A 57,671-nucleotide genomic window follows, 5' to 3' on the forward strand; every position below is an offset into this window, starting at 1 on the left:
TCTTTTAATTATTCCATATATTAGAAATATTTTCCATAGAAATATTACTCAAAAATTAATGCAATTTTGTACTAGTTAAAAATCCCTGACTTATGCAGTCAGGGATTTTTGCGCACAATTAATTATATTTACGTTTTCTTGCGGCTTCAGATTTTTTCTTACGACGAACGCTTGGTTTCTCGTAATGCTCTCTTTTACGGATTTCCTGCTGAATACCCGCTTTAGCACAGCTTCTCTTGAATCTGCGAAGAGCGCTATCTAAAGTCTCGTTCTCTTTTACGATTACGTTTGACATAGACTCACACCTAACCTCCCTCCAGTTGTAGATTGTGCTTAAATACAACTGTCTGGGTATTTTTCTTGCACGAGTATCATTATATATCATACCCTTTGCATTCGTCAACAACTTTTGGGTAAATTTACAAAAAAAGTTTGTCTTCTTACTTTCCTTACTTCAACTGGCCTTCCAGAATACCGGCTACTGCGTCAACAGCTTCCTGTGCCTTTTCCGGATTCTTTCCGCCGGCCTGTGCCATATTCGGACGTCCGCCGCCGCCACCGCCAACAATGGCTGCTGCTGCTTTGATCAGGTTTCCGGCATGTGCGCCTGCCTTCTGTGCTGCATCCGTAGCCATGGAAAGAAGATTTACCTTTCCGCCATTTACGGCTGCAAGAACGACAACGCCCTCACCCAGCTTTTCCTTTAACTGATCGCCCAGGTCGCGAAGCCCGTTCATGTCAACGCCCTCTACCTTTGCGGCAAGGAGTTTCACGCCTTTGACCTCTACAACCTTATCCATAACGTTTCCAAGAGCACCCTGCGCCAGCTTGCTCTTTAAGGATTCATTCTCACTGGAAAGAGCCTTCACCTCACCCTGAAGGTGACTGATCTTCTCAACGATCTCGGATGGATTTGCCTTTAAAGCCTTTGCAGCCTCATTCAGCAGCTCCTCCTGCTTCTTATAGTATTCCAGAACACCGTTTCCGGTGAGTGCCTCGATACGGCGCACGCCTGCTGCGATACCGGACTCGGAAACGATCTTAAAGAGCATAATGGAGCTTGTATTTGCCACATGGGTACCGCCGCACAGCTCCTTGGAAAAATCACCCATGGATACCACACGTACCTTCTGGGAATATTTCTCCCCAAACAGTGCCATTGCGCCGGATTTCTTTGCTTCCTCAATATCCATTACATCAGTGGAAACCGTAAGCCCTGCCTGAATCTGCTCGTTTACCAGCTTTTCAACACGCTGGATCTCCTCTGCTGTCATAGCCTGGAAATGTGCAAAGTCAAAACGCAGTCTGTCCGGTGTTACCAGGGAACCCTTCTGCTCTACGTGGGAGCCAAGTACAGTCTTTAATGCCTTCTGAAGAAGGTGGGTCGCGCTGTGGTTCTTTTCCGTATCTTTTCTGGCTGCTGTATTTACTTCCAGTGAAACAGTCTCTCCCTTGGAGATCATACCGGATTCCATATATCCAACATGTCCGAATTTACCGCCGCGCAGCTTAATGGTATCTTCTACCACAAATTTACCGTTTGCAGTCACGATGACGCCGCTGTCACCCTCCTGACCGCCCATGGTTGCGTAGAATGGTGTTTTCTCCACAAAGATGGTTCCTCTCTGGCCTTCCATAAGGGAATCTGCGATCTCTGTCTCAGTTGTAATGACCGTTACCTGAGATTCAAAGGAAAGATGGTCATAGCCTACAAACTCTGTAGTAACGGAGGTATCGATCTCATCGTATACCGTTGCATCAGCACCCATATAGTTTGTCACCTCACGGGCTTCACGTGCCTTTGTACGCTGCTGCTCCATAGCGGCCTTAAAGCCGTCCTCATCTACCTCATAGCCCTTTTCCTCCAGGATTTCCTTTGTCAGGTCAAGAGGGAATCCATAGGTATCATAAAGCTTAAATGCGTTGTCGCCGGAAAGTACCTTTTCTCCGGCAGCCTTCATCTCATCCTCCATATCGGAGAGAATGCGAAGACCCTGATCAATGGTCTTATTAAACTGGTTCTCCTCGTTTGTCAGAACATTGAAGATGAACTCCTTCTTTTCTTCCAGCTCCGGATATCCGTCCTTTGAGCCTTCGATCACCTCTGCGCTCAGCTTTGCAAGGAAGGAGCCTTCGATTCCCAGAAGACGTCCATGTCTTGCAGCACGGCGGATCAGACGGCGGAGTACATAGCCTCTTCCCTCATTGGTAGGCATGATTCCATCGGAGATCATGAAGGTAGCGGAACGGATATGGTCCGTGATCAGACGGATGGATACGTCATGCTCATGAACCTTGCCGTACTCTTTGCCTGCAACCTGGCATACAAGGTTACGCAGGGAACAGATGGTATCCACATCAAAAATGGAGTCTACGTCCTGAACCACCACAGCCAGACGCTCCAGACCCATACCGGTGTCAATGTTCTTCTGTGTCAGCTCTGTATAATTGCCGTTTCCGTCATTCTCAAACTGGGTAAATACGTCGTTCCATACTTCCATGTAACGGTCACAGTCGCAGCCTACTGTACAGCCCGGTTTTCCGCAGCCGTATTTTTCTCCGCGGTCATAGTAAATCTCAGAACATGGACCGCAGGGACCTGCGCCGTGCTCCCAGAAGTTGTCCTCTTTTCCAAAACGGAAAATGCGCTCTGCCGGGATGCCGATCTCTTTATTCCAGATCTCATATGCCTCGTCATCGTCAGTGTAAACGGACGGGTAAAGACGTTCCGGATCAAGACCCACAACCTCGGTCAAAAACTCCCAGGACCAGTTCAGTGCTTCTCTTTTGAAGTAATCTCCGAAGGAGAAGTTTCCCAGCATCTCAAAGAAGGTGCCGTGACGTGCTGTTTTTCCTACATTCTCAATATCACCTGTACGGATACACTTCTGACAGGTAGATACTCTCGTTCTGGGCGGAATCTCCGCGCCTGTAAAATATGGTTTTAAGGGAGTCATTCCCGCATTGATCAGCAGGACGCTCTTATCACCCTGGGGTACCAGGGAAAAGCTTTTCATAACCAGATGGCCTTTGCTCTCCATGAAATCCAGAAACATCTTTCGAAGCTCATTTACTCCGTATTTCTTCATTTCTAATCTCCTCCTACGCTTATAAAGATTGCCATTACTCATAGGAAACGACATTGACTTGCCGTTTTCTATACATCATAGCATATCTTCTTATTTCACGCAAACCTTATTGAATTTTTTCTTTCCTCTTTTCAGCACAATTCCTTCACCCTGCAGGCTTTCTCTGGAAACCGTGTGCTTAATGTCTGTGATCTTTTCTCCGTCAATGGACACACCACCCTGTTCAATGGCGCGGCGTCCCTCGGAGCGGGTCGGTACCAGTCCAGCCTTTACCAGCATGGAGATCAAATCGATAGTACCTTCCTCTGTGAAATCTTCATCACCAAGCTCTGTGGTAGGCATATTCGCAGTATCTGCCCCGCCTGCAAACAGCGCCTTTGCGCCTGCCTGTGCCTTGGAAGCCTCTTCTGTTCCGTGAACAAGCTCTGTAAGGTGGAAAGCAAGGATCTCTTTTGCTTTATTTAACTGGCTGCCCTCCCATTTTTCCATTTCCTGGATCTCTTCCAGCGACAGGAATGTGAGAAGCTTCATACATTTGATGACATCTGCATCATCCACGTTTCTCCAGTACTGGTAGAAATCGAATGGAGATGTTTTATTCGGATCAAGCCAAACAGCTCCGGACTGGGTCTTGCCCATCTTCTTGCCCTCAGAGTTGAGAAGCAGGGTGATGGTCATAGCGTATGCATCCTTGCCCAGCTTACGGCGGATCAGCTCCGTACCGCCCAGCATGTTGCTCCACTGGTCATCGCCGCCGAACTGCATGTTACAGCCGTATTTCTGGTACAGCATGTAAAAGTCGTAGCTCTGCATGATCATGTAGTTGAACTCCAGGAAGCTTAAGCCTCTCTCCATACGCTGCTTGTAGCATTCCGCGGTAAGCATGCGGTTTACGGAGAAGTGTGCGCCTACTTCTCTTAAAAGCTCCACATAATTCAGGCTCATGAGCCAGTCAGCATTGTTTACCATCATGGCCTTGTCATCGGAAAAATCAATAAAACGCTCCATCTGCTTTTTGAAACAGTCAATGTTATGCTGGATCGTCTCTTTTGTCATCATCTGGCGCATGTCGGTTCTTCCGGACGGATCCCCGATCATACCGGTTCCGCCTCCTAACAGGGCAATCGGCTTGTTTCCTGCCATCTGGAGACGTTTCATCAGGCAAAGCGCCATGAAATGGCCTACATGCAGGCTGTCTGCGGTAGGGTCAAAGCCGATATAGAAGGTGGCTTTTCCATTGTTTACAAGGTTTTTAATCTCCTCTTCGTCTGTCACCTGGGCGATCAGTCCCCTGGCTTTCAGTTCTTCCCAAACTGTCATCTTTCTTTTCCTCCTGAATTTAATAGGATCCTGCTCCTCAGAGCACTCTCTATAAGAATAAAAATGCCCGGTTCCTGTCCCTTTAGGACGAGAACCGGGTCCCGTGATACCACCTAAATTCGCAGAAAACTCGCATTTCCTGCCTCCGTAAGTGACATGACAAAACAGCCAAATCACCCCAGCGCGATAACGTCCGCCACTCCGTTGCAGCCTACTGAGCATTGTGTTCGGTGCAAAGCTCCGGGAGGTATTCACACAGGTTCCACAGGCGCCTCTCACCATCCGGCAGCTCTCTGTCAGCTTTCCCAATGCTACTTTTTCCCATCAAAGCCTTTATCTGTTTGATACTTGCCAGTATACAAAGCCAAAAAAAATTTGTCAAGAAATTTTCCCGGTACTTTTACAACTTAACGCGCCAGCTTGTTACTGTTTCTCCCATACACCTGTCCGCTCAAAATTCTCCGCCGCTTCCCTTGCGCTCTTCACAAGCCCCTCATCGTATCCAAGCATCTGGAGAAGCCGGATCGCATTTCGGCTGCTTGCCCTGCCATGTTTCAGGATGTAGCTGAATACCACTTCATCTTCCTGAACCTCTTCCTCAAAATGGTAATTTGCATATATCCCCTCCAGAATATAGGAAAGCTCAATATCATGGGTCGCTGCAAAAGGAAGTACCCATTTTCTGGACAATTCCATCAAAATCCTGGAAGATGCGGCAATTCTTTCAATGGTATTGGTTCCGCGCAGCACTTCATCAATAATGCAGAGAAGGGGCTGCTCCTTCCTGCTCTCATCAAGAATACGTTTCAGGGATTTGATCTCCACAATAAAATAGCTTTCACCGCCGGACAGATCATCCCGGAGTGCCATGGAAGTCATCACCTTCAAAAATGGCGCACGGTATCTGGCGCAGGTGCAGGTACAAATTGTCTGGGCCAGAATAGAGTTCATTGCCACATTTTTCAAAAATGTGGATTTTCCGGAAGCATTGGAGCCTGTTACCAGCGTTCCTCCCGACACCTTGATACAGTTTGCCACTGCCTGTTCCAGAAGAGGATGGTATAAATCCTCTGCCTCCAGAGTTACATTTTTGCCATCATAGGGCAAAAATTCAGGCTTACACTGCAAAGCAAGCAGCTCCCGGAAGGAAGCGATGGAGATTGCGGCATCCAGCTCCCCGATATTGTCAAGAAGCTGCATGATCTTATCGCTTTTTCCCTGTACTTCTCTCAGAAGACGGTTATATACCAGGATATCCACATGGGTTACCATGCGGATGTAGTCCAATAAGCTCTGTAGTATGTCACCCAGATCAGAACCGTTTCCGGTGAGAAACACAGCCTTCCTCCGGAGTCCTGCAAATGCTGCCTTTCCCTCACAGATGCCGTTCATCTGCTTCGCGATTTCCGGCCACTTCACAGTTTCCATATCATCCGCTGCGGACAGCATTCCCAGAAGATGTGCATAACAGTCCAGGTAAGCCTCTACCAGCTTTCTGTCCTTTCCAGCATAATAGATAATGATATTTGCAATACAGAGCAGCATGAGCACAAAAAATCCAAGCAACGGTCGAAGCGGCAGTACGATTCCCAGACAGCCCAGTATCAGTACAAGCATTAGTATATGAATCCCTGACGATACTTTCGGAGATTCGTTCAGCACAAGAACCGTATCGGACAGGGAGCCAAGCCGTGTTTTCCCAACCTTTGAAAGGAGAAGCTGCATCTGCTCCCGTTTTTCCGTATGGGCGGAAAAGAACCTGATCAGCTTATCTCTCTCATTGATTTCCTCCTGGCTAAAGAGCGGCATACGCATCATGGCATACAGCACATCCTCTCCCGGAGAGGAGATGGTCTGGTTAACCATCCGGTACACATGATCCATATCCAGGTCGTTCCATGTTATGTCATCAATGTAAAAACCTTCTCCGCATTTCCGCCGGAAATAATGAGATATATTTTCTATATCGCCCGGTTCATACTGTCGTTCCGAAGGTTTGCCGTAAATACGGCGGATTTTTTTCAGAAGTATCTTTTTGCGTTTTCTCTCTTCATGAATAATCCATATGATAAACAGCAGGATAAGACCTGCTGTTACCATAATTACAGTCATATATGGATTCATTACTGCCCCTTTTTATGTCATATCAAACCCAGTCAACAAAGAAAATGTGATCCTTATACTGTAGATATTTTACTTTATCGAAATTCAGCGGCTGCTGCCAGAAGTAATCCTCCATCATAAAATACATACATCTGAAATCCTTCGATGGAATGCCGCTGATCACCCGCTTGCTCTTGCCAAGGAGGTAATTATTAAAGATTTCCAATGCCTCTCCAGCAGCCTTGTATGCCAGTTCACGGTTATCAAACTGTCCGTTCAGACGTCTCAGAAGCGCACCGTTCGTCACTACTGAATACTGAGGGAAGCTGCCTCCCTGGTACATGACATATCGTACAGAGGAAGGGAATTCCTTATCCGCCTTGATGGTACGGTTCAGCACACACATTACCACTGCTTCCATACCCGCCTCTCCCTGGTCGCCGGCCTCCGCCTCGCAGAAGGCTGCCAGAAGGTCAAGGTCAGACTTTGCTCCGTCTGCAACTCCCGGATGTGTTTTATACTCATTCATCAGAGTATAATTTTTGCCGTTCTTCTCATCGTATGCAGAAAAGGTAGTGCTGGAACCTTTTTCTGTCGCTACACCGTCAGCATCAAAAACATAGGTGGTTCCACCGATCTTTGCGGTTTTGTTTACATACATAACTCCCTTGGAGTTAAAGTAATACTGCTTGCTGTTCAGTGTGAGCCAGCCCGTCTGAGCACGTCCGTCCTTCTTACAGAAATAGTAGCGTTTGCTGCCTACTTTTCCGAATCCCTTCTGGTAACGAACACCTGTTGTCTTGGAAAAATAATAGTAGTATTTACCAATTTTTTTCAGACCGGTGTACATATAGCCAGTGTTTTTATCAAAATAATAGGCTTCACCGCTTTTTGTCTTATACAGGCCTGTAACCATTTTTCCTGTAGACTCGTCGAAATAACGTTTTTGCTTTTTGCTGTTTGTCATCCAGCCCTTTGCCATCACGCCGGTGCCGCTGGTGAAATAGTATTTGCTTTTTCCGATCGTCAGCCAGCCTCTTGTAAGCAGTCCTGTTTTTTTGTTGAAATAGCGGGTGTTTCCCTTGCTGTCCGTCAAAAATCCTGTCGCCATAGCGCCAGTGCCGCTGGTAAAATAACGGATATATTTGCCTTTGCTGTTCTTTTGCCAGCCTTTTAGCTGCACTCCTGTCTTTTTGTCAAAGTAGTACCTTTTTTTATTTAAGGTAAGCCAGCCCTTCTGTTTACTGCCGTCTTTTTTTATGTAGTAGGTCTTTCCATTTACGGTCTTAAATCCGGCGGTTGCGGCGTTCGCTTCCTTTGTAGGTACCAACGCCAGGATCAGCAGGATCAGAAGGATAAATATCCAGGAGCTGATGCCTTTTTTTTCTTTTTCTCTCATACCCGAACCTCATTTTCTGTAACTGTTCACGCCCAGCCACATCTTCGTTATATCCCACAGGGGCAAATTATGTCGTTTTTTTGTCAAAAGTTACAAAAATATTACATAGCTACATTATAATCAAAAACTGTTCCTCTGTCAACTGATTTGTACGGGCTGATATATTGATCGAACAAACGTGCTCTGGCACGATATTTCCTTAACTGATCCTTCCATGTTCAACAGAATAAACTCTGTCTGTGATCCGCATGGTAGACTGTCTGTGTGATACCAGTACTATGGTCTTTCCTTCCCGCTCTTCATGGAGGGATTTCAGGATAACAGCCTCGTTAAGGCTGTCCAGGTTACTGGTAGGCTCGTCCAGGAGCATCATAGGCGCGTCGTGCAGAAATGCTCTGGCAAGGCCGATCCTCTGTTTCTCGCCGCCGGATAAGGTATCTCCCAGCTCGCCAACCTCCGTATCATATCCCTTGGGCAGGCTCATAATGAAATCATGAATGGACGCTTTTTTGCAGGCCGTTACCAGTTCTTCATCCGAAGCGTCCAGCCTGGCAATACGCAGATTATTCTTAATGCTGTCATGGAATAAATGGGTTTCCTGGGTTACAAAGCTTTCCATATCTCTCAGGTTTGTGGTATTTATGTCACTGATGTTCCGGCCTGAGATTTTGATGCTGCCCTTATCTGTTTCCCAAAAGCGCATAAACAGCTTCAGAAGCGTAGACTTCCCGCTTCCGCTCCGTCCGGAAATCCCGATCACTGCATGTTCCGGAATCTCCATGCTTACATCTGACAGTATTGTTTCATCTTTATAGGCAAAAGTTACATGCTCTGCCGCCGCACCTGCAAATGTCACCGCCTGCTTTCCGGTAACATCCTCAACAACCGGTGTCTCCTCCAGAATATTCAGGACACGGTTTCCTGCTGCAAAAGTATTCTGCAGGGTGCTTCCCAGGTTTGCCAGTGCAACTGCAGGCCCAAAGGAGCTCATCAGTGCCAGAACAGCCAGAAGCATCTGTGAAAAATCAATTGCCCCGCCCTGGCAGAGTCCTGCCGCTGCAAAAAGCATCAAAAGATCAAATACCAGGATCGCTGTGTTCGTGACAGCGGCATTTCGCCCTGTTATCCGCTTCAGCAGCTCCTCATCCCCGGAAAGCTCATCTGTCTGCTGATTCATGGACTCCAGCCGCTTCTTTCCGATACCGTACTGCTGGATCTCAGAAAGTCCCCGCAGGCTGTCCAGCACAAAGCTGCTGAGTTCCCCGGATTTTGCCCGGAATTTCATGCCCGTATCTCCGCTCTGTCTGGAGATCATCACCGGAATAAACGCGCCGACCACAAGATAGGCGAGCAGAGCTATCAGCCCCAATGCCACGTGAAACTGGCTGATATACACACACATCACTGCACAAAACAGTACTGCTATCACGATCGGCGAGATCGTATGAGCATAAAACACCTCCAAAAGCTCAATATCAGAGGTGATAACGGAAATCAGATCACCCTTATCTTTTCCTTCCAGCTTTGCAGGGCAAAGCCGTCTAAGGGACTGAAATACCTTATCCCTGATCAGTGCCAGCAGCTTAAAAGCAATAAAATGATTGCAGGACTGCTCCGCATAGCGAAGGAATCCCCGCACCACCGCAAAGATCAAGGCCGCAGCAAAAATACCCCTGAGAGAAAGTCTCGTTGAAAATCCAAGTACGTTCAGGACTGCATAGCCTCCCAGCACTGTTATAAATGCAGCACAGAGATGACCGATCAATCCCATCAGGATGGCCAGTATCATATATCCGGTCAAGGGTCTTACCATACCGATCAGCCCCATCATTACACGAAATCCACTTCTCCTTTTCATGCTTCCTGACCTCCCTTTTCATAGTTTTCCAGATTCATCTGCGTATTCCAAAGCCTTGCATAAGCGCTCTGCTTTCTCAAAAGCTCCTCATGGGTACCGCTTTCCGTCAGGTGTCCCTTTTCCAGAACATATATCTTATCTGCAGAAACTACATTTGCAAGTCTGTGTGAGATCAAAATAACTGTCTTATGCTTTGCCAGCTCGAAAATCTGTTCCATAATGTCATTTTCACTTTCCACATCAATGTTTGAGGTGGCTTCATCAAAGATATAGACCTTTCCGTCAAATAATAAGGCCCTGGCAAGCGCAAGCCGCTGGCACTGTCCTCCGGAAAAGTTGCTGGCTTTTTCTGAAAGCATTGTATCAAGACCATTTTCCGATCTCAGAAATGCCGCAAGCTTCACCTGCTCCAGTACATTCCACAGTTCTTCATCCGTGGCATCCGGTTTGCCCATAAGCAGGTTTTCTCTGACAGTCCCCTTAAACAGATAGCTGTGATGGCTTACATAGATAAAATTCTTTAAAAGGCTGGCCTCTGCAATGTCTCTAAGCTCTGTTGTACCGATCTTAACACTGCCTTTATAGCCTTTGTTCCTGCCCATTAAGATGGCAGCGATCGTCGATTTTCCACAGCCGCTTTCCCCTACAATTGCTGTAAATGTGCCCTGCTCAAAGCTTAAGTCCGCATCATGGATGATCTCCCTGTCCTCTGTATAGGAGAAGCTCAGGGCTTCACAGAAAATACTGCATTCTTCCGGCATTTGTTTCTTATTTTCCTGCGGTTCCTCCGGCAGATCCAGCAGCCGGAAGATCTTATCACTTGCTGCCATTCCATTCATTGCCACATGAAAGAAAGAACCAAGCTGGCGCATGGGAATAAAGAAATCTGCGGAAAGCAGGATGATAAACAGCGCACCTGCCAGATCCGTCCTGCCTGCCTGAAATTGCGTAACAGCCATGATGGCTCCAATTGCAGCGCCGCCGTATGCGATCAGATCCATGATCGTAATAGAATTGAGCTGCATCGTCAGAACCTTCATGGTGATCTTACGGAATTTCTCAGCCTCTTCGTTCATCTGCTGATTTTTATATTCATCAGACTGGTAAATTTTCATTGTGGTAAGTCCCTGCAGGTTTTCAAGGAAGGTATCCCCAAGTGCTGTGTACTGACCCCAGTACTTTGCAAGAAGCTTCTTCGCCCAGGTCTGGACAGCCGCAATAGACAGCGGGATCAACGGTACACAGACCAGCAGCACAATGGCTGACGGAATGTTTACAAAGCATAGTACCACAAACAGTGTCAAAGGTGCCAGCATGGCATAGAAAAACTGCGGCAGATATGAGCCGAAATAGGTTTCAAGCTGATCTACACCCTCTACAGACACCTGTACTATCTCAGAGGTCTGCACCTGCTCCAGATACGACGTTCCCAGCCGGAGGAGTTTTTCATAGATCATCTGCCGGATATTCTTTTTGACCGCTTTTGAGGAAAGATAACTCATCCGTACGGCGCCTTTGGAGCAAAGATACCGGACCACCACTGCAGCGGCTGCGATCACCATGGTGGTTATGATCTGTTCCTTCTTCGCATCCTGCCTGTATATTCCCGCAAGAAGCCTTGTAATGGCTCCCATCATGGTAATATTCGCAGCAAGTGAGCACCACTGCAGTACAACATTGTTTCTTACATATTTTTTGCTTTCGCTGACTGTATTGATCAGCCGCTTATTAATCATCATGTTTTTGTCCCCTCTGAAATCGTATCAGTTATAATATACTAACGTCAAGCATATCATACTAACATTTTTCCGTCAAGTTTAACTCAAAACATAGATTCACTTCCTTTATCCACTTTTGCCGCAAAATATTTTTGCCGCAGTCACACACTGCCTGTCCCACTCATATGATGAAGTGTAAATAAAAATCTGGAGGATTTTAACATGAGTGATTTAGCTGCTACAAACTGCGGATGCGGCGAGGAAAGAACAGGCTGCGGTTGCGGTTGCGAAAGCAACTGTGGATGCGGTTGCGATAACAACTGCGGATGCAACAACGGCTGTGGTAATTGGGGCTTTGGAGGCTTCGGCGGAAACAACTCCTGCTGCAGCATTATCTGGATCATTATCCTGCTGTCTCTCTGCGGCAATAATGGCTGCGGATGCGGCAACAATGGCTTCGGAAACGGTGACTGCTGCTGGATTATCATCATCCTTCTGCTGCTTTGCGGCGGATGCGGCAATGGCTGCGGATGCTAATCTGACAAACAAAATCAGGGCAGAGGTTAATTCCTCTGCCCGCTTTTTTTTGTATTATGGTACGCTGCCGGATTCGCTTTCTTTTGCGCGGATTTTTCGGGTTTCTGTCCGATGTTTCCCGGTTTTGCCTTTCTCTTCAGGCATTCCAGATCCAGCTCATATATCGTATTGCCATCTATGATCAGTCTTTCCGTTTCAGATTTCATATATTTCAAACCTCTCTTTCCCTATATCATATGTCAAAACCTCTTTTCCGGTCATATTTTAATAATAAAGTCATAGATTTAGGAAAAGGGGATTCCGTATGAATGAAGAATATATTGCACAGACGGCGCTTGACCAGATGGTAGGAACAGACCGGGAACAGCTGCTGAAAGCCGCGATCCCTTATCTGCCGCCTAAGGGGCAGCAGGTTCTTTCCATTTATACAAAAGTACGAGAGCTTTCTAATACGCTGGCTATTTTCGGCTCCATGGACAGCCGCATGGAAATGTGCGCTGCTTCTGCGCCAAGCACACAGCCGGTGGAGATATTGGATGATATCAGGCGTTATTGTTATGGGGACAGCAGGAAAATGCTGGATCAGATGGTAAATATGATGGCTATGGTACAAATGCTGAAGGTTATGGGGGAGTCTTCTGAAAAATGATAGATGAAAATGGAAAGGATGGATTTTGATGGGAAATATGGATGGGGATTGGAAGAATAATCCGAAGCTGGCGGGGATGGACATGGCAAAGCTTGAGATGTTGCAGGGTTTGGCTCAGCAGGGGGTTGGGAAGAGTCCTACGGATCTGCTGCCGTATATTATGGGGGCAGCGGCTCAGGGGAAGAATGCGGGGCTTAAGTTTGATAATAATGAGATCAATACCATCATTGAGGTGCTGAAGATGGGGAAAACGCCTCAGGAGGCGGCGAAGTTGGATCAGGTGGTTAGGTTGATGAAAATGATACGATAGGATGCGAGGGGGCAATCTCGGAGGGAAGGCCGAATGCCCCCTCGCGCTCCCCCCTTTGGCCCCTTTCGACACGAAGCGCTTTCGCGCTATGGCGATATGGGATTTCACACGGTGGGGGTGCGACGAGTTTGGCGTGTCGGATGAGCATTGGGAGAGAGCATTCTCAGGAGGGAGGGGTGGCGGTTAGTCGTTGCGGGTGATTCCTTCCATGATGCACTCGCGGAGGAGGGCCAGGGCGTGGGCGGTGGCTTGGGAGCGGATTTTCGCCCGGTTTCCGGTGAAGTGGTATTCTCGGGTTATGATTTTGTCGTTGTAGCAGCAGCCCATGAATACGGTTCCTACTGGGGTTTCTTTTGTTCCGCCATCGGGGCCGGCAAGGCCGGTGATGGAGAGGCAGATGTCGGAAGCGGCGCTGATGCGGCCGCCTTTTGCCATTTCCTTGGCGCATTTAGCCGATACGGGGCCTTCTGTTTTTAGGGTGGATTTTTTGACGCCAAGGCATTTTCTTTTGGCGCGGTTGCTATAGGTTACATAGCCGTGGGAGAAGACCTCGGAGGCTCCTGGAACATTTACGATGCGGGAGGCGATGGCGCCTCCGGTGCAGGACTCTGCCAGGGACAGGACGAGCTGCTGGTCTTTCAGCATGTCCACTACTGCTTCTTCCAGGGACTTTTCGGCATCGGTTGCAAAGATGTTTTTGCCGAAACGATTCTTTAACTCACGGACAATGGGTTTAATCATCTTTTTGCATTCTTTTTCGTTTTCGCCTTTTGCGGTGATGCGCAGATGAACCTCTCCTACCTTTGCGTATGGTGCAATGGTGGGGTTTGTCTGGTCTTTGATCAGATCCTGGATGTCCTCTGCCACCTGGCTTTCGCCGATTCCGCAGATTTTTACTACCTGGGAGTAGATGGTTTCGGGCAGCTTTTTGCGCAGGAAGGGATAGACCTCTTCCTCAAACATGGGCTTCATTTCATTAGGCGGTCCGGGGAGCAAAATGGCTGTCTTGCCGTTTTTTTCCATGATCAGACCAGGTGCGGTGCCGTTGTGGTTATCAAGGACAAGCGCACCTTCCGGTACCATTGCCTGTTTATAGTTATTTGCGGTGATACGGCGCTGGGGATTATTCTTTTCGTACTGCTTCATATAGAATTCCAGGCGCTCTTTTGAGTGGGCATCTTCTACCAGAGGAAAGCCCATCACACTGGATGTTACTTCTTTTGTCAGGTCATCCTCCGTGGGGCCCAGGCCACCTGTAAGGATTACAACATCAGAACGCTCCAGTGCTGTGGAGATTACCGCTTCCATACGCTTTTCATTGTCCCCGACCACTGTCTGATAATAGACAGACAGTCCAAGTCCGGCACACTGCTCCGATAGATAAGCGCTGTTTGTGTTGACGATATTTCCAAGCAATATCTCTGTTCCTACAGATACAAGTTCTGCGATCATTGGTATCTCTCCCTTCTAAGCTATTCCTGCATGGATATGATTTTCTTGTTTTGCCAAATGTATGTGATCAGTGAAATGACGGTCAGCGCCAAGGATACCCAGTAAAAGACCTCAGTCAGCAGCCCTAAGAAGCCGTCAAAGTTCAGGATCAGCAGGATGATCAGCACCATCTGGGAAACCGTCTTAAATTTTCCCCAGTAGTTTGCAGCAATTACCACGCCGTTTTCTGCGGCAATAAGACGGAAGCCGCTGATGATAAATTCTCTCGCGATAATAATGATCACAAACCAGGCAGGAAGCCTGTCCAGCTCGATCATACAGATCAGTGCAGAACATACAAGAAGCTTATCTGCCAGCGGATCCATAAATTTTCCAAAATTCGTTACCAGATTGTTTTTTCTTGCCAGATAGCCATCAAACCAGTCCGTAATGCTGGCTCCCACAAAGATGACAAGACAGATGTAACGGTTAGCCTCGCCGCCCCATCCTGTAAGAATAAACAAAACAAAAAAGGGAACAAGTATCATTCTTGCAACTGTCAGTTTATTCGGTGTATTCATTTTCCAACTCTCCTATAAGATCATATTCCAAAGCACCTGTCACACGGACTCTCGCGAAATCTCCCGTCATCAGAAGCTCGCCCGTCTGAACAAAGATATATCCGTCCACCTTGGGGGCATCCCCGTAAGTCCTGCCTATGTAGGCACTCTCATCAGCCACCTTGCCCTCTATCATAACCGTAAGCACCTGACCGATTCGTTCCTGTCCTTTATCATAGGAAATTTCCTGCTGAAGCTCCATCAGCTCATCACGCCGTTCCTCTTTGAGCTCCTGCGGTATCTGATCCTCCATGGACGCTGCAGGTGTGTCTTCCTCTGCCGAATAAGCAAATACGCCAAGTCTGTCAAACTCCATTTCATTGACAAATTCCATCAGCTCCTGGTGGTCCTCCGGGGTCTCTCCGGGAAAACCGCTGATCAGTGTTGTCCGAAGGAAAATATCCGGGATCTCCCGGCGGAGCTTCTCCACAATGGCAATAAGCTCTTCCTTTGAGGTGCGCCGTCCCATTCGTTTCAGAATCCGGTCACTCGCGTGCTGGATGGGCAGATCCAGATAGTGGCAGATCTTCTTTTCTTCCTTCATGGTCTGTATCAGCTCGTCGTAAATTTCTTCCGGATAGCAGTAAAGAACCCGGATCCAGCGGATACCGCTGATCCTGCACAGCTCCTTCAAAAGAATATGCAGTGATTTTTTGCCATACAGATCTGTACCGTACACAGTGGTCTCCTGCGCAACCAATATCAGCTCCTTCACACCCTGCTCTGCCATATCCTCCGCCTGCCTGATCAGCCGCTCCATGGGAACGCTTCGGAATTTTCCCCTCAGCTTCGGAATGATACAGTAAGTACAGTGCTTATCACATCCCTCTGCGATCTTCAGGTAGCCGAAATGTCCTCCTGTTGTAAGGACACGTCGTCCCAGATCATCGGGAAGATAGTTGATATCCTTAAATTCTGCAAAACGATGGCCCGTTTCCGCTTCCTTTACCGCCTTCAGGATCTCTCCGTAGGAGGTGGTTCCCAAAACAGCATCCACTTCCGGTATTTCTTCTGTGATCTCGTTTTTGTAACGCTGCGCCATACATCCTGTGACGATCAGAACCTTACAGGTACCTGCCTTTTTATACTCCGCCATCTCCAGAATGGTATTGACACTTTCCTCTTTTGCATCGCCGATGAAACAGCAGGTATTGATAATGATAGCCTCTGCCTGTTCCTCATCGTCTACGATCTCATGACCATCTCTGGTCAGAAGTCCCAGCATCTCCTCGGAATCCACAAGGTTTTTGTCGCATCCTAACGAAATGAATAATAGTTTCATAGATTCTCCTCGATATATGTGAGGGCCGCTGCAATCGTCGCTGCAGCAGCCCTTTTTGTTGCCAAGCTTAAGCTTCCTCTGTGGAAACTGTCTCAGAAGCCGTCTCTGCTTCCGGCAGCTCCTCTTCTAACACCAATTCCTCTTCTTCGGATTTACCCGGCAGGATTTTTACTTTTCCTTTGTATAACTCATCGATCGCGATGGAAAGCGGCTTTTTGCCGGATGCACCGTCTACAAGCGGCTTGGAGCCTGCGATAAGCTGGCGGGCACGCTTGCTTGTGGCGAGCACAAGGGAATAACGGCTGTTCAGAACCATTGCCTGATCGTCGTCCTCATTGTTTGTATTAATTGCCTCGATTAATTCTGAATAAGATGGATGGATCATTTCAATTCTCCTTTCATTATAAATGGTCCGGGGACCATATTGGTATCATGATATATATTTACAGGGATCCTTTTCCCCGAAAACAGCAGCCTCTAACTGAAGTTTTCTCACAAAATCAAGATTTCTGTCCATTCGGGAATGCTCGCTGCGGATGATCTCGTGAAGCTTATCCACGCATTCCTCCAATTGATCATTGATGAGAATGTAATCATACTCTTCCACGCCTTCTGCCTCCTGAGATGCACGTTTCAAGCGGTCCGCGATCACCTGCGGTGTCTCGGTTCCCCTGCCTGTAAGCCTGTCCTTCAGGATTTCCATGGAAGGCGGTGCGACAAATACAAGAAGCGCCTCCGGGATTTTTTCCTTTATCTTTCTGGCGCCCTGTATCTCAATCTCCAGAATTACATCCTTCCCCGCCTCAAGCTGCTCCTCCACATAGGAACGGGGCGTTCCGTAATAATTTTCTACATACTGGGCGTACTCGATCAGCGCGTCGTCTTTTATGAGTGCTTCAAACTCCTCTTTTGTACGGAAAAAGTATTCTCTTCCGTCCTCCTCCCCAGGTCTGGGGGATCTGGTAGTAACAGAAACAGACAGCGCATAATTGTCATACTTTTCCAGCAGACGTTTCATGACTGTCCCTTTTCCGGCACCGGAAAAACCGGATACCACAACCAGGATTCCTTTACTCATGGCTCTCTCCCTTATTTTCATATTCATATGCGTCCGCAAATCTTCTGGCAATGGTATCAGGCTGGATTGCGGACAAAATAAGATAATCATCAGATGTGACGATAACCGCTTTTGTCTTTCTGCCCTGGGTCGCGTCTATCAGGGAGCGCGTCCCTTTTACGCTCTGCACCATACGTTTTACCGGTGCGGCATCCGGGCTTACAACAGCCACGATTTTCTGTGAATTTACCACATTACCGAAGCCGATATTGATTAATTTTGCCATGTCTTCAACCTTCCGTTACTCAATATTCTGGATCTGCTCACGGATTTTTTCTATTTCGGTCTTTAAATCTATGGCGATATCGGAAATGATCAGATCACTTGATTTTGACAGGATGGTGTTTGCCTCACGGTTCATCTCCTGAGCCATAAAATCAAGCTTGCGCCCTATTCCCTCTTTTTCATCCAGCATTTTTTTCATGCCCTGGATGTGGCTGTGCAGGCGTACGGTCTCCTCGTCATTACAGATTTTATCGGAAAACATCACAACCTCTGCAGCGATCCTGGAGTCATCGATCTGGGAATCCTCCAGAAGCTCATGGACTTTTGCCTCCAGCTTCTCGCGGTAGGTGTCCACCACCTGCGGCGAACGCTCCTCGACCATGCAGACCTTTTCATCCAGGCCTTTTAGTTTTCCAAGAAGGTCCTGCTTCAGGTTTTCGCCTTCCCGCAGTCGGGTGGCAACAAATTTTTCGCAGGCTTCCTTAAGTACTCCCTCCAGGCAGCCCCACAGCTCCTCTTCATCGAGAGACTGTTCTTCCATAGAAAGGACTTCCGGATAACGGGAAAGAGTTGTGGCTTTGATATCGTTTTCCAGACCGAACTCCTCTGCCATTTCCCTGATATAGCTCAGATATTCTTTTGCCAGCTCTTTATTATACTTCAGAGCCGCACAGCTTAAAGAATAATCCTCATAGGTGATAAACACATCCACCTTGCCGCGCTGGATGTATTTCTTCAGCAGGTTACGGACAGCTCCTTCCAGAAAACTGAGTTTCTTTGGCATCTTGATACTCAGATCCAGATACCGGTGGTTGACGGATTTTAACTCAACTGCAATCTTCCGCTCACTTGTTATCACTTCGGCACGGCCGAAGCCAGTCATACTTTTTATCATCTTTATCTCTCACTTTGCGTTTCCGTTACTGATACAGTAACTGTTTACAATCAGATTTATTATAGTTCATTCTAAAAGGCTAGTCAAACTCTTTTTTATTCGTTATAATGTTACCGTATAAGAAAGTGAGGAGATTTTTATGGCATTTGACGGAATTACCATTGCTGCAATGGTTTGTGAATTAAAAAAGAATCTGATGGGCGGTCGTATCAATAAAATTGCCCAGCCAGAGAATGACGAGCTTCTGATCACAGGAAAAGGCCCGGAGGGATCGAAAAGGCTGCTGCTTTCAGCCAGCGCCTCTCTCCCGCTGATCTATTTTACCTCCAAAAATAAAGTCAGCCCCCTGACAGCACCTAATTTCTGTATGCTGCTCAGAAAACATATCGGCAGCGCCAGGATCATAGATATTCGTCAGCCGGGGATGGAGCGGGTTGTGGAGTTTGAACTGGAGCATTTAAATGAGCTGGGGGATGTGTGCCGCAAGGTTCTCGTCATGGAACTGATGGGCAAGCACAGCAACATCATCTTCTGCGATGACAAAAAAATGATCCTGGACAGCATCAAGCATGTTTCCTGCAATGTAAGCTCCGTGCGCGAAGTGCTCCCGGGGCGGCCTTATTTTATTCCCCAGACCCAGGAAAAGCTGAACCCCTTCACGGTCACGGAGGATGATTTTCTGGAAAAGGTGTGCCGTAAGCCCGCTTCCATATCCAAAGCAATTTATACGACTCTTACGGGTTTAAGCCCTGTAATGGCTGAAGAAATCTGTTTCCGCGCCTCTATCAGCGGAAGCGATGCCGCCCAATCTTTGGATGAAGCTGCCTGCCGGACTCTTTACTGTGTTTTTTCACAGCTTATGGAACAGATCCGAAAGGAAGATTTCACTCCCACCATCGTGTACCGCGGCGACGAGCCAGTGGAATACGGGGTACTGCCCTTCCGGCAGTATGGAAACCAGTACCGTTTCGAAACCTTTGAAACGGTTTCTGAGATGCTGGAAACTTACTATGCTTCCCGGGATACCATTAACAGGATCCGTCAGAAATCCGCTGATCTGAGAAAAATCGTACAGACTGCATTGGAGCGCAACAGAAAGAAATTATCTCTCCAGCAGAAGCAAATGAAGGATACCCAGAAAAAGGATAAATATAAGATTTACGGGGAATTAATCAACGCTTACGGCTATGGACTGGAGGAAGGCTGCAAATCCTTCCAGGCATTGAATTACTATACAAACGAAGAAATCACCATTCCTCTTGATCCGACCCTTACTCCCCAGGAAAATTCAAAAAAATATTTTGAACGCTACGGAAAGCTGAAACGGACTGAGGAAGCTCTGACAGAACAGCTTGCGGATACCCAGAGTGAGATCACCCATCTGGAATCCATTTCCAATGCCCTGAACATCGCTCTTGAGGAAAGCGATCTCGCCCAGATCAAGGATGAGCTGACGGAATACGGCTATATCAAAAAGCATTTCACCGGAAAAAAGGGAGCCAAAATGCAGGCAAAATCAAAGCCCTTCCACTATGTTTCCAGTGATGGGTATGACATTTTTGTTGGAAAGAATAATTATCAGAATGATGAGCTGACCTTTAAGCTGGCAACCGGAAATGACTGGTGGTTCCACGCCAAAAAGATGCCAGGCTCTCATGTGGTAGTAAAAACAAAGGACGGGACCCTGCCTGACAGAACCTTCGAGGAGGCTGGCAGCCTGGCAGCCTACTATTCCAGCGGGCGAACCGCTCCAAAAGTCGAGATTGATTATCTGCAGAAAAAGAATGTAAAAAAACCGGCAGGGGCAAAGCCGGGCTTCGTGGTTTACTATACCAACTACTCTCTGATGGCAAGTCCCGACATCTCCGCCCTATCCCTGGCGGATGAAAAACGATAAACACAAAGGAGAAATTTTATGAGTATCTTAAACGTTGAACATCTGACCCACGGCTTTGGCGAACGGGCTATTTTTCAGGATGTGTCCTTTCGTCTCCTAAAAGGCGAGCACATCGGCCTTGTGGGAGCCAATGGCGAAGGAAAATCAACCTTTTTAAATATTGTAACAGGAAAACTGATGCCTGACGAAGGAAAAATACAGTGGGCAAAAAATATCCGGGTCGGCTATCTGGACCAGCATACGGTGCTTACCCAGGGTATGACCATCCGGGACGTTTTAAAATCTGCCTTTTCTTATCTTTTTGAGCTGGAAGAACGGATGAATGAGATCTGTGACTCTCTGGGAACTGCATCGCCTGAAGAGATGGATGCCCTTATGGAGGAACTTGGTACCATTCAGGATACACTGACCATGCACGATTTTTATATTATTGACGCAAAGGTGGAGGAGATCGGGCGCGCTCTGGGACTTATGGATATCGGCCTGGACAGAGATGTGACAGACTTAAGCGGCGGTCAGAGGACAAAGGTCCTTCTGGGAAAGCTCCTGTTGGAGAAGCCTGATATCCTCCTTCTGGACGAGCCCACCAACTATCTGGATGAAGAGCATATCGCATGGCTGAAGCGTTATCTTTTAGACTATGAGAACGCTTTCGTGCTCATTTCCCATGATGTCCCGTTTCTAAATGAGGTGATCAATCTTGTTTATCATATGGAAAATCAGGAATTGAACCGCTATGTGGGCAATTATGACCATTTCCAGGAGGTTTACGCGGTAAAAAAATCCCAGCTTGAGGCCGCCTACCGCCGCCAGCAGCAGGAAATCAGCGAACTGAAGGATTTCGTGGCACGAAACAAAGCCCGTGTCGCCACCAGAAACATGGCAATGTCCCGTCAGAAAAAGCTTGACAAAATGGACGTGATCGAGCTTGCAGCATAAAAGCCGAAGCCGGAATTTCATTTTAAACAGGGCCGCACGCCCGGAAAATATATTTTTGAGACAAAGGATCTGGTCATCGGCTACGACGAACCGCTCTCCCGCCCTCTGTCCCTGACTATGGAAAGAGGAAATAAGATTGCCCTTGTGGGAGCAAACGGTATCGGTAAGACAACACTGCTGAAAAGCATTCTGGGCCTGATCCCGGCCCTTAAGGGTGAATGTCAGCTTGGGGAGAATCTTTCCATCGGATACTTTGAGCAGGAGGTCAAAGGTGACAATAAGACCACCTGTATCGATGAGATCTGGGCTGAATTCCCTTCCTATACCCAGTATGAGGTGCGCTCTGCCCTTGCAAAGTGCGGTCTTACCACAAAGCACATCGAAAGCCAGGTCCGTGTCTTAAGCGGAGGTGAGCAGGCAAAGGTGCGCCTGTGCAAGCTCGTAAATAAAGAAACAAATATTTTGCTTCTGGACGAGCCTACCAATCACCTGGATGTGGATGCAAAGGCGGCTTTGAAGCAGGCGCTTATTGAATATAAAGGAAGCATTCTTTTGATCTGCCACGAGCCGGAATTTTATCAGGATGTGGTTTCCCAGGTTTGGGACTGCAGCAAATGGACCACCAAGGTATTGTAAAACCCTGTTTTTCAAATTTAAAGGCATGAGTGAAGCGTAATTGCCTCTCTCATGCCTTCGCTGCATTTTACTCCGCAAATCCCACTACGGCAAATAGCTTTGCTCTACGACTCAGCTATTTTTTCTTTGCCTTCCCAAGATAAGCCGCCTTCACAGACTCATTTTCTGCCAGCTCCTTACCTGTACCGGAAAGGGTGATGGTTCCTGTTTCCATGACATAACCGTGATGTGCTGCATGAAGCGCCATATTCGCGTTCTGCTCAACCAGGAGAATGGTTTTTCCCTGGCGGTTGATCTCACGGATAATGTCAAACACATCTTTTACTACAATGGGAGCCAGACCAAGGGACGGCTCATCCATCATGATCACATCCGGTCTGCTCATCAGAGCTCTGGCGATGGCAAGCATCTGCTGCTCGCCGCCTGACAGTGTTCCTGCAAGCTGCCAGCTCCTCTCCTTCAGTCTTGGGAAAAGATCATAGCACCAGTTGATATCATCGTCCAGATTATCCTTTCTCAGATAAGCTCCCACCTTCAGGTTTTCCAGAACCGTCAGGTCGGCGAACACTCTTCTGCCCTCCGGCACAAGGGTAATTCCCTGGGATACGATATTCTCCGCCGTCTTTCCTGCAATCTCCTTGCCGTTTAACAGGATACTTCCGGCAGAGGGCTTCACAAGTCCCACGATGGAACGGAGGGTAGAGCTTTTTCCCGCGCCGTTTGCGCCGATCAGCGTCACAACCTCCCCCTTCGGCACCTGGAAGCTGATATTTTTTACAGCGTGAATCCCGCCGTAGGCCACGCTAAGTCCTTTTACTTCCAAAACATTACTCATCTACGGCACCTCCCAGATACGCATCGATCACGCGCTGATTATTCTGAATCTCCTCCGGAATTCCCTCTGCTATAGGTTTACCAAAGTCAAGAACATAGATTCTGTCGGAAATCTCCATGACCAGATCCATATGATGCTCGATCATAAAAATCGTAAGCCCGAAATTATCACGTATTTCTCCGATAAAGGCTGTCAGATCGTCTGTCTCCTGTGGATTCATGCCCGCGGCGGGCTCATCCAGAAGAAGCAGTTCCGGCTTCGTAGCCAGGGCACGGGCAATTTCCAGACGTCTCTGTTTTCCATATGGTAATGAAGTCGCCATCTCATTTCTCAGATCCTGAAGCCCTACGATCTCAAGAAGCTTTTCCGCATCCTCCCGCATCTGCGCTTCTTCCTTACCGTTCAGATGGAAGGTAGCGGTAAACAGATTGCTGGTGCGTCTCAAATGCTTGGCAATGAGAATATTTTCGAATACGGTCTGGCTTTTAAAAAGACGGATATTCTGGAAGGTTCTGGCTATTCCAAGCTTTGTGATCTTGTCTGGTGTCGGGGCAAGTACGTGGGAATACTTTCCGGCATTCTGTCCCAGATACTGTTTTTTCATTTTTCCCTGAGGGTGATTCTCAATAATTTTCTTATCGTTAAAATAAACAGCTCCGTTTGTAGGCGCGTAAACACCTGTGATGACGTTAAAAGCAGTTGTCTTTCCGGCGCCGTTTGGTCCGATCAAAGAGACGATCTCCCCTTTGTCAACAATGATATTCATATTGTCAACTGCCATCACGCCGCCAAACTGCATTGTCACATTTTCAACCTTTAATACATGTTCACTCATTGGAGGCGCCTCCTTTTACTGCTTTTTTCTTTCCGGATCTTCCTGTAAAGAAATCACGGATCCTTTTTACGGAAAATTCCCTGGTTCCCATGATACCCTGCCGGAAGAAAAGCACGATGATCATGATGATAATGGAAAATACCACTTTACGGAAGCCGGAACGGAGCAGCGGCACATGAAAATCGCCGATATAGGTATCATTGTCCAGAAAACGGAGCAGCCACTCGGAACAGGTGATGAATAAAAAGGAGCTGATGCAGCTTCCCGTCACGGAACCGATACCGCCAATCACCACGATGAGCAGGATTTCATAAGTCATGGCTGACTTAAACATGGATGCCTGAATGGTAGTCTGATACATGGCAAGGAGCGCGCCGGAAATTCCTGCAAAGAAGGAGCTGACCGTAAAGGCAATCCTCTTATGATGGGCAAGATTGATTCCCATCGCCTCTGCCGCCACCTCATCATCACGGATTGCCTTAAAGGCTCTTCCGTATGTGGAATTGATCAGCATCATGATAACGGCGATGCAGATACCGGAAACTACAAAAGGAAAGATCACGCTTTTAAAGGTCGGATAGCTTCTTAAAAGGTTGGAGCCGTTCGTAAGCGGTCCAAGCATATCCCACTGGAATACGGCACGGATGATCTCAGCAAATCCAAGTGTGGCAATGGCCAGATAATCACTCTTCAGTCGGAGCACCGGAAGTCCGATGAGGTAGGCAAATACGGCTGCCACGATACCAGCCGCCACCAGTGCAACTGCAACCGGAACGGTAAACTGGATGATACCGCCGTCAAAATACTGGTATACATTGATTCTCTGCTCCACAGGAATGGTAAGCACGCCGTAGGTATAAGCACCCAGCAGCATAAAACCGGCCTGCCCCAGAGAAAACAGTCCTGTAAAACCGTTTAACAGGTTCATGGAAACTGCCACCAGCGCATAAATAGCGCCCTTCTTCAGCACGGTAAAAATCATGGCAGTGGGACTCATCACATGCTCCATTATGTAAAGAACCAGCAACAGCCCGACGATAAGGGCAACGTTTATGATGGTTTCTTTTTTCTTTGTCATAACATTCCCTCCTTATCAAACCTTGTCGGTTGCTTTCTCGCCGAACAGTCCGGTCGGCTTTGCAATCAGGATCACGATCAAAAGCGCAAAGGTAAAAGCATCAGAGAATGTAGTCATTCCCATTCCCTTGATAATGTTCTCGCAGATACCAATGATAAAGGCTCCGATCACAGCGCCCGGAATGGAACCGATGCCGCCGAATACGGCAGCAACGAATGCCTTAAGTCCCGGCATAGCGCCTGATGTGGGCACAACGCCTGTGTAATTTGAAAAATACAGGAGGCTTGCCACTGCTGCCAGGAAGGAGCCAATGATAAAGGTCATGCTGATAACTGAGTTGATCCTGATACCCATTAGCTGGGATGTCTCAAAATCTTTTGATGCCGCACGCATTGCCATACCGATTTTTGTATGCTTGATCAGTATAACAAGGGCGATGACAAGGATGATAGTCAGGATGGGGGTGATCACTGTTACACGTTTTGTGGTAGCACCAAAAACCTGGATGGTGTCACTGACCCATGGAATTGCAGGATACTGCTGTGCAAGACCGCCAGTGATATAAAGAGCCAGATTCTGCAGCAGATAGGAAACGCCGATGGCTGAGATCATGATGGACATTCTCGGAGCCTGACGAAGAGGCTTATACGCTACACGTTCTATCAAAAAACCTATAACAACGGTTGCCGCCAATACAATGGGAATGGATATGTAAACAGGCAAAGATGCCGATAAATAAACCATAATAAGGCCCGCGACCATAAAAATATCACCGTGGGCAAAGTTAATCAAACGCAAAATACCGTAAACCATGGTATAACCAATGGCTATCAGAGCATACTGACCGCCAACGGAAATACCTGCTAACAGGTACGGCAGATTTCTGCTGAACCAATCCATAGGAATCCTCCCTCATTATCAAAATTCAGAAGGCGGGACAATTGCTCCCGCCCTCAGAAACATATTTTTTTCGCTTATTTTACGCCCTGCTCTCCAACAAAGTCCCAAGCGCCGGTCTCTGTGTTAGCTGTCTTTACGTATGCAGTATCTCTGACTGCATCACCATTTTCGTCGTCAAACTCAACCTTGCCGCAAACGCCTTCATAGGTTACATCCCAAAGTGCCTCGTTTACCTTAGCCGGATCTGTGGAGCCTGCAGCTTTCAGAGCTTCCAGAGCTACATAGTAAGCGTCAAAGCCCATTGCAGATACTGCTGCGATGGTATCATCTCCGCCGTTGTTTGCTTTATTTGTAGAATCGGAGCTGATAAACTCTTTCATACCGGTATCGAATTCCTCGTTACCACCCTCCTGATAGAAGGTTGTTACATAAATCTGTACGTCCTTACCCTCTGCAGCGTTCAGGATAACGTTTGAATCCCATGTATCGCCAGCCATAAGCGGCATTTCCATACCCTGTGCGGCTGCCTGCTCAATGATCAAAGCGGCCGCTTCTGTGGAAGTCGGTGCAAAGAATACATCTGCTTCTGCATTTTTAGCGGATGTGATGTAGGATGTGAAATCGCTGTTTCCGTCCGGGAAGGTTTCCTCTACCACCTCTCCGCCGAGTTCCTCGAACGCTTTCTTAAAGTAATGTCCCAGACCTGCGCTGTAATCATCGCCAAGTTTTGTCAGCACATATGCTTTCTTTGCTTCAAAGTTATCCATTGCAAAGTTTGCAAGAACAGTACCCTGGAACGGATCCAGGAAACAGATACGGAAATAATGGGTATTTCCCTGGGTAACCTGTGGGTTTGTACAGGTTACGCCCATTGCCGGAACACCGCCATCCTTAAAGATATCGGATGCTGCGATGGATACGCCGGAACCGTAGGAACCAAGTACAATAGATACGCCGTCGCTCACCAGTGTGGATGCTGCGGATGGTCCTTTGTCTGTGGATGATTCATTATCTACGATATCAAGCTCAACCTCATATTCTGTTCCGTCAATTTCAACAGTCGGTGTCAGACTGTTTGCATACTGGATACCAAGGGTCTCCTGCTTTCCTCCTGCACCGTTATCGCCGGAGGCCGGCTCATAAACACCAATTTTCACTGTATCAGCAGCAAATGTGGTCACCGCAGTTCCTGCCATTGCTGTTACAGCCATTGCTGCTGTCAATAAAACAGATAACACTTTTTTCTTCATATTCTCTCTCCTTTTTGTGTTTCTGTTGTGAGGACAATTGTCTTCATCTCTCAAACACTGTTGCAATTATATCACGCTTTCTCACTTTAATCAACAAAAATTTTAATTATTTTTCGCTCTTTACGGAAACCACCGTGCAGGCAGGAGTTCCTTCATTATATGCAATGGTGATCCTGTCTCCTTCGCTGTACCTTACAATCTCCAGAAAATCTGTGATGGGGATATCAAAAATCAGGTTGTCTCTGTTTTCCAAAACAATATAATAATGTGTATTTCCGTCAATCACTCCCTGTGCCATCTTTTTGATCGTTCCGGTGACAGTCTTTGTATTTTCGTCAGACAGAACGGCGCTGCTGCCCTTTATCATGGTCAGGTAAATCTTCTGGCATGCGGAAACTGTATCACCAATTGCAACGTTCTGGTATTTCTGCACATTGACCATAGCATATTTTTTCACCAGACCGGCATTATCCTTGAGCGCCAGGAAATAAGTTGGTTCCCCGGAAATATTTAAAAGAAGAGGGAACGTTGCCCGGTAGCCAAGGTTCTGAACCTGGCCTTCCGCGGAATCCATTGCAGAATATTCCTCTGCTCCCGGAATCTCATAGTACTTTGTTTCCTTTGTTCTCTGGTTCATCAGCACGAAGCCCACATTGGAGCGGTCACCGCTTACAGAGGTCACCCCGGTGTAGACCCATACGTCATCATTGATTGCAAGGTAGTTAAAGCCTTCTGTTGTTTTCAGACATCCCTTCTGTCCCAGAATACTGTTGAAAAACCCGTTTTTCAGAGTTCCATGATAATTGTAGAGCTGCACCAGAAGATCCGCCGGGTAAACGCGGTCCACCCAGGTCGGACAATCCTCCACCTTATAATCCGTACACTCTCCTGTCACGGCATTGCAAAGCACCACCCTTCCGATCGTCTGTCCTCCAAACAAACCAATATTGAATTTTTTTACCGGGCAGATCCAGTACGGTGTCCCCTCCTCGTCCAGTTCAAAGCTAAGCTGGTCAAAGATATAGGTGGGATATTTGAAACGCAGATGGCGGTAAATATAGCGGTTGAAATACTCGGACTGAGAATAGCGGATTCCATCCGACAGCTTTACAAGCTCCGTATTCTGCGTTGCCATATCAATGGTAATATATGCCGGGATACCCTCTCTCATGTTTGTAAACCATTTAATAGGACTCGCGTATACCAGAGGCGTTACGCGCACAGGCCGCCCCAGATAATTGATCTGTGAATAAATATCACTCACTTCAAACTGTGATACCATTTCCACCATGCTTCCCATCTTACGGTTTCCCAGGAGCTGTGCGGAATCCTTATCAAGAAGCGGAATCTGATCAAAGCTGATCTGCTCAATATCTTCTGTAAAATTACTGGTCTCCGGTTCAATAAGCTGCTGGTATTTCTTTGCATTAATCACCGGAGAGGAAAGCAGGGTTCCCAGGGCGTAAATAATGATCACCAGCGCAATGGCCGCAATTCCCAGCTTCAGTATTCTGCTCTGTCTGATTTCCGCAACGGAATGGACCCGGCGCACCCCATAGAGTAAAAGTACCAAAAACATCACGGCCAGAATAAATCCCCAAAATCCGCTGGAATGAATGTTGATTGCCGGAATAGTCACATAATAATACACAGCCGCAATGATCAAAGCTGCGATCACCGCAAATATTTTTCCTTTTCTTCTCAGCATATTTTCTCCTTTTTTCCTGAAATAATAAGGCAGAGAATCTTGACTTATATCCAAGATTCTCTGCCGTACACATCTGTTTCTTACGTATCTTTAGTCGTCTGCACCCTCAGCCTGGCTTGCTCTGGCATCGATTTCCTTCTGCTGGATATCGCTTGGAGCCTGCTCATAGCGTGCGAACTCATAGGAATAGTCTCCGCTTCCGCCTGTTGCAGAGCGAAGGTCTGTGGAATATCCGTAGATTTCCAGAAGCGGCACATCAGCTTCGATAATAGTATTTCCATTGTGATCCGGATTCATACCAAGAACACGGCCGCGGCGTTTATTCAGATCGCCCATAACATCGCCTGTGTATTTATCCGGAACAGTTACCTTCATGGATACGATAGGCTCTAACAGAACAGGGGACGCATCCATAAAGCCCTTTTTAAATGCCAGGATGGTGGCCATCTTGAATGCCATTTCAGAGGAATCTACCGGATGGTAGGAGCCATCATAAAGGGTCGCTTTTACGCCGACTACCGGATATGCAGCCAATGGTCCCTTCTGAACGCATTCCTGCAGACCTTTTTCCACTGCCGGGAAGTAGTTCTTCGGAACAGCACCGCCCACTACAACCTGCTCAAATACATATGGAGTTTCCAGATCACCGGACGGCTCAAAACGCATTTTCACATGACCATACTGTCCATGTCCGCCGGACTGTTTTTTGTGCTTGCCTTCCACATCGGAGTTCTTGCGGATCGTTTCGCGGAACGGAACCTTCGGTTTGCAAAGCTCAACGCTGACCTTGTAGCGTTCCTTCAGCATACTTACCACAATGTCAAGATGCTGGTCACCCATGCCGTAAAGAAGACTCTGGCGGTTCGCGCCATCGTTTACAACACGGAGTGTTTTGTCCTCGCTCATGATCTTTGCAAGTGCCTGTGCCACCTTATCCTCATCGCCCTTATTGACTGCCTTATATCTCTTATAAGTATAAGGAGTGGAAAGGACTGCCTTCGGGTAAAGGATCGGATGAGCCTTGGTTGCAAGGCTGTCGCCTGTCTGTACGCTTACAAGTTTTGCAATAGCACCGATATCACCTGCGTGAAGCTCGGAAACCTCAAGCGGCTTGGAACCTTCCAGAACATAAAGCTTATTCAAACGCTCTTCTGTTCCTTTCTCAACGTTAAGCAGGGTATCATCGCCTTTGATAACACCGGAGCAAACCTTGATGAGAGAGTATTTTCCGAGGAATGGATCAACGATGGATTTCCATACATAAGCAGATTTTGCTTTTGCAAAATCGTAATTAGCCTCGTAAATCTCATTTGTCTTCTGTGCAATACCATTGCAGGATCGTTTATCCGGGCTTGGGAAATATCCGCAGATATCGTCAAGCAGGTTGGAAACGCCGCGAAGGTTTACCGGTGATCCCATGCATACCGGAACGATGCTTGCTTCCTGAACGTTGGTAGCCAGTGCTGCCGATACCTCTGTCACGGAGAATTCATCGCCTTCGAAATAGCGGTCCATAAATTCCTCGCTTGTCTCTGCTACGGACTCCATCAGGATCTCATGGTATTTTTCAAGATATTCATTCAGGTATTCCGGAATCTCACATTCTTCCTTCTTACCCTTGTCAATATATTTTCTGCCGGCCTGTTTCACAACATTTACATAGCCTACGAATTTGCCGTCTTCACGGATCGGGAAATGAAGCGGTGCGATCTTCTTGCCGTAAAGATCCGTAAGCTGCTCTACGACTTTACGGTAGCTTACCTCATCCACATCCATATCGGTTACGAAAATCATACGGGGGAGTTTATACTTCTCGCATAAATTCCATGCCTTCTGTGTACCGACCTGAACCCCTGCCTTGCCGGAGACAACGATGATCGCTGCGTCTGCTGCGCTTGCTGCCTCTTCCACCTCTCCTACAAAGTCAAAGTAGCCCGGAGTATCCAGAATATTTACTTTATTTTTCTGCCACGGAACCGGAATCACGGAAGTGGTGATAGAAAAATGTCTTTTTATCTCTTCTTTATCATAATCGCTGACTGTATTGCCATCTTCTACTCTTCCCAGACGGTTTGTCAAACCTGCCAGATATGCCATTGCCTCTGCCAAAGTTGTCTTGCCAGCCCCACCGTGACCTAATAGGACTACATTTCTGATTCGGTCAGTTCTAAAAACGTCCATATGTAATACCTCCCTGTTTGTCTAATATGTTCATATTCTACTAAATTCTTATACAACTTTCAAGTATTTTATATAATTTTAACAACTTTTTTTCGGAAAATCCAGATGCTTTTTCAGCATTTTTACAGGGAATTGACTTTTTCTGCCGAATCTCTTACAATATTTCCATACTTTTACTGAAAGAAAGATAAAATGTGACGGGAAAGGAAGCATTACTGAACATGAAAACCATTGGCTTTATCGGACTTGGACTGATTGGCGGCTCTATTGCCAGGGCAATACGGAAATTTCATCCGGATTATCATCTTCTTGCCTTTGACCAGAACCGGGAAACTCTTGCCGCTGCAGTCAGCAGCAATATCATAGACGGCGTATGTGAAGAAAAGGATCCGCGGTTTGGCTCCTGCGACTACGTTTTTCTCTGCGCTCCTGTGGAGTTTAACATAAAATATCTTGCATTCCTGAAGGAGAACCGGCAGCCGGGATGTATTATCACTGATGTAGGAAGCGTAAAGGGAATCATCCACGAACAGGTGGATGCCCTTGGCATGAACCATTGCTTTATCGGCGGCCACCCCATGGCAGGCTCGGAAAAATCCGGTTTTCCGTATTCCAGTGACCGGTTGCTGGAAAATGCCTATTATATCCTCACTCCCGGCGGAGAGCTTCCTCTGGACCGGCTCACTGATTTTACAGAGCTGGTCAGTTCCATCGGTGCCATTCCTATGGTTCTCACCGCGGATGAGCATGACTTTATCACAGCAGGAGTAAGCCACCTGCCTCATATTATTGCGTCTGCACTTGTCAATCTTGTAAAAAGCCTGGATAATGAGGCAGGGTATATGAAAACCATTGCAGCCGGAGGCTTTCGTGATATTACCCGTATCGCTTCCTCCTCTCCTGTCATGTGGCAGCAGATCTGCCTGGAAAACCAGAGCAACATCTCCAATGTACTGGATGATTACATCCGTATGCTGATTCAGATCCGATGTGCTGTGGACAACCACGATCCGGATTATATTTACCAGATGTTTGCAAGCTCCAGGGATTACCGCGATTCCATTGACGTTGCGGACAACGGCGCCATCAAAAAGGCTTACGTTCTCTACCTGGATATTGCGGACGAAGCCGGTGCCATTGCCACCAGCGCCACCATTCTTGCTATGGAAAAGATCAGTATTAAAAATATCGGCATTATCCACAACCGGGAATTTGAGGAAGGTGTGCTGAAAATCGAATTTTATGACGAGGAAGCCATGAACCAGGGTGCGGCTCTTCTCCGCAAACGAAACTATATTGTATACGAACGGTAGGATTTTATTATGGAAATAAAAAAACAAAGCAGTTTATGCGGAGAGCTGGCCGTGCCGGGGGACAAATCCATCTCTCACCGCGCCGTTATGTTCGGCTCTCTGGCAAAAGGAACCACACGAATCTCCCATTTTCTCACAGGAGCAGATTGTCTGTCTACCATTTCCTGTTTCCGTAAAATGGGAATTGATATCCAAAACAGCCAGGATGAGGTCCTGGTTCACGGAAAGGGACTTCACGGCCTGACAGTTCCTTCGGAGGTCCTTGATGTGGGCAACAGCGGAACCACCACCCGTCTGATCTCCGGAATCCTGGCAGGTCAGGACTTTGTTTCTGAGCTGAACGGCGATGCTTCTATCCAGAAGCGTCCCATGAAACGGATCATGACGCCTCTTACCGCCATGGGAGCGGAAATAGAAAGTATAAAAGGCAACGGCTGTGCTCCTCTGCGCATCACAGGAAAAAAACTTCATGCCATCCGCTATGCCTCTCCGGTGGCTTCCGCACAGGTAAAATCCTGTGTGCTGCTGGCCGGAATGTACAGTGACGGCGTGACAAGCGTGACGGAGCCAGTGCTTTCCAGAAATCACACCGAGCTGATGCTGAATTTCTTCGGAGCCCATGTGAAAACCAGTGGTACTACGGCATCTATCCAGCCTGAACCCATTCTGGAATGCCGCGATGTTACTGTCCCGGGGGATATTTCTTCTGCTGCCTATTTCATTGCCGCAGGTCTTCTCACGCCGGGCAGTGAGATTCTTCTGAAAAACGTAGGAATCAATCCTACCAGGGACGGAATGCTCCGTGTCTGCCAGGCCATGGGGGCTGATATTACGCTGCTGAATGTGAGAAGCCAGGGAGAACCTACTGCTGATCTTCTGGTGCGTACCAGTACCCTCCGTGGCACAACGATCGAAGGAGAGATCATTCCAACGCTGATCGATGAACTCCCCATGCTTGCAGTGATGGCTGCTTTTGCGGACGGACAGACCGTAATCAGGGATGCACAGGAGCTGAAGGTAAAAGAATCAGACCGGATTGCAGTAATGACGGAAAATCTGGCCCGGATGGGCGCAGATATCACGCCTGCAGAGGATGGGATGATCATAAACGGCGGAAGGCCTCTCCATGGTGCTGAAATTGATTCCCATTCAGACCACCGGATTGCCATGTCCTTTGCTGTTGCAGGAACCATCTGTGACGGGACCCTGACCATTAAAAACGGGGACTGCGTAAATATCTCTTATCCGGAATTTTATAAAGATTTATACAGTCTTGGCGACAATTCCCTTTTTTAGAAAAATTTAACTTTTTTTCTCCACTTATATATTGTATAATATCGGTGATTTGGAAGATAAACTATATCTTATAAGTAACCATCGGTTTTACACCGGATCAAGAAAGGAGCAAGTTTATGAATATCTTATTTTACGGCACTAAAAATTATGACCAGCAGTTTTTTGATAAGCTTTTACCTGATTATCCCGGAATAGAGATTAAATTTATCGAGGCAAATATCGATGTGGAGACCGCTTCCCTTGCAAAGGGCTATGAAGCAATCTGCGCTTTTGTAAATGCAGATCTGGGAACCCGGGTTATTGAGGAATTGAACCGTCAGGGTGTGAAGCTGATCCTGATGCGCTGCGCCGGTTACAACAACGTGGATCTGGAAACCGTTCATAAATACGGAATAAAGATCCTTCGTGTACCGGGCTATTCTCCGGAGGCAGTTGCAGAACATGCAATGGCGCTTGTTCTGACTGCCAACCGCCATACCCATAAAGCGTATATTAAATGCAGGGAAAATAATTTTGCCCTTAATGGATTGATGGGCGTAAATCTTTATCAGAAGACAGCCGGAATCATTGGTACCGGAAAAATCGGGCAGGCAATGGCAAGAATCTGCCTGGGATTTGGAATGAAGGTGATCGCTTATGATCTTTTCCCGAATAAGAGCCTGGATTTTCTGGAATATGTATCCCTGGATGAGCTGCTTGCGTCCAGTGATCTGATCAGCCTTCATTGCCCGCTGACAGACGAGACAAAACACCTGATCAACGCCTCTACGATTGCAAAGATGAAAGATGGAGTGATCCTGGTAAATACCTCCCGCGGCGGTCTGATCAAAACAGACGACCTGATCGCAGGTATTCGTGACCATAAATTTTTCGCTGTGGGATTAGATGTGTATGAGGAGGAAACGGATTACGTGTATGAAGATATGTCGGAGCACATTATGCAGACCTCTCTGAGCCAGCGTCTGCTCTCCTTCCCCAACGTTACCATGACTTCTCACCAGGGCTTCTTCACGGAAGAGGCACTGACCAACATTGCGGAGACAACGCTCGATAATGCGTATGCCTATATGAAGGGCGATGAATTAAAAAATGAGGTTTTGTCCTAGAGCGTGTTTGAAAAATGCTTTCAGCCAGATGTGCGTCACAATTTGTGGGAGATTTGGCTCAAATGAGAGAGGCGTAGCGGGCTACGCCGACCGAATGAGAGACAAATATACCGCAAAGTGGGGCGTGCAGATGGCTGGAATGAATTTTCAAACACGCTCTAAACTGACATGTCTGCTGACGCAGACACCACTATGGATGAAAGTCAGATGCTCCGTGCCTGCGGCACTCCCGCATCTGATGCTGGAATGAATTATCAAACACGTGCCAGCGATATCTGCCCGGCGTGACTTTTGTTACGCCGGGCAGGATTCTTTTATTCCACCTTCATCATCCGGTACCCCACTCCAATATGGGTCTGGATATACTGCGGAGAATCCGGTTCTGATTCCAGTTTTTTCCGGAGTGTTGCCATAAAAACCCGCAGGGAAGCAACATCATTTTCCCAGCTCCTCCCCCAGATATTTTGTGTTATAAAGGTATGGGTCAATACCTTCCCCACATTTTTTGAAAGCAGACACAGCAGCTTGTATTCGATCGGGGTTAAATGAAGCTCCCGGTCATTGAGATAGGCGCAGCCTCCGGCATAATCCACCCGAAGCTTTCCATTCACGAAAGTGGAGTTGGAGGTCAGCATTTCGGCAGTCATAATAGAAAGCCTGCGCTGTGTCACCCGCAGCCTTGCCAGCAATTCTTCCACAGAAAATGGCTTTGTCAAATAATCATCCGCCCCGGCATCCAAAGCCTCTATCTTATCACTATCCTCACTCCTTGCACTGATGACGATGACAGGAAGATTGGACCAGGACCGGATATTGCGGATCACCTGCACCCCATCCATATCCGGCAGTCCCAGATCAAGCAGGACAATATCCGGGTTATGGGAAGAAGCCTCTAAAATAGCTGCCTCTCCGTTGGCTGCAACTAAATAACGGTAATCATTTGTCTTCAAGGTTGTTGTGATCAGATTTCGTACCGGAGGATCGTCCTCCACAACTAATATCAACGGTTTATTCATTCAATTCGACCTCCCCTGCTGGTAATGTGAATGTGAAAACAGTGCCTTTCGGCTGGTTATTTTCCACTGAAATACTGCCCCCGTGAGCCGTGACAATGGACTTGCACAAAGCCAGTCCCAATCCCAAGCTTCTGCGGCTGTCTGCGATTTTATCTGCTCCGCTGTAAAACATTTCAAAGATCCGTTCCTTCTGATCGTCCGGAATTCCCGGACCATTGTCAGAAACAGATACCACGATCCATTTATCCTTCTTGTCTGTGTGAATCTCAATATGAGATCCAACAGGCGTATATTTAATGGCATTGTCCACCAGGTTGATCATAACCTGCACGATAAGTTTGGCATCCATGCGCGCCAGAAGCAGCTCCTGCGAAGAGCTGACGTGTATGGAATGCTCCTTGCTTTTTCGATTAATATGCCGCAGCGCTTCTGTAATTACCTCATCTATCAGTTCAACAGACCGCGGCAGATTCACCTGTCCTCCTTCTATTCTGGTAACCGCCAGCAGATTTTCCACCAGATTGATCAGCCACATGGAATCGTCATAAATATCCGTAAAGGTTTGTACTCTGGTGGAATCATCCATTTTCCGGTAGTTTGCCAACAAATTGCTGGCGCTCCCGGATATGGAAGTCAGCGGTGTACGCAGATCATGGGAAATGGTACGGAGCAGATTCGCACGAAGCTGTTCGTTTTTTGCCATGATTGCTGCTTCTTCCTTTGCCTTGGCATTTTCAATGTTCTCCAAAGCCAAAGCGCACTCTCCAAGTATTGATAAAAGTACACTGTTTTCGAAGGAATCCAACGGATCCTCGCCCATAGCGATCCCCACCACACCATAAACCTGCTGATTAACCCGGATTGCCAGATACAGGCATTTGGCATTTGACAGGGTATCAGTAGTTGCACCAGCATGTTTATTATTCCGAAGAACCCAGTTTGCAACAGCTCTTTCCTTCTCCGAGACCAGATTACACTCGTCACTGCCTGCTGTCCGGTAAATACTTGGAGACACCAGATTCTTTTCTTTACAGGGATATATGACCAGATCTCTTTCCAGCAGCTTGGTAAGCTGCCCCGCTGTTGCCTTTAAAATAGACGGGCCATCCTTTTCCTTCTGAAGGAGCTGGTTCGTTTCAAACAGAATTTTAGTCCGAAATGCTGACTGAGCCGATCTCTTTGCGTTTTCCTTCAGTTTTGTTGCAAGGGAGCCTGTCAAAAATGCGATCATAAACATAATCGTAAAGGTCACCGGATAATCCGGATCATTAAAATGAAACGTAAAACGCGGAACTGTAAAAAAGAAGTTAAATACCAGCACACTTACGATGGAAGTTACAAGTCCGCAGAGCCGGTTCGTCGTCAGGATCGAGGTGACCAGAACCCCGAAAATATAAACGGCAATGATATTTGCCTCTGTAAAACCAAAAGAATAAAAAGCATAACCGATCAATGTTGCTGCCAGCAAAACCAGGATGCTTTTCCTGATATCCCGTACAGGCATCGCTTCGGACATTATTATTTTTCCAGCCCGGTATTTGTTCCTGGAATCAGCATCCGGAATCACGTAAATATCCAGATTCGGGGCCGTCGCAATCAAGCGTTCCGTCAGCGTCGGTTTGCTGAAAATGCTTTTTCTGGTTGCCGTACTGCGGCCGATCACAATTTTGGAAGCACCGGAAAGCCTTGCGAATTCCGCGATCTGATAGGGGACATCCTCTCCATAGGTAGTTTCAATGGCTGCGCCAAGCTGCTGTGCCAGACGCATATTCTCCCGCAGTCTTTTTTCGTCATTTTCATTCATTGCACCAGCACCGGGCGTTTCCACAAAAAGCGCGGTAAAGGTTCCCCGGAACGCCCTTGCCATCCTCGCCGCCGTACGGATTATTTTTCCATTGGATGGTGAAGAGGAAAGGCAAACCAGGATATGCTCATCGGTATGATAATCGCTCCGGCTTTGGATCCTGGCGCTTTCCGTCAAAAGGTTCACTCTGTCAGCGCAGCGCCGCAGGGCGATTTCCCGCAGCGCAGTCAGATTTTCCACCGTAAAAAAATCAGACGCGGAATGCTCTGTCTGTTTCTCCTGATAAACATTCCCGTTTGCCAGCCGTTCCCGCAATTCCTCAGGTTCTATATCCACCAGTTCCACCTGGTCCGCATGATCAAAAACAGAGTCCGGGATTCGTTCCCGGACCATAATTCCGGTAATAGAGGCAACGGTATCGTTCAGACTCTCAATATGCTGGACATTGACGGTTGTGTAAACATCAATGCCTGCATTCAATAATTCCTCCACATCCTGATAACGTTTGGCGTGGCGGCTGCCTTCTGCGTTGGTATGCGCAAACTCATCCACCAATATCAACTGCGGATTCCTTTTCAGTGCCGCATCAATATCAAATTCCCGGAGCGTAATTTCTCCCTGCTGTATTTGTCTGGCCGGAATGCTTTCCAGACCACTGAGCAAAGCGGTTGTCTGCGGAAGTGCATGGGGTTCTATGTAGCCTGCTGCCACATCGATCCCGCGCTCCTTTGCCTGATGCGCAGCCTGCAGCATCGCATAGGTTTTCCCAACCCCCGCAGCGTAGCCAAAAAATATCTTTAATTTTCCATGCCTTCTTCTGGATGTGTCATTGCGGATCGCATGTAATTTCTGATCCGGGTTCTGCCTTGGCATTTCCATTTGTTTCTCTCCTTTTCCGGCTGTTGTCCGGCAAAGATGTGTTCCTGTACCGAGCTACCATTATAGCATAACACGCCTGTAATTTCTACTTTTATGGCTCAGTCACAGTCCGTTCCGCCTTTAAGCTGTCCATAAAGCGCAGAACGAAGGATTTCTCTGTTTTTTCAGACCATAACACCTTCTGTACGATATTTCCTTCCGCTGCCGGCCTGATCAATAGTCCGCCATGCCGCATAACTACAGGAGTGCATCTCAATGAAATCCTTCCGGCCCTGCATCCGGCACCGCCGGAAATTTTTGCATTTCCATCCAGAAAAATGATATCCAATTTGTGTGCCAGGAATTCTTTTCTCAATTCCTCCTCTGTCCCCTGAATGAAGCAGACGGAAATCCCGGAACTTATTTGAGGGGAATGTTCGACCATATCGGTGATACTGTCCGCGATCAATGGATTGGACAATCCGATCCGAAAGCTATCCTTTCCCGTCAGAAGCTCTAAGCTCTCCGTCTCAGCACAGCTCTCCAGAAAGCAATCCAGCTTCTTCATAAGAAACCACCCAATGCATAAGATTGACGCTACAGCCGCAAGCAACAGCAAATCCTGCATATTCTCACCTCCCGCTCCCGTAACCTTCCCAAGTCATATACGGAAACATTTTTGCAGATCTTTGTTCTTTCCAAGCACCAGCATGGTATCTTCTGCTTCCAGCACAACATCCGGTGAAATAGAGAGATGCAGCTTCCCGCTTTTTTTAATACCCATGATGTTGATATTGAATTTCTTTCTGATGTCGATCTGTCCAATGGTCCTGCCAGTCCACTCTCTGGGAACCGGGATTTCAAATATGGCATGTTCCTCATCCAGTTCCATATAATCCAAAATATGATCTGCGCTGTAACGGATCGCAGTCCATTTGGCAAGCTGTTTTTCAGGATACACCACTTCGTCCGCGCCATTGCGCAGAAGAAATTTTGCCTGCACATCTCTGGCTGCCCTGGACACTACCAGCTTTGCCCCAAGCTCCTTAAGCAGTGAGGTTGTCTCAAGAGAGCTTTGAAAATCATTTCCCACCGCTACAATACAGACATCGTAATTTCGAATTCCAAGGGATTCCAGAAAATCTGCGTTCGTGCTGTCCCCGATCTGTGCATTGGTGACAAAGGGCAGTGCAGCTTCCACCCGCTCTTCCACATGATCCACCGCCATGACCTGATGCCCCAGTTGATTCAGGTGCATGGCAATATGCTTTCCAAAACGTCCCAGTCCAATTAAAAGTATTGATTTCATACAACATCTCCTCCTTTATCCTACAGTTATTCTTTCCTGCGGCAGTCGGGCAGCTTTTTTACGCGTACCGGACAGCGCAGCAAAAATTAAAGTCAATCCCCCCACTCTGCCTAAGAACATAAGCAGGATCAGAATCAGCCTGGATATCGTTCCAAGAGTCGGGGTAATCCCCAATGACAGTCCCACCGTTCCCACTGCAGAAGCGGTTTCAAACAGGCAGGTAAGCATAGGCAGCCCCTCCGCCATACTGATGACCAACCCGCCAAAGAAGAACAGCACAAGATACATAAGCAGAATGGTCGCCGCATTTTTCAGCACATTATCTTCTATTCTGCGCCCGAAAAAATGAGGATTCTCTTTGCGGCAAAAGGTAGAAATTGCCGCTGCGAACAGCACTGCGATGGTAGTGGTTTTCATTCCGCCTGCTGTAGATCCGGGACTGCCGCCGATCAGCATCAGCAAAATAATGATACACTTTCCCGATTCCTGTATAGCGGTCAGATCCACCGTATTAAAGCCTGCTGTTCTTGGTGTTACTGACTGGAAAAGAGAACTTAAAACCCTTTTCCCTGGCGTAAGCGCCGAAAATTCACAAAAGAAAAAATAAATCGCCGGAACGATCAGCAGAATGGCTGTGGTACAGAGTATGACCTTACTCTGCATCTTATATTTATGTAAATGCTGTCTGTTCGTCCGAATGTCATCCCAGGTCAAAAATCCGATTCCTCCAAAAACGATCAGGAACATAACAGTCAGATTGATTACCGGTTCCGCCGCATAGACGGTCAGAGAAGAAAAAGGCTTTTCCATTCCCATCAGGTCAAATCCCGCATTACAGAAGGCTGATACGGAATGAAACAGTGCCATCCACAGTCCTCTTAGTCCGAAATCCCGGCAGAATACAGGTGCCATGACTGCTGCGCCCAATAGTTCAACCAACAGCGTAACCTTTACAATAAAGCTGGTCAGGCGCACAATGCCGCCCACCTTGGGTGCTGAAATGGCCTCCTGCATCGTGCTCCGCTGCATCAGAGAAATCTTTTTGCCGGAAATCATCGCAAAGGACGCAGCTACCGTAATCACTCCCATACCTCCGATTTGGATTAAAATAATTATGATAAGCTGACCGAAAGCTGACCAGTAAGCGGCCGTGTCGTGAAGCACAAGCCCTGTGACGCAAACCGCAGAAGTTGATGTAAACAAGGCTTCCAAAAATGGCGTTACAATTCTTTCTCTGGTGGAAATCGGCAGCATCAGAAGAACCGCGCCTAACAAAATGACAGTGGAAAATCCTAAAATTATAATCTGAGATGATGTCAGTTTTCTCTTTTTATGAATGATAACACTCATATATCCGGTACCCCTTTACAATTCTTTATCTTGTCTTTATATTACGCCGGTTCTGATAAAGAAAGCAAAAGAATATGTTTGCCTGTATTAAGACGGTCTAAAGATGCAGGATGATTTTTTCTGTCCTTATGCAAGGGACAAAATGGTGGACTATCCTATGATATAAAAAACGCTATGTAATGGTATCAACCGTTTTCATAGCGTTTCGTATAGTATAATATTTTACTCTGCGTATTTTTCCCTTAAAAGGGCAATCTCCCGTGTCCATCCTTCGTCATCGTTGGGCGTTTCAAGAATAAATGGAAGTTCCTTCAGCGCCGGATGGCGGATGACCCGCACAAGTGCATCAAGCCCAATTTGTCCTTCTCCGATTTTTGCGTGACGGTCTTTGTGGCTTCCCAATCCATTCAGACTGTCGTTCAAATGAATGGCCTTCAGATTCGAAAGCCCGATGCGCTGGTCAAACTCATCCAGCACCCCGTCCAGATTATTTACAATGTCATACCCGCCATCCCATACGTGGCAGGTATCCAGGCAGATCCCAACCTTTTCTTTTTTCTCCACCAGATCCATAATGGCACCAAGTTCCTCGAATCTTCCGCCTACCTCAGACCCTTTCCCGGCCATGGTTTCCAAAAGTACGGTTGTGTTTTGCTCCTCAGTCAGAACATCATTTAAAATCTCCGCGATTTTGGCAATTCCAACTTCCATCCCCTGTCCTACATGGCTGCCGGGATGGAAATTATAGTAATTTCCCGGCGTCCTTTCCATACGGCGAAGGTCATCTGCAAATGTTTCCCTGGCAAAATCACGGAGATTTTCCTTTGCTGCACAGGCGTTTAAGGTATATGGCGCATGAGCCACAAGCTTTCCGAAATTGTGTTCCGTTGAAATTTCCAGAAATTTTTCTACATCTCCGGGATCTATTTCCTTCGCTCTTCCTCCTCTTGGATTTCTGGTAAAGAAGGCAAAGGTGTTTCCGCCGTTCTCCACCATCTGACGCCCCATTGCTGCATAGCCCTTGGATGAGGTTGTATGATTTCCTATATATAACATGATGTTTTCCTTTCTTACTTTTCCTGTATATAAAACAGAACCTGCTGCTGCGCAGCCATTATACCAAAAAAACTTACCTGCGAAAAGAGATATTTATTGACGAAAATGGAAAAAATTCTTATACTCTTAAGAGACATAACACAAGGAGGAAAGAGATTGAAATGAAAGAAAGAGAAAAATTCTCATCCAGACTTGGTTTCATCCTGATTTCAGCAGGATGCGCCATCGGAATTGGAAATGTGTGGCGCTTTCCGTACATAACAGGGCAGTACGGCGGAGCCGCTTTTGTTCTTATCTACCTGTTGTTCCTGGTTATCCTCGGACTTCCGATCATGGTCATGGAATTTGCCGTCGGCCGTGCCAGCCAGCGTTCCGCCGCCAAAAGCTTCCATGTATTGGAGCCGAAAGGAACCAAATGGCATTTGTACAGCTACGGTGCCATGCTGGGAAATTATCTGCTTATGATGTTTTATACTACAGTAGGCGGCTGGATGCTGGCTTATTTTCTCAAAATGGCAAATGGAACCTTCACCGGAATGAATCCTGACGCAGTAGGCGGTGTTTTCAACGATCTGCTGGCCAGCCCGGGGGAAATGACATTCTGGATGGTTCTGGTAACCGTGCTGGGTTTTGGTATCTGCAGCATGGGCCTTCAAAAAGGTGTGGAGCGAATTACAAAGGTAATGATGGTCTGTCTTTTAACGATCATGATCGTTCTCGCCGTAAAAAGTATGACCCTTCCAAACAGTATGGAAGGACTGAAATTTTATCTGCTTCCTGATTTCGGGAGGTTAAAGGAGCAGGGGCTTGCCCAGGGAATCTATGCCGCCATGGGACAGGCATTTTTCACCCTGAGTCTTGGAATTGGCGCACTGGCTATCTTCGGCAGCTACATAGGCAAAGACCGGAGCCTTACAGGGGAAGCCATTCAGATTGCCGTCCTTGACACCTTTGTGGCCCTCATGGCCGGGCTGATCATCTTTCCCGCCTGCTTTTCCTTTGGTGTAGACCAGAGCCAGGGCGTGGGACTGGTGTTCGTCACCCTTCCCAATGTATTTAACCAGATGGCAGGAGGCCGCTTCTGGGGTGCGCTGTTCTTTATTTTTATGACCTTTGCCGCTCTTTCTACCATCATCGCAGTATTCGAAAATATTTTAAGCTTTGCCATGGATTTGTGGGGATGGAGCCGGAAAAAAGCCGTGCTGGTCAACAGTATCTCCATTTTACTGCTTTCCATGCCCTGTGTGTTAGGATTCAATATATGGAGCGGCATTCAGCCATTCGGACCCGGCAGTACCATTCAGGACCTGGAGGACTTTATTATTTCCAATAATCTCCTTCCTCTGGGAAGCCTTGTTTATCTTCTGTTCTGTATCACCCGCTATGGCTGGGGCTGGCAGAATTTTATCAGGGAAGCGGACTCCGGAGACGGCGTCAAATTTCCAAAATGGGCACGTCCATATCTTACCTTTGTGCTGCCCCTGATCGTACTTCTTATCTTTGTGATGGGATATTACGATAAGTTCTTTAAGTGATCAGCATTCCGGATATGAAGGAGGAGCGCTGTATCATTGCGACGCTTTACCAATGAAAAAGGAAGGAGTTTTCTATGCCCAGCTCGAAAAAGAAAAAAATGTACCGGAAATCCCGGTATTACCGCCAAAAGATGAGACGTCTTAAACTTATGCTGACATTCCTTGGAGCTGTCTTTCTCCTGCTTGTCATAATCCTGTGCGTCCGTTCCTGCGGGGCCGGAAATAAGGCAAAAAAAACAGACTCATCAAATGTCCAAAGTGATATGATAGAAAACGGCTCTCCGTCTGTTGATGGGAATGATTCCTCTCAGGATGATGAGCCATCCGATCATGCTCAGACGGAAAAAGCGTCTCTTCCTTCTGAGCCAGTAACGCTCACAGTAACCGTAGTCGGGGACTGTACTCTGGGCACAGACGAGAATTTCGACTATAGCTCCAGTCTCAACGCTTATTTTGAAAATTACGGAAAAGATTATTTTCTGCAGAATGTAAAAAGCATTTTTGAAAAGGATGACCTTACCATTGCCAATATGGAGGGAACCCTTACCGATTCCACAGCCCGGGAGGACAAGCAGTTTGCCTTTAAAGCTCCTGCTTCCTTTGCCGGAATCCTGTCCAGCGGCTCTGTGGAGGCTGTGAATATGGCAAATAACCACAGCAAAGATTATGGGGAGCAAAGCTTTCAGGATACCCTCACAGCTCTTGATGGGGAAGGCATTGTTCATTTTGGCTACGATGAGACAGCCGTTATGGAAATCAAAGGTATTAAGGTTGGCCTTGTAGGGATTTATGAGCTGTATGACCATCTTGAACGTGAGCAGCAGCTAAGGGACAACATCGAAAAGGTAAAATCCGAAGGTGCAGATCTTATCATTGTAATCTTCCACTGGGGAAATGAGAGGGAAACGGTTCCGGATTCCAACCAGATGACTCTGGGACGTATGGCCATTGATCTCGGTGCAGACCTGGTTTGCGGCCATCATCCTCACGTACTTCAGGGTATCGAAACCTATAAGGGAAAAAAGATTGTTTACAGTCTGGGAAATTTCTGCTTCGGAGGAAACAGCGCGCCCAGCGATATGGATACTATGATCTTCCAGCAGACCTTTACCATCATCGGTGACGGTGTGAAAAACGACGATAACACAGCCATTATCCCCTGCTCCATCTCTTCGGACTACGGTTACAATAACTACCAGCCTACTCCTGCGGAAGGCGATGAAAAAACACGTATCATGAACAAAATTGAAGAGCGCAGTTCCTGGATCGATACTTCCGATGCAAGTATGCCAGGACCGGGCGAATCATGAAATGATCACAGCCAGAAGATACCCCAGTGCACTGGGGTATCAAATTTCAGAAAACGGTGTTAAACGATAAGCATTGCATCTCCAAAGGAGAAAAATCTGTATCTTTCTCTTACAGCCTCCTCATATGCCCGCATAATATTCTCTTTTCCGGCCAGCGCAGAAACCAGCATCAAAAGAGTGGATTCCGGAAGATGGAAATTCGTGATCAGACCGTCAATGATTTTGAATTGATAGCCCGGATAGATAAATATCTCCGTCCACCCGCTTCCTGCCTTCAGGGTTCCATCCTCCCCGGCTGCAGACTCCAGAGTACGGCAACTTGTGGTTCCGACGGAAATCACACGGCCTCCGTTTTTCTTGGTATCATTGATCAGCTTTGCCTGATCTTCCTCCACAATATAAAACTCTGAGTGCATATGGTGGCTTTCCACATCATCTACCTTTACCGGACGGAAGGTTCCGAGTCCTACATGAAGGGTCACATGGGCAATTCGTACTCCCATCTCCTCCACCTTTTTCAGCAGCTCTTTCGTAAAATGCAGGCCCGCTGTAGGCGCTGCCGCAGAGCCTTCGTGCTTTGCATACACGGTCTGGTAACGGTTTTTGTCCTTTAATTTATGGGTAATATAAGGCGGCAGAGGCATTTCTCCAAGCTGGTCCAGGATTTCCTCAAAAATCCCCTCATAGTGAAACTGGATCAGACGGTTTCCCTCTTCAACCACATCTATAATTTCTCCCTTCAGGATACCGTCCCCAAAAATGATTTTTGCTCCGGGACGGGCTTTTTTTCCTGGCTTCACAAGGCATTCCCAGGTATCCTTCTCCTTTCTTTTCAAAAGAAGTATCTCGATCACTACCCCCGTGTCTTCCTTATGTCCGTAAAGCCTTGCAGGGATCACCTTTGTATCATTGATCACAAGACAATCCCCTGGTCTCAAAAACTCCAGAACATCCGTAAAATGATGATGGCTTATGCTTCCATCAGACATGGATAAGTGCATCAGGCGTGATGCACTTCTGTCCTCCAACGGATCCTGGGCAATCAGCTCCTGGGGCAAATCATAATAAAAATCAGAAGTTTTCATATTTTTTCGGCTTCCTCTTCTTTCCATTGTTTTCTTAACTGTCTTACAAAATTCCATTCCTTGTTTGTGAGATCAGCATTTTTCAACAGATCCGGTCTTCTCTTTGCAGTGCGGATAATGGATTGCTCCCTGCGCCATTTATCAATATTGGCGTGATGGCCGGACATCAGAACCTCCGGCACTTTTTTCCCATGCCATTCCTCAGGGCGGCTGTACTGGGGATATTCCAGCAGATTTCCTGCAAAGGATTCTGTTTCCCCGGACTCCTGGTTACTCAGGACTCCCGGCACCATCCTGGAAATAGAGTCCATCATTACCATGGCAGGAAGTTCCCCTCCTGTAAGAACATAATCCCCGATAGAAACATAATCCGTCACGATTTCTTCCAGCACACGCTCATCAATCCCTTCGTAGTGCCCGCACAGAAACACAAGATCCTCCTCCTGTGCCATTTCCCGTGCCATAGCCTGATGAAAAACCGTCCCCTGCGGTGTCAGGTATACCACTCTGGGTTTTCTGCCGATGCGTTCCGCAATCGACTGATATGCTAAATAAACAGGTTCCGCCTGCATCAGCATCCCGGCCCCTCCCCCGTAGGTATAATCATCCACCTTCTGATGCCTGTTAAAGGCAAAATCACGGATATTGACAGCCTCCACAGAGAGAAGCCCTCCTGCAATCGCTCTTCCCGTAATACTTGTATTCATGGCGGATTCAATCATCTCAGGAAACAAAGTCAATACATGGAAATTCATTTATATAAGTCCTTTCATTAAATGTACAGTCATCTTATTGCCTTCCACATCCACATCAAGGATACATTCATGAATTGCCGGAAGGAGAACCTCTTCGCCATCCTCCGTCCTTACCACATACACATCATTCGCTCCTGTTTCCATCACATCTTTTAAAGTGCCGAAACGTACTCCATCCTCAAGTATCACATCCATTCCGATCAAATCGGCAATATAATACTCATCCTCATCCAGCTCCTGCGCATCCTCCCGCGGAATCCACAGCTCTCTTCCCTTGTACATTTCAATGTCATTAATATTGTCAATTCCCTTAAATTTCAGGATTACAAGATTTTTAAAAAATTTCACATTCTGGATTTCCAGCTCCCGCATCTCTCTGCCCGCATCCAGCAGCACATGCGCCAGTTCCGTAAAACGCTCCGGTTCCGTTGTGGGGAACACCTTCACCTCTCCCCGGACTCCGTGCGTTGTGGTAATTACGCCGATTTTCAGTAAATCCTCCATATTCCTACTCCTTCATGTAAAATGGGTACAATTAACAAAACAGGAGCTATGTCTCCACAGCTCCTGAACGACGCCTGCTTTCGCACGCAGTATTTCATTGCAGAATATCCACAATCACTTTTTTGCTGCTTTTGGAAGAAGCCGCTTTCACTACGGTACGGATTGCCTTTGCAATTCTACCCTGACGTCCGATGACCTTGCCCATATCTGCAGGTCCGACTTTTAATTCAATGACAATAGCGTCATCCTTTTCTGTCTCGGTAACGACTACTTCATCCGGATTTTCAACAAGAGATTTTGCAATTACTTCTACTAATTCTTTCATTACATACCTCCCTGGTTCGTCCTCATTGGACGTCACAGAAATACCTTCTCAGGTAATTCTTATTTTTCGATTCCGGCCTGCTTGAAGATTTTTGCTACGATATCAGTCGGCTGAGCGCCTGCTGCCAGCCACTTCTTAGCTGCTTCCTCATCTACTTTGTATGCGCTTGGCTCCTGGTTCGGATCATAGGTTCCGATCTCATCGATACATCTTCCGTCACGTTTGCTGCGTGCATCTGCAACAACGATTCTATAAAAAGGTGCTTTCTTCTGTCCCATTCTTCTTAATCTGATCTTTACTGCCATTTTTTGTTTTCCTCCAATTTTTAATTATCTTTTTTGTTTAAATTATTTTTATGTTAAAAAGGAAGCTTGAAGCCGCCTCTTTTACCACCCATTTTGCCGCCCATCATACCGGGCATCTGCTTCATCATTTTCTTTCCCTGTTCAAACTGCTTCACAAGACGGTTAACCTCTGCAACTTCAACCCCTGCACCCTTTGCGATCCTGTTTTTGCGCGATATATTAAGAAGGTTCGGATTGCTTCGCTCCTGAGGTGTCATGGAAAGAATAATGGACTTGGTTCTGTTCATAGCACTTTCGTCGATCATTCCTTCAATGTCTTTCATCTTGCCGCCCATACCGGGAAGCATATTCAGAATGCTGGAGATACCTCCCATATTATTCATCTGCTCAAGGCTGGTGAGATAATCATTAAAATCAAAGTCCATTTTTTTCAGTTTTTTGGACATTTCCTGGGCTTTTTCCTGATCTACGGCCGCCTCTGCCTTTTCGATAAGGCTCATGACATCGCCCATACCAAGGATTCTGGAAGCCATTCTTTCCGGATAAAACTGCTCCAGGTCGGAAAGCTTCTCTCCCATGCCCACATAAAGAATGGGCTTTCCTGTAACTGCTTTGATAGAAAGGGCTGCACCGCCTCGCGTGTCACCATCCATCTTCGTCAGGATCACACCGTCAATACCAACCTTTTCGGAAAAAGTCTTTGCAACGTTTACAGCGTCCTGTCCTGTCATAGCATCTACCACAAGAACTGTGGCATCCACAGTCAGGTTTGCCTTTATATCAGCAAGCTCCTGCATCATATCCTCGTCAATATGCAGACGCCCTGCTGTATCGATAATAACTACATTCTGCTGATTTGCTTTCGCATGTTCAATGGATGCCTTTGCAATATCCACAGGCTTAAGTTTATCGCCCATAGAAAAAACTTCCACTCCCTGCTTCTCGCCGTTTACCTGCAACTGGGTGATCGCTGCCGGACGGTATACGTCACAGGCAACAAGAAGAGGCCGTTTGCCTTTTGATTTCAGTTTTCCGGCCAGCTTTGCTGCTGTGGTGGTCTTACCTGCGCCCTGAAGACCTGCCATCATGAGGATGGTCATATCGTTACCGGGCTTAACCGGAAGCTCTGTAGTCTCGCTGCCCATCAGGTTTACCAGTTCTTCATTAACAATCTTAATGACCATCTGACCGGGATTCAGTCCGTTCATCACATCCTGTCCCACGGCACGTTCCTGTACGGATTTGGTAAACTGTTTCACAACTTTAAAATTAACATCAGCCTCCAGAAGAGCCATCTTGACTTCCTTCAGGGCTATCTTTACATCCTCTTCCGTCAGCCTTCCTTTGCTTCGAAGCTTCTTGAATACATTCTGCAGTTTATCTGTCAAGCTTTCAAATGCCATCTATCATAACTCCTCTAAAATCACATTGCAGATTGCTGCAATTTCCCCGGCATTGCTTCCTGATGCAATCTGGTGGATACGCATCACCTGCTCACGGATTTTAATAAACCTCTCTACCAGGTGAAGCTTGCCTTCGTAATCAGCCAGTGCCTTATCGCAGCGTTTGATCATGTCATGCACCCCCTGGCGGCTGATGCCCAGTTCCTCAGCGACCTCGCTTAAAGAATAATCCTCCAGGACTACATTTTCATACACCTGCCGCTGCCGCTCTGTCAGAAGCTCTCCGTAAAAATCATATAACAGCGTGCGCTCTACAAACTTTTCCATGTGTAATCACCTTGAGTATCATACATGATTCCCGGAATGTTGTCAAGTGTTTTTTCTTGACAACATTATGAAAACTCTAACCGTTCAGCTCGCGCCATTCGCAAAACCGCACTTATGTGCTCTCCACTGCTTCGCAGTTCTTCTTGCTCATAATCCGGCTCTCCGCTCATAGCCGAACTGTTATCATAAATCCATACTTCCGCTGCGGAATCCTTCCAAATCTAATGTAATATAAGAACATCCCACCTTTTCCACAGCTTTCCGTATCTCCAAACAGCGCTCTGCTGCCAGTGTCAGTGCATCCCCATCCACCTCAAGTCTGAGAATCGTTCCGTGTACCCTTACCCTGACATTCTGAAAGCCCATTTTTCTCAGCTCTTCCTCCGCATTCTCAATGCGTTTCAAAAGTGCGGGATTCAGTTCTGCTCCATATGGAAGCCTTGTTGCCATGCAGGGCGCCGACGGCCTGTGTGCCACCTCTATTCCGTATTGGGAAGCCAGGGCGCGCACCTCCTCCTTGGTAATATGGCACTCTGCCAGAGGGCTTTTTACCCCCAGTTCCCGGACGGCCTTCAGACCTGGACGGTATACGTGAAGGTCATCCTCATTGCTGCCCTCCAGAAGCAGAGAAATTCCCTTTTCCCGGGCAAAGGCAAGCATTCTGCCGTAAAGCTCCTTTTTGCAGAGATAACAGCGGTTTACCGGATTGTTCCGGATTTCCGGAACAGCCAGTTCATCCAGCGTGATGACCTTATGGATTGCTCCGGTTTTTGCCAGAACCTTTCTGGCAATCTCCAGATCTGCCTTTGGATGGAGTACCGTATCCATAGTTAAGGCATACACCTTTTTTCCGTTTTTTTGTGCAGCCTCACAGGCCAGTACCAGAACAAGGCTGGAATCCACTCCCCCGGAAAAAGCTACGCACAGATCCTGCTGCCCGTATTCCTCAAACAAACGCAGAAGCTGCTCTCTATTATCTGAATTCATAAACATACCTTCCTATCCTCTTTTGCAGCAACGATGAGCATTAACACACCTCCCGGCCGGCTTTGTCTATGATACCATAAAAGGCTTGCCAATTCTACTTAAAACAAGTATTATTATTTATGAATTGAATTTCGGGTTACTGCTCATGCTGCAGCGTAAACCGTAACAATTTCAAATCAAAGGAGGGTTTTAAACAAAATGGAAAAAGCAAAAGTCTATTACACCAACATGCGTACCGGCTTTAACAACAATCTTCTGGAGAAGCTGACCCGCCTGATCAAGACTGCCGGAATCGGAAGTATTGACTTTGAGGGGAAATACACAGCCATCAAGATTCATTTCGGTGAGCCGGGAAACCTTGCCTATCTCCGTCCCAATTATGCCAAAGCGGTAGCTGATGTGGTAAAAGAACTGGGCGGCAAGCCTTTTTTGACAGACTGCAATACTTTATATGTAGGCGGACGAAAAAATGCCCTTGACCATATGGAAGCCGCATATACAAACGGCTTTTCTCCTTTTTCAACCGGATGCCACATTCTCATCGGTGACGGCCTGAAAGGAACAGATGAGGAATACGTTCCGGTAAAGGGCGGGGAATACATAAAAGAAGCAAAAATCGGGCGTGCTATTATGGATGCGGATGTTTTTATCTCCCTCACTCATTTCAAAGGCCATGAAGCCACAGGATTCGGCGGTACACTGAAAAACATTGGTATGGGCTGCGGCTCCCGCGCCGGTAAAATGGAGATGCACAGTGCCGGAAAGCCCCATATCAGCCAGAAGCATTGCATTGGCTGCCACCGCTGTGAAAAAATATGCGCCCACGGCGCCCCTTACTTTGTAGACAATAAGGCAAGCATTGACCATGACAAATGCGTAGGCTGCGGCAGATGTATCGGCGTCTGTCCGAAGGATGCCGTGCGGCCTGCTTCCGATGAGTCCAATGATATTTTAAACTGCAAGATTGCTGAATACACCAAGGCAGTTGTGGACGGACGTCCGAATTTCCATATCAGCCTGGTTATTGATGTTTCGCCTTACTGCGACTGTCATGCGGAGAATGATGCGGCCATCGTACCGGATGTGGGATTCTTCGCTTCCTTTGACCCGGTAGCTCTGGATGTGGCATGTGCGGATGCAGTGAATGCACAGCCGGTCATTTCCAACACAGTGCTGTCGGAAGCGGATCATGAAGGGCATGATCACTTTGGAGCTGTTTCCCCGGCAACCAATTGGAAAGTTGCGATTGAGCATGCTAAGAAGATTGGGGTGGGGACGGATGAGTATGAGTTGATTGAGGTGAAGTAAGCGAGGGGGAAAGCTCGGAGAGCGAAGGCCGCATTCCCCCTCGCGCTCCCCCTTTTGGCCCGCTTGTGAGTGGAACTTTTGTTCCTGGAATGTTTGCGAAATAAACAGTGAAGATTTAAGAAAAAAGACCAGGAAGGTTCTTGTAAGGGTTCTTCCTGGTCTTTTCTTGTATGCTTGTTTTGTAAAGCAGTGATCATACAGTCAAATGGATATGCGCGCATGTCCGCTTGGCTCATTGCTCGTGGGAATGAATCGTGACTGACCATAACTCAGTGCTTACAGGCTGGTGCGGATTACTTTGGGGCGGCAGCCGGCGTCTTCTAGGGCTTTTACGATTTGGTTTTTGTGGTCGGTGCCGAAGGCTTCCATGGTGATCTTTAGTTCAACGGCTGCGTTGCGGTTGGTGCTTACAAACTGGTTGTGGTCCAGTTTGATGACATTGCCCTGGTTTTCGGAGATGATGGTGGCAACGCGTACCAGTTCGCCGGGCTTGTCGGGGATCAGTACGGAGACAGTGAAAATTCTGTCGCGCTGGATCAGGCCGTGCTGTACTACGGAGGACATGGTAATCACGTCCATGTTTCCGCCGCTTAGGATAGAAACGACTTTTTTGTTTTTGAAGTCAAGGTGGCGCAGGGCGGCTACGGTGAGAAGACCGGAGTTTTCTACGATCATCTTGTGATTCTCTACCATGTCAAGGAAGGCGACGATCAGCTCATCATCTTCTACCGTGATGATGCCGTCCAGATTTTCCTGGATATATGGGAAAATGTTTTCGCCTGGGCGCTGTACGGCAGTGCCGTCTGCTATGGTGTTTACATGGGGGAGGGTTACGACTTCGTTTCTGTCAAGGGATGCCTTCATGCAGGCTGCTCCTGCCGGTTCCACACCGATCACTTTAATGTGAGGATTCAGGAGCTTTGCAAGGGTGGAAACACCGGTTGCAAGGCCGCCGCCTCCGATGGGAACGAGAATGTAATCTACAAGGGGCAGCTCCTGTACGATTTCCATGGCAATAGTTCCCTGTCCGGTTGCCACTGCCAGATCATCAAAGGGGTGGATGAAGGTATATCCTTTTTCTTCTGCCAGCTTCAGTGCATAGGCACAGGATTCATCGTATACATCGCCGTAAAGGATGACTTCCGCGCCATAGCTTTTGGTGCGCTCTACTTTGATAAGCGGCGTGGTATTTGGCATGACGATCACAGCCTTTGCCTTATATTTCTGAGCTGCATAGGCAACTCCCTGGGCATGGTTGCCCGCGGATGCTGCGATCAATCCCCTGTCTCTTTCCTCCTGGGAAAGGGTGCTGATCTTGTAATAGGCACCGCGGACCTTGTAGGCCCCGGTGCGCTGCATATTTTCCGGTTTAAAGAATACTTTGTTTCCTGTCAGGTCAGAAAAGTAGCTGCTCTTGATCAGCTTTGTCTCCTGGGTGACTTTCTTTACAATTTCCGATGCTTCCTCAAAACTCTCCAGTGTAAGCATTTTTCGTTTCCTCCTCGATGTCAAACAGTGCATTTACAAATGAATTTGCGTCAAACTTCTGTAAATCGTCGATGCTCTCGCCAACGCCGATGTATTTTACCGGGATATCCAGCTCAGACTGGATAGCTACCGCGATTCCACCCTTAGCAGTTCCGTCCAGCTTAGTCAGAATAATGCCGCTTACGTTGGCAACCTCTGCAAACTGCTTTGCCTGAACCATGGCATTCTGACCTGTGGTACCGTCCAGTACCACCAGCGTTTCCAGATATGCTTCCGGGTATTCCTTTTCCAGGATCCTGTATATCTTGCGCAGTTCTTCCATCAGATTCTTTTTATTATGAAGCCTTCCTGCCGTGTCACAGATCAGCACATCCGCATTCCTTGCCTTGGCTGCTGCCACTGCATCGTAAACTACGGAAGCCGGATCTGCACCGGACTGACCGCCGATAATGTCCACTCCTGCACGGTTCGCCCACTGTGTGAGCTGCTCCCCTGCTGCTGCACGGAAGGTATCCGCAGCCGCCAGAATGACTTTCTTCCCCTGCTCCTTCAGCTTTCCTGCAAGCTTTCCGACAGAAGTGGTCTTTCCCACTCCGTTGACGCCGATCACCAGGATTACGGATTTGCGGTTCTCAAACTCATATTCCGTGCTGTCTACGTACATCTGCTCCTTGATACTGTTGATCAGAAGCTGCTTGCATTCCATCGGGTCCTTAATGTGCTTCTCAGAAACCTGATTTTTCAGATTTTCCAATATGGAGGTAGTGGCGTTGATGCCGATATCCCCCATGATCAGGATTTCCTCAAGCTCCTCATAAAAATCATCATCTATGCTGGAATAACTGCTGAAAAGAGAATCAAATCCAGCAACGATATTATCTCTGGTCTTTGTCAATCCGCTTACCAGACGTTTAAAAAAACCTTTCTTCTCTTCTGCCATCGCGTTTCTCCTCCTCTACTGTGTCAACTGATTTTCCACAAGATCTACGGAAACAAGGGTTGACACACCTTTTTCCTGCATGGTGATACCATACAGCCTGTCCGCTGCATTCATCGTACCACGCCTATGAGTTATTATAATAAATTGTGTGTTCTTCGTCAACTTCTGCAGATAACCTGCAAAACGTCCCACGTTGGAATCATCCAGCGCCGCTTCGATCTCATCCAGTAGACAGAAGGGCGATGGCTTCAGATTCTGAATGGCAAACAAAAGAGCAATGGCTGTCAGTGCCTTTTCCCCACCGGAAAGCTGCATCATATTCTGAAGCTTTTTGCCCGGCGGCTGGGAAATGATCTTAATTCCTGCCTCCAGGATATCCACATCCTCTTCCAGCTCCAGTGTTCCTTTTCCGCCGCCGAAAAGCTCACGGAACGCCTTGTCAAACTCTCTCTGGATATCCTTGAACTTTTCGGAAAACTGTCTGCGCATTCCCTCATCCAGCTCTTTTATAATGCTCTCAAGCTGCGCTTCAGCAGTTTTTAAATCCTCGTACTGTGCTGACATGAAAGAATGACGCTCGGACAGCTCCTTATATTCTTCAATGGCATTTACATTGACGTTACCAAGCTTCCGGATCTCGTCCTTTAACTGGTGAATCTGCTTTTTCATTTCCTTTATATCCGTCAGCTCTTCTTTTTTATACTGCAGTGCGCTGTTGGGCGTGATCTCATACTCCTGCCACAAATACGAAATCTGTGACTCCCTGTTTTCCTCCAGCCTGTCCATCTGACTTTTCAGGCGGTAGCATTCTTTATCCAAAAGTGAAATCTGTGAGGAAAGCTCGTCTCTCTTTTCGAAAAAGGTCTTATGCTTTGCATTTTTTTCATCCTTTTCCTTCTGCCAAAGCTCCAAATGCCCTCTGGCTTCTTCCTCCTGGGAGGCAAAGCCTGCAATGGCGCTTTTCAGGTCCTCAATGGTCTCACGCTTTTTCTCTATTTCCTGTCCACCCTGCTCCAGAATTTCACCAATGTCCGATTTTTCCTGTTCCAGTGCTTCCATCTCAGACATAAGTCGGGAAAGATTTTCGGAAACAAAGCTCTCTTTTTGCTCCACTGTGGTCGCTTCCAGACGGAGAGCTTCCACTTCCCCGGAAACCGCCAGCTCATCGTTTTTCCAGTCATCAAGCTCCTTCTGCCTTGTTTCAATAAAGGTCTGCAGCTCTTCCTCATCCTTTTTCGATGCCTCCAATTCTTCCGCGATCCTGTCATGGTCCTCCTGAACCTCTTCCACCTGGCGGCGGATTTCTGCCTGGTCACGCTGTATCCGGACATATCCGGCCTTGATCTCCTCAGCCTTTTCCTCCAATTGGGAAATATTCATGCTTGCAGTGTTCTGCTCCACATACTGGCGACGCAGCTTTTCCTGAAGGTCTGCAATAGTATCACGCATCACATTCCTCTTGCTGCGGTTCTCATCAATAGCCTTCTGCATATCCGCCATATCTTTTTTCAAAGCCTTGACGCTTGCCTCCAGCTCCTCGATCTCACGCCGCCGTCCCAAAAGATTACTGTTATTTTTAAAGGCACCGCCTGTCATGGAACCGCCGGGACTTAAAGATTCACCCTCAATGGTAACCATTCTCAGACTGTAGCGGTATTTCCTCGCAATGGCAATGGCGTGGTCGATATGGTCCACCACCAGCACTCGTCCCAAAAGATATTTGGTAAGTCCTATGTACTCCGGTCCGGCTGTCACCAGGTCACTTGCGATCCCAATGACTCCCGGCTCCTTCAGAGCCTCTCTCTGGTTAAATTCCCCTCTCGCACTGATACTGCTTAGCGGCAGGAAGGTCGCCCTTCCGTATCGGTTTTTCTTTAAAAATTCAATCATCTGCTTGGCAGTCTGCTCATTATCCGTCACAATGTTCTGGATACTTCCTCCAAGGGCAGTCTCAATGGCGATCTCGTACTCCTTATTTACCTGGATCAGATCTGCCACAACACCTTTTATGCCTTTCACACGGTCCTTTTGCTCCATCACACGGCGGATGCTGTTTCCATAACCGTCATACCGCTCCGTAATGTTCTTTAAGGACTCCAGCCTGGACTCCTCACGATGATATGCCGTCTGACCGATCTCCATCTGGGCATTCTGCTTTTTCAATTCATCCGTCAGTCTGTGAACTTCTTTATCCAGCCGTTCACATTCCCCGTTCATATTACCTATCAGTTCGGTAATGGCATTGTGTTCCGACCTTGCCCGTTTCATGGCAGACTGCTGTTCTTCCTCTTCCGTCTTCAGATGCAGGATCCTCTGGCTGATCTCAGATTTGCGGATGCCGATCTGCTCCATCAGAGTATCGAAATGCTGCGCCTTTCCTTTTGTGGTGGCACGGGAATTCAGGATTTCAATGATCTCATTCTTTCCGTTTTCCACTGCCTCGGTACAGTCCTGGATTTCCGCCTGGATATTTTTCAGATGTTCCTCCTGGGCTTTCAGCTTCCTGCGCGCCTCCAGCAAGGTACCGTGCAGCTCTGACTTCTCCTGTTCCAGTTCTGTAAGAGACTGCTGCCGTTTGCCGGACTCCTCCTGAATGACTGTGAGGCGGCTCTGGTAGTGCTCCTCACTTTGCAGACCTGCAGTTATCTGCTCCTGCAAAACCTTGATCTCGCCGTCAAGCTGCTGTCTGCGGAGAGCTTTATTCTGAGCCTCTTCCCGCATCGCATCCATTTTTTTGTTTAATTCTTCCAGCTCCGTCTCCAGACGCTCGTATTCTACCTTTGTCTGCTCGTAATCCTCCTGGGTCCTCTCAAGCTGCTCTCTGGCAGTTTCATTCTTTTCTCCCAGCTCTTCTAACTGCCGGGTAACCTCTGCGCTTTCTGCCAGAAACATATTGACATCCAGCTCACGCAGGCTGTCCCGCTTGGAAAGATATATTCTTGCCGTTTCAGACTGATGCTCCAATGGTCCACGCCGTCTGGTCAGTTCACTTAAAATATCCGTGACGCGCAACAGGTTTTGCTGCTCCTCCTCCAGCTTTTTGATGGTGGTATTTTTTCTTCTTTTATATTTTACGATACCTGCAGCCTCATCAAAAAGTTCACGCCGCTCCTCAGGCTTACCGCTTAAGATCTTGTCAATCTGGCCCTGCCCGATAATGGAATAGCCTTCCTTGCCGATACCGGTATCGTAGAACATCTCATTGATATCCTTCAGCCTGCAGGTGCTTCCATTGATCAGGTATTCGCTCTCACCGGAGCGGTACAGACGCCTTGTCACTGTCACCTCGTTATAATCGATGGGAAGCTTGTGATCTCCATTATCCAGAGTGATCGCCACAGACGCAAAGCTTAAGGGCTTTCTGGTTTCTGTACCGGAAAAAATAACATCCTGCATGTTTCCCCCTCGAAGCTGCTTGGCGCTCTGCTCTCCAAGCACCCAACGCACAGCATCGGCAACGTTGCTTTTTCCGCTGCCGT

49 protein-coding genes, 3 pseudogenes and 1 other annotated feature (1 of these 53 running past the window's edge) are annotated in these 57,671 nt (G+C 47.4%); of the genes and pseudogenes, 12 read left to right on the forward strand and 40 right to left on the reverse strand.

From position 1 onward, the window contains the following. Nucleotides 1-118: 118 nt before the first annotated feature. The 7 genes from rpsU to ACESZH_RS17080 form a co-directional block, all read right to left on the reverse strand. The gene (rpsU, locus tag ACESZH_RS17050) at nt 119-295 is read right to left on the reverse strand and encodes a 30S ribosomal protein S21 (protein WP_004222305.1); all 177 of its coding nucleotides are present in this window, start codon (nt 293-295) and stop codon (nt 119-121) included. 154 nt (nt 296-449) lie between these two features. Continuing rightward, nucleotides 450-3,089 carry an alanine--tRNA ligase gene (gene alaS, locus ACESZH_RS17055; RefSeq protein ID WP_373217889.1) on the reverse strand — a complete coding sequence of 880 codons (2,640 nt, stop codon included), beginning with the start codon at nt 3,087-3,089 and terminating at the stop codon, nt 450-452. Between the two features lie 90 nt (nt 3,090-3,179). Further along, nucleotides 3,180-4,409: a tyrosine--tRNA ligase gene (tyrS, locus tag ACESZH_RS17060; protein ID WP_373217891.1), complete on the reverse strand. Its 1,230-nt coding sequence runs from the start codon at nt 4,407-4,409 to the stop codon at nt 3,180-3,182. 80 nt (nt 4,410-4,489) lie between these two features. After that, nucleotides 4,490-4,746 (reverse strand) — a binding site (T-box leader). 86 nt (nt 4,747-4,832) lie between these two features. Beyond that, entirely contained in the window at nt 4,833-6,533 is a 1,701-nt protein-coding gene (locus tag ACESZH_RS17065) for a hypothetical protein (protein WP_373217892.1), read from the reverse strand. Between the two features lie 22 nt (nt 6,534-6,555). Beyond that, entirely contained in the window at nt 6,556-7,911 is a 1,356-nt protein-coding gene (locus tag ACESZH_RS17070) for a cell wall hydrolase (RefSeq protein WP_373217893.1), read from the reverse strand. A 199-nt stretch (nt 7,912-8,110) separates the two neighbouring features. Further along, the gene (cydC, locus tag ACESZH_RS17075) at nt 8,111-9,769 is read right to left on the reverse strand and encodes a thiol reductant ABC exporter subunit CydC (RefSeq protein WP_373217894.1); all 1,659 of its coding nucleotides are present in this window, start codon (nt 9,767-9,769) and stop codon (nt 8,111-8,113) included. Next, the gene (locus ACESZH_RS17080) at nt 9,766-11,505 is read right to left on the reverse strand and encodes an ABC transporter ATP-binding protein/permease (RefSeq protein WP_373217975.1); all 1,740 of its coding nucleotides are present in this window, start codon (nt 11,503-11,505) and stop codon (nt 9,766-9,768) included. Before ACESZH_RS17080 ends, cydC begins: the two co-directional genes overlap by 4 nt. 204 nt (nt 11,506-11,709) lie before the next feature. Between ACESZH_RS17080 and ACESZH_RS17085 the strand changes: the two genes are divergently transcribed. After that, nucleotides 11,710-12,024, forward strand: coding sequence for a hypothetical protein (locus ACESZH_RS17085; RefSeq protein WP_373217895.1), 315 nt, complete (start codon nt 11,710-11,712; stop codon nt 12,022-12,024). Nucleotides 12,025-12,050: 26 nt separating this feature from the next. Here the strand turns inward: ACESZH_RS17085 and ACESZH_RS17090 are convergent, their stop codons facing one another. After that, nucleotides 12,051-12,230: a hypothetical protein gene (locus tag ACESZH_RS17090; protein ID WP_373217897.1), complete on the reverse strand. Its 180-nt coding sequence runs from the start codon at nt 12,228-12,230 to the stop codon at nt 12,051-12,053. Between the two features lie 98 nt (nt 12,231-12,328). Between ACESZH_RS17090 and ACESZH_RS17095 the strand changes: the two genes are divergently transcribed. After that, nucleotides 12,329-12,673, forward strand: coding sequence for a hypothetical protein (locus ACESZH_RS17095; RefSeq protein WP_373217900.1), 345 nt, complete (start codon nt 12,329-12,331; stop codon nt 12,671-12,673). 28 nt (nt 12,674-12,701) lie between these two features. Further along, nucleotides 12,702-12,983 carry a hypothetical protein gene (locus ACESZH_RS17100; protein ID WP_373217901.1) on the forward strand — a complete coding sequence of 94 codons (282 nt, stop codon included), beginning with the start codon at nt 12,702-12,704 and terminating at the stop codon, nt 12,981-12,983. A gap of 183 nt (nt 12,984-13,166) precedes the next feature. Here the strand turns inward: ACESZH_RS17100 and ACESZH_RS17105 are convergent, their stop codons facing one another. The 7 genes from ACESZH_RS17105 to ACESZH_RS17135 form a co-directional block, all read right to left on the reverse strand. Beyond that, complete coding sequence (locus ACESZH_RS17105) at nt 13,167-14,435, reverse strand: competence/damage-inducible protein A (protein WP_373217904.1); 1,269 nt, start codon at nt 14,433-14,435, stop codon at nt 13,167-13,169. Nucleotides 14,436-14,455: 20 nt separating this feature from the next. Continuing rightward, on the reverse strand, nt 14,456-14,995 hold the full coding sequence (gene pgsA / locus ACESZH_RS17110; protein ID WP_373217906.1) for a CDP-diacylglycerol--glycerol-3-phosphate 3-phosphatidyltransferase: 540 nt from the start codon (nt 14,993-14,995) through the stop codon (nt 14,456-14,458). Next, entirely contained in the window at nt 14,979-16,316 is a 1,338-nt protein-coding gene (gene rimO, locus ACESZH_RS17115; protein WP_373217908.1) for a 30S ribosomal protein S12 methylthiotransferase RimO, read from the reverse strand. Before rimO ends, pgsA begins: the two co-directional genes overlap by 17 nt. A 67-nt stretch (nt 16,317-16,383) precedes the next feature. Beyond that, complete coding sequence (gene rpoZ, locus ACESZH_RS17120) at nt 16,384-16,701, reverse strand: DNA-directed RNA polymerase subunit omega (protein WP_373217909.1); 318 nt, start codon at nt 16,699-16,701, stop codon at nt 16,384-16,386. Between the two features lie 45 nt (nt 16,702-16,746). Next, nucleotides 16,747-17,394: a guanylate kinase gene (gmk, locus tag ACESZH_RS17125; RefSeq protein WP_373217911.1), complete on the reverse strand. Its 648-nt coding sequence runs from the start codon at nt 17,392-17,394 to the stop codon at nt 16,747-16,749. Next, nucleotides 17,387-17,659, reverse strand: coding sequence for a DUF370 domain-containing protein (locus ACESZH_RS17130; protein WP_373217913.1), 273 nt, complete (start codon nt 17,657-17,659; stop codon nt 17,387-17,389). Before ACESZH_RS17130 ends, gmk begins: the two co-directional genes overlap by 8 nt. Before the next feature lie 15 nt (nt 17,660-17,674). After that, a complete protein-coding gene (locus tag ACESZH_RS17135; protein ID WP_373217914.1) occupies nt 17,675-18,553 on the reverse strand; it encodes a YicC/YloC family endoribonuclease in 879 nt (292 codons plus the stop codon). A gap of 139 nt (nt 18,554-18,692) precedes the next feature. Here ACESZH_RS17135 and ACESZH_RS17140 point away from each other — a divergent pair, with 139 nt between their 5' ends. After that, nucleotides 18,693-20,450 carry an NFACT family protein gene (locus ACESZH_RS17140; protein WP_373217915.1) on the forward strand — a complete coding sequence of 586 codons (1,758 nt, stop codon included), beginning with the start codon at nt 18,693-18,695 and terminating at the stop codon, nt 20,448-20,450. 18 nt (nt 20,451-20,468) lie between these two features. Continuing rightward, nucleotides 20,469-22,025 (forward strand): annotated as a pseudogene (locus ACESZH_RS17145) (ABC-F family ATP-binding cassette domain-containing protein). Between the two features lie 115 nt (nt 22,026-22,140). Here ACESZH_RS17145 and ACESZH_RS17150 read toward each other — a convergent pair. From ACESZH_RS17150 to ACESZH_RS17180, 7 genes are all read right to left on the reverse strand, one after another. Further along, nucleotides 22,141-22,860 (reverse strand): ABC transporter ATP-binding protein, encoded by a 720-nt coding sequence (locus tag ACESZH_RS17150; RefSeq protein ID WP_373217916.1) that lies wholly within the window; start codon nt 22,858-22,860, stop codon nt 22,141-22,143. Beyond that, nucleotides 22,853-23,695 carry an ABC transporter ATP-binding protein gene (locus ACESZH_RS17155; RefSeq protein WP_373217917.1) on the reverse strand — a complete coding sequence of 281 codons (843 nt, stop codon included), beginning with the start codon at nt 23,693-23,695 and terminating at the stop codon, nt 22,853-22,855. Before ACESZH_RS17155 ends, ACESZH_RS17150 begins: the two co-directional genes overlap by 8 nt. Then, nucleotides 23,688-24,773 (reverse strand): branched-chain amino acid ABC transporter permease, encoded by a 1,086-nt coding sequence (locus ACESZH_RS17160; protein ID WP_373217919.1) that lies wholly within the window; start codon nt 24,771-24,773, stop codon nt 23,688-23,690. Before ACESZH_RS17160 ends, ACESZH_RS17155 begins: the two co-directional genes overlap by 8 nt. Before the next feature lie 15 nt (nt 24,774-24,788). Beyond that, nucleotides 24,789-25,673 carry a branched-chain amino acid ABC transporter permease gene (locus ACESZH_RS17165; RefSeq protein ID WP_373217920.1) on the reverse strand — a complete coding sequence of 295 codons (885 nt, stop codon included), beginning with the start codon at nt 25,671-25,673 and terminating at the stop codon, nt 24,789-24,791. A gap of 74 nt (nt 25,674-25,747) precedes the next feature. Beyond that, nucleotides 25,748-26,923, reverse strand: a complete 1,176-nt coding sequence (locus ACESZH_RS17170) for an ABC transporter substrate-binding protein (RefSeq protein WP_373217922.1) — start codon at nt 26,921-26,923, stop codon at nt 25,748-25,750. Nucleotides 26,924-27,029: 106 nt separating this feature from the next. Further along, nucleotides 27,030-28,631 carry a CvpA family protein gene (locus tag ACESZH_RS17175; protein WP_373217923.1) on the reverse strand — a complete coding sequence of 534 codons (1,602 nt, stop codon included), beginning with the start codon at nt 28,629-28,631 and terminating at the stop codon, nt 27,030-27,032. Between the two features lie 90 nt (nt 28,632-28,721). Beyond that, nucleotides 28,722-30,812: an elongation factor G gene (locus ACESZH_RS17180; RefSeq protein WP_373217924.1), complete on the reverse strand. Its 2,091-nt coding sequence runs from the start codon at nt 30,810-30,812 to the stop codon at nt 28,722-28,724. 221 nt (nt 30,813-31,033) lie between these two features. Between ACESZH_RS17180 and ACESZH_RS17185 the strand changes: the two genes are divergently transcribed. From ACESZH_RS17185 to ACESZH_RS17195, 3 genes are all read left to right on the forward strand, one after another. After that, a complete protein-coding gene (locus ACESZH_RS17185; RefSeq protein ID WP_373217925.1) occupies nt 31,034-32,125 on the forward strand; it encodes a prephenate dehydrogenase in 1,092 nt (363 codons plus the stop codon). A gap of 9 nt (nt 32,126-32,134) precedes the next feature. After that, the gene (aroA, locus tag ACESZH_RS17190; RefSeq protein WP_373219948.1) at nt 32,135-33,421 is read left to right on the forward strand and encodes a 3-phosphoshikimate 1-carboxyvinyltransferase; all 1,287 of its coding nucleotides are present in this window, start codon (nt 32,135-32,137) and stop codon (nt 33,419-33,421) included. A gap of 116 nt (nt 33,422-33,537) precedes the next feature. Further along, nucleotides 33,538-34,527 (forward strand): 2-hydroxyacid dehydrogenase, encoded by a 990-nt coding sequence (locus tag ACESZH_RS17195; RefSeq protein WP_373217928.1) that lies wholly within the window; start codon nt 33,538-33,540, stop codon nt 34,525-34,527. On the opposite strand, the pseudogene ACESZH_RS17200 reads toward ACESZH_RS17195, so the two are convergent. Next, a pseudogene (locus ACESZH_RS17200) lies at nt 34,430-34,678 on the reverse strand (DUF6783 domain-containing protein). The gene ACESZH_RS17195 and the pseudogene ACESZH_RS17200 sit on opposite strands and share 98 nt — an antisense overlap. Here ACESZH_RS17200 and ACESZH_RS17205 point away from each other — a divergent pair. Beyond that, a pseudogene (locus ACESZH_RS17205) lies at nt 34,595-34,777 on the forward strand (DUF6783 domain-containing protein); the annotation flags it as partial. The pseudogenes ACESZH_RS17200 and ACESZH_RS17205 sit on opposite strands and share 84 nt — an antisense overlap. 64 nt (nt 34,778-34,841) lie before the next feature. Here ACESZH_RS17205 and ACESZH_RS17210 read toward each other — a convergent pair. From ACESZH_RS17210 to ACESZH_RS17235, 6 genes are all read right to left on the reverse strand, one after another. Further along, nucleotides 34,842-35,543, reverse strand: a complete 702-nt coding sequence (locus ACESZH_RS17210) for a response regulator (RefSeq protein ID WP_373217930.1) — start codon at nt 35,541-35,543, stop codon at nt 34,842-34,844. Next, on the reverse strand, nt 35,536-38,226 hold the full coding sequence (locus ACESZH_RS17215; protein ID WP_373217931.1) for an ATP-binding protein: 2,691 nt from the start codon (nt 38,224-38,226) through the stop codon (nt 35,536-35,538). The genes ACESZH_RS17210 and ACESZH_RS17215 overlap by 8 nt, the downstream gene beginning before the upstream one ends. Nucleotides 38,227-38,317: 91 nt before the next feature. After that, a complete protein-coding gene (locus tag ACESZH_RS17220) occupies nt 38,318-38,773 on the reverse strand; it encodes a hypothetical protein (protein WP_373217932.1) in 456 nt (151 codons plus the stop codon). 93 nt (nt 38,774-38,866) lie between these two features. Further along, nucleotides 38,867-39,514: a TrkA family potassium uptake protein gene (locus tag ACESZH_RS17225; protein ID WP_373217934.1), complete on the reverse strand. Its 648-nt coding sequence runs from the start codon at nt 39,512-39,514 to the stop codon at nt 38,867-38,869. Nucleotides 39,515-39,529: 15 nt separating this feature from the next. After that, entirely contained in the window at nt 39,530-40,864 is a 1,335-nt protein-coding gene (locus ACESZH_RS17230; protein WP_373217936.1) for a TrkH family potassium uptake protein, read from the reverse strand. A gap of 222 nt (nt 40,865-41,086) precedes the next feature. After that, on the reverse strand, nt 41,087-41,920 hold the full coding sequence (locus ACESZH_RS17235) for a deoxyribonuclease IV (RefSeq protein ID WP_373217937.1): 834 nt from the start codon (nt 41,918-41,920) through the stop codon (nt 41,087-41,089). A 161-nt stretch (nt 41,921-42,081) separates the two neighbouring features. Here ACESZH_RS17235 and ACESZH_RS17240 point away from each other — a divergent pair, with 161 nt between their 5' ends. After that, the gene (locus ACESZH_RS17240; protein WP_373217939.1) at nt 42,082-43,455 is read left to right on the forward strand and encodes a sodium-dependent transporter; all 1,374 of its coding nucleotides are present in this window, start codon (nt 42,082-42,084) and stop codon (nt 43,453-43,455) included. Nucleotides 43,456-43,529: 74 nt separating this feature from the next. After that, nucleotides 43,530-44,765, forward strand: coding sequence for a CapA family protein (locus ACESZH_RS17245; RefSeq protein ID WP_373217941.1), 1,236 nt, complete (start codon nt 43,530-43,532; stop codon nt 44,763-44,765). Nucleotides 44,766-44,824: 59 nt separating this feature from the next. Here the strand turns inward: ACESZH_RS17245 and queA are convergent, their stop codons facing one another. The 8 genes from queA to larE all read right to left on the reverse strand — a co-directional run bounded on the left by queA (nt 44,825) and on the right by larE (nt 50,456). After that, on the reverse strand, nt 44,825-45,850 hold the full coding sequence (gene queA / locus ACESZH_RS17250; RefSeq protein ID WP_373217942.1) for a tRNA preQ1(34) S-adenosylmethionine ribosyltransferase-isomerase QueA: 1,026 nt from the start codon (nt 45,848-45,850) through the stop codon (nt 44,825-44,827). Then, nucleotides 45,847-46,605, reverse strand: a complete 759-nt coding sequence (gene trmD, locus ACESZH_RS17255; protein WP_373217944.1) for a tRNA (guanosine(37)-N1)-methyltransferase TrmD — start codon at nt 46,603-46,605, stop codon at nt 45,847-45,849. Before trmD ends, queA begins: the two co-directional genes overlap by 4 nt. Continuing rightward, nucleotides 46,606-47,109: a ribosome maturation factor RimM gene (gene rimM / locus ACESZH_RS17260; RefSeq protein WP_373217945.1), complete on the reverse strand. Its 504-nt coding sequence runs from the start codon at nt 47,107-47,109 to the stop codon at nt 46,606-46,608. Nucleotides 47,110-47,203: 94 nt separating this feature from the next. Beyond that, complete coding sequence (locus ACESZH_RS17265; RefSeq protein WP_373217946.1) at nt 47,204-47,434, reverse strand: KH domain-containing protein; 231 nt, start codon at nt 47,432-47,434, stop codon at nt 47,204-47,206. Nucleotides 47,435-47,493: 59 nt separating this feature from the next. Then, the gene (rpsP, locus tag ACESZH_RS17270) at nt 47,494-47,739 is read right to left on the reverse strand and encodes a 30S ribosomal protein S16 (protein ID WP_373217949.1); all 246 of its coding nucleotides are present in this window, start codon (nt 47,737-47,739) and stop codon (nt 47,494-47,496) included. A gap of 53 nt (nt 47,740-47,792) precedes the next feature. After that, on the reverse strand, nt 47,793-49,142 hold the full coding sequence (gene ffh / locus ACESZH_RS17275) for a signal recognition particle protein (RefSeq protein WP_373217950.1): 1,350 nt from the start codon (nt 49,140-49,142) through the stop codon (nt 47,793-47,795). A 3-nt stretch (nt 49,143-49,145) separates the two neighbouring features. Then, nucleotides 49,146-49,469, reverse strand: coding sequence for a YlxM family DNA-binding protein (gene ylxM, locus ACESZH_RS17280; protein ID WP_373217952.1), 324 nt, complete (start codon nt 49,467-49,469; stop codon nt 49,146-49,148). A gap of 183 nt (nt 49,470-49,652) precedes the next feature. Continuing rightward, nucleotides 49,653-50,456 carry an ATP-dependent sacrificial sulfur transferase LarE gene (gene larE / locus ACESZH_RS17285; RefSeq protein WP_373217953.1) on the reverse strand — a complete coding sequence of 268 codons (804 nt, stop codon included), beginning with the start codon at nt 50,454-50,456 and terminating at the stop codon, nt 49,653-49,655. Nucleotides 50,457-50,654: 198 nt separating this feature from the next. On the opposite strand from larE, the gene ACESZH_RS17290 reads away from it, so the two are divergent. Next, nucleotides 50,655-51,764 carry a DUF362 domain-containing protein gene (locus tag ACESZH_RS17290; protein WP_373217954.1) on the forward strand — a complete coding sequence of 370 codons (1,110 nt, stop codon included), beginning with the start codon at nt 50,655-50,657 and terminating at the stop codon, nt 51,762-51,764. Nucleotides 51,765-52,040: 276 nt separating this feature from the next. On the opposite strand, the gene ilvA is transcribed toward ACESZH_RS17290, so the two are convergent. The 3 genes in view from ilvA to smc are tightly spaced (at most 15 nt apart) and all read right to left on the reverse strand, a layout consistent with a single transcriptional unit that may run on beyond the window. Further along, nucleotides 52,041-53,252 (reverse strand): threonine ammonia-lyase, encoded by a 1,212-nt coding sequence (gene ilvA, locus ACESZH_RS17295; protein ID WP_373217955.1) that lies wholly within the window; start codon nt 53,250-53,252, stop codon nt 52,041-52,043. After that, on the reverse strand, nt 53,230-54,192 hold the full coding sequence (gene ftsY, locus ACESZH_RS17300) for a signal recognition particle-docking protein FtsY (protein ID WP_373217956.1): 963 nt from the start codon (nt 54,190-54,192) through the stop codon (nt 53,230-53,232). The genes ilvA and ftsY overlap by 23 nt, the downstream gene beginning before the upstream one ends. Nucleotides 54,193-54,207: 15 nt before the next feature. Further along, nucleotides 54,208-57,671 carry the 3' portion of a chromosome segregation protein SMC gene (smc, locus tag ACESZH_RS17305; RefSeq protein ID WP_373217957.1) on the reverse strand. Its footprint extends 97 nt past the window's final position, so 3,464 of the gene's 3,561 nt are visible here — the last part of the coding sequence; its start codon lies beyond the right edge, outside the window; the stop codon is at nt 54,208-54,210.

It is taken from the genome of Ruminococcus sp. 5_1_39BFAA, from assembly GCF_964240875.1.
Lineage (GTDB): Bacteria > Bacillota > Clostridia > Lachnospirales > Lachnospiraceae > Blautia_A.

Coding starts and splice junctions, on each gene's coding strand:
- rpsU (WP_004222305.1), bottom strand. CDS start 295: ATGTCAAACGTAATCGTAAAAGAGAACGAGACTTTAGATAGCGCTCTT.
- alaS (WP_373217889.1), bottom strand. CDS start 3,089: ATGAAGAAATACGGAGTAAATGAGCTTCGAAAGATGTTTCTGGATTTC.
- tyrS (WP_373217891.1), bottom strand. CDS start 4,409: ATGACAGTTTGGGAAGAACTGAAAGCCAGGGGACTGATCGCCCAGGTG.
- ACESZH_RS17065 (WP_373217892.1), bottom strand. CDS start 6,533: ATGAATCCATATATGACTGTAATTATGGTAACAGCAGGTCTTATCCTG.
- ACESZH_RS17070 (WP_373217893.1), bottom strand. CDS start 7,911: ATGAGAGAAAAAGAAAAAAAAGGCATCAGCTCCTGGATATTTATCCTT.
- cydC (WP_373217894.1), bottom strand. CDS start 9,769: ATGAAAAGGAGAAGTGGATTTCGTGTAATGATGGGGCTGATCGGTATG.
- ACESZH_RS17080 (WP_373217975.1), bottom strand. CDS start 11,505: ATGATTAATAAGCGGCTGATCAATACAGTCAGCGAAAGCAAAAAATAT.
- ACESZH_RS17085 (WP_373217895.1), top strand. CDS start 11,710: ATGAGTGATTTAGCTGCTACAAACTGCGGATGCGGCGAGGAAAGAACA.
- ACESZH_RS17090 (WP_373217897.1), bottom strand. CDS start 12,230: ATGAAATCTGAAACGGAAAGACTGATCATAGATGGCAATACGATATAT.
- ACESZH_RS17095 (WP_373217900.1), top strand. CDS start 12,329: ATGAATGAAGAATATATTGCACAGACGGCGCTTGACCAGATGGTAGGA.
- ACESZH_RS17100 (WP_373217901.1), top strand. CDS start 12,702: ATGGGAAATATGGATGGGGATTGGAAGAATAATCCGAAGCTGGCGGGG.
- ACESZH_RS17105 (WP_373217904.1), bottom strand. CDS start 14,435: ATGATCGCAGAACTTGTATCTGTAGGAACAGAGATATTGCTTGGAAAT.
- pgsA (WP_373217906.1), bottom strand. CDS start 14,995: ATGAATACACCGAATAAACTGACAGTTGCAAGAATGATACTTGTTCCC.
- rimO (WP_373217908.1), bottom strand. CDS start 16,316: ATGAAACTATTATTCATTTCGTTAGGATGCGACAAAAACCTTGTGGAT.
- rpoZ (WP_373217909.1), bottom strand. CDS start 16,701: ATGATCCATCCATCTTATTCAGAATTAATCGAGGCAATTAATACAAAC.
- gmk (WP_373217911.1), bottom strand. CDS start 17,394: ATGAGTAAAGGAATCCTGGTTGTGGTATCCGGTTTTTCCGGTGCCGGA.
- ACESZH_RS17130 (WP_373217913.1), bottom strand. CDS start 17,659: ATGGCAAAATTAATCAATATCGGCTTCGGTAATGTGGTAAATTCACAG.
- ACESZH_RS17135 (WP_373217914.1), bottom strand. CDS start 18,553: ATGATAAAAAGTATGACTGGCTTCGGCCGTGCCGAAGTGATAACAAGT.
- ACESZH_RS17140 (WP_373217915.1), top strand. CDS start 18,693: ATGGCATTTGACGGAATTACCATTGCTGCAATGGTTTGTGAATTAAAA.
- ACESZH_RS17150 (WP_373217916.1), bottom strand. CDS start 22,860: ATGAGTAATGTTTTGGAAGTAAAAGGACTTAGCGTGGCCTACGGCGGG.
- ACESZH_RS17155 (WP_373217917.1), bottom strand. CDS start 23,695: ATGAGTGAACATGTATTAAAGGTTGAAAATGTGACAATGCAGTTTGGC.
- ACESZH_RS17160 (WP_373217919.1), bottom strand. CDS start 24,773: ATGACAAAGAAAAAAGAAACCATCATAAACGTTGCCCTTATCGTCGGG.
- ACESZH_RS17165 (WP_373217920.1), bottom strand. CDS start 25,673: ATGGATTGGTTCAGCAGAAATCTGCCGTACCTGTTAGCAGGTATTTCC.
- ACESZH_RS17170 (WP_373217922.1), bottom strand. CDS start 26,923: ATGAAGAAAAAAGTGTTATCTGTTTTATTGACAGCAGCAATGGCTGTA.
- ACESZH_RS17175 (WP_373217923.1), bottom strand. CDS start 28,631: ATGCTGAGAAGAAAAGGAAAAATATTTGCGGTGATCGCAGCTTTGATC.
- ACESZH_RS17180 (WP_373217924.1), bottom strand. CDS start 30,812: ATGGACGTTTTTAGAACTGACCGAATCAGAAATGTAGTCCTATTAGGT.
- ACESZH_RS17185 (WP_373217925.1), top strand. CDS start 31,034: ATGAAAACCATTGGCTTTATCGGACTTGGACTGATTGGCGGCTCTATT.
- aroA (WP_373219948.1), top strand. CDS start 32,135: ATGGAAATAAAAAAACAAAGCAGTTTATGCGGAGAGCTGGCCGTGCCG.
- ACESZH_RS17195 (WP_373217928.1), top strand. CDS start 33,538: ATGAATATCTTATTTTACGGCACTAAAAATTATGACCAGCAGTTTTTT.
- ACESZH_RS17210 (WP_373217930.1), bottom strand. CDS start 35,543: ATGAATAAACCGTTGATATTAGTTGTGGAGGACGATCCTCCGGTACGA.
- ACESZH_RS17215 (WP_373217931.1), bottom strand. CDS start 38,226: ATGGAAATGCCAAGGCAGAACCCGGATCAGAAATTACATGCGATCCGC.
- ACESZH_RS17220 (WP_373217932.1), bottom strand. CDS start 38,773: ATGAAGAAGCTGGATTGCTTTCTGGAGAGCTGTGCTGAGACGGAGAGC.
- ACESZH_RS17225 (WP_373217934.1), bottom strand. CDS start 39,514: ATGAAATCAATACTTTTAATTGGACTGGGACGTTTTGGAAAGCATATT.
- ACESZH_RS17230 (WP_373217936.1), bottom strand. CDS start 40,864: ATGAGTGTTATCATTCATAAAAAGAGAAAACTGACATCATCTCAGATT.
- ACESZH_RS17235 (WP_373217937.1), bottom strand. CDS start 41,920: ATGTTATATATAGGAAATCATACAACCTCATCCAAGGGCTATGCAGCA.
- ACESZH_RS17240 (WP_373217939.1), top strand. CDS start 42,082: ATGAAAGAAAGAGAAAAATTCTCATCCAGACTTGGTTTCATCCTGATT.
- ACESZH_RS17245 (WP_373217941.1), top strand. CDS start 43,530: ATGCCCAGCTCGAAAAAGAAAAAAATGTACCGGAAATCCCGGTATTAC.
- queA (WP_373217942.1), bottom strand. CDS start 45,850: ATGAAAACTTCTGATTTTTATTATGATTTGCCCCAGGAGCTGATTGCC.
- trmD (WP_373217944.1), bottom strand. CDS start 46,605: ATGAATTTCCATGTATTGACTTTGTTTCCTGAGATGATTGAATCCGCC.
- rimM (WP_373217945.1), bottom strand. CDS start 47,109: ATGGAGGATTTACTGAAAATCGGCGTAATTACCACAACGCACGGAGTC.
- ACESZH_RS17265 (WP_373217946.1), bottom strand. CDS start 47,434: ATGAAAGAATTAGTAGAAGTAATTGCAAAATCTCTTGTTGAAAATCCG.
- rpsP (WP_373217949.1), bottom strand. CDS start 47,739: ATGGCAGTAAAGATCAGATTAAGAAGAATGGGACAGAAGAAAGCACCT.
- ffh (WP_373217950.1), bottom strand. CDS start 49,142: ATGGCATTTGAAAGCTTGACAGATAAACTGCAGAATGTATTCAAGAAG.
- ylxM (WP_373217952.1), bottom strand. CDS start 49,469: ATGGAAAAGTTTGTAGAGCGCACGCTGTTATATGATTTTTACGGAGAG.
- larE (WP_373217953.1), bottom strand. CDS start 50,456: ATGAATTCAGATAATAGAGAGCAGCTTCTGCGTTTGTTTGAGGAATAC.
- ACESZH_RS17290 (WP_373217954.1), top strand. CDS start 50,655: ATGGAAAAAGCAAAAGTCTATTACACCAACATGCGTACCGGCTTTAAC.
- ilvA (WP_373217955.1), bottom strand. CDS start 53,252: ATGCTTACACTGGAGAGTTTTGAGGAAGCATCGGAAATTGTAAAGAAA.
- ftsY (WP_373217956.1), bottom strand. CDS start 54,192: ATGGCAGAAGAGAAGAAAGGTTTTTTTAAACGTCTGGTAAGCGGATTG.